Here is a 57,671-nt window from a genome sequence, read left to right on the forward strand (position 1 = left end):
CATTCCACCACCGCCGGGAATGCAACGCCCTCGATCCCAGCCCGCGCTCAGACATCGCCGCCCGAAAATCCAACGGTTGAGCGCGCCTCGGCCGGGTTTTTCAGCGTCCTGCTAGTGGGACCGTCGCAATCTGGCCACCGTCGAATCGAAACGAACAATTTAGCTGGTCGGTAGTGCCAGCCACACTTCGATCGCTCAGAGACAAGGGTGCAGTTCGAACTGGTAACATAAATTTGTCAAAGAACTCGGTTCCAATATACTATCTTTCTTTCAATCAACTATCGGCTATCGAGGACGGAACCCTACAAGTTACAGGAAGGGCCCAAGACGGTTCGCTCATCGTGAGATATGCAGATGGGGCACGTGCTGCGGCGCCTCGTACCGTATGGAACATGACCGCTCATGACGCCGGCAGCCACGGGACGACCCTTCTGAGCACGATTATGCCTGATCGCCGCTTTCCATTTCCAAAGTCACTTTATGCCGTCGAAGATGCGTTGCGGTTCTTTGTTAAGCATAAGCCGAATGCGAAAGTTCTAGATTTTTTCAGCGGGTCCGGAACCACCGCCCACGCTGTCATGCGCCTCAATCGGCAGGACGACGGCCGACGCCAATGCATTTCCATCACCAACAACGAGGTTGCTGCTGAAGAACAGGCCGCGCTCCGAAAGTCTGGTCTTCGGCCAGGCGATCCCGATTGGGAACAATGGGGCATCTGCGACTACATCACGAAGCCAAGGATCAAGGCCGCGATCACCGGCAAGACGCCCGAAGGCAAGGCTATCGACGGCGACTACAAATTCACCGACGAATTCCCGATGGCGGAGGGCTTCGAGGAGAATGCAGAGTTCTTCACGCTGACCTACGAGACGCCGGTCGCCGTGCATCACAACCTCGCCTTCCAACGCATCGCACCGCTCCTATGGATGCGCGCCGGCGCGGAGGGAAGCCGGATCGACGAACTGCCAGAACGCGGCTGGGCGGTCGCCGACACTTACGGCTTGCTTGTCGACCTGGACCGATCCGCGGAGTTCTGCGACGCAGTTCATGCTCACGCGGGTCTGCGCATCGCCTACATCGTCACCGACGACGACCGCCGGTTCCAATCCGTCGCACGCAGGCTACCCGACAGCGTCGAGCCGATCCGGCTCTACGAGTCCTACCTGTCCAATTTCCGCTTTTCGATGGGCCGCTAACCCATGAAGTTCACGCTCAAAGATTACCAGGAAGATGCCGTTAAGGACGTCCTCACCAACCTCAAGAAAGCCGCGAAGCGGTGGCACGAGGATGGCGACCGGCATGCCTTCTCGCTCACCGCGACGACGGGCGCAGGCAAGACGGTCATGGCTGCGGCCCTGTTCGAGGCGCTGTTCCATGGCGACGACAACTTCGACTTCGAGCCCGACCCCGGCGCCGTCGTGATCTGGTTCAGCGACGATCCCGCGCTGAACGCGCAATCGCATTTCCGCCTGCGCGAAGCGTCGGACCGGCTGACGCTGTCGGACCTTGTCATCGTCCAGAACACCTTCAATCGCGAGAAGCTCGAGGCGGGCAAGGTCTACTTCCTCAACACGCAGAAGCTGAGCAAGTCGAGCCTTCTGGTGCGCGGCCACGACCCGGACGACCCGGGCGTCGAATCCGACGGTCGCCAGACGATCATGCCCGACATGCGAGCATTCACGATCTGGGACACGATCCAGAACACCATCGAGGATCCGGATCTGACGCTCTACCTCGTACTCGACGAGGCGCACCGCGGCATGAAGGCTTCCGGCGGCAACGGCGGTGGCGAGAAGTCCACCATCGTCAAGCGGCTGATCAACGGCTCCGGCTTGGTGCCTGCCATCCCGATCGTGCTCGGCATCTCGGCGACGGTTGAGCGCTTCAACGCCGCGATGGCGGACATGCAGGATCGTGCCACCCTGCCGAACGTGGTGGTCGACTCCGGAAAGGTGCAGGCCTCCGGCCTGTTGAAGGATACGATCATCCTTGATGTGCCCAACGAGGTCGGCCAGTTCGACACGGTGCTCGTGCGTCGAGGGACCGACAAGCTGAAGGAAATCACGGCAGCCTGGAACGATTACGCGAAGCAACAGGACGATGCCGACACCGTCGCGCCATTGATGGTGCTGCAGGTGCCGAATTCGCCCGATCATGACGAAATCGGCCGAGCCCTCGACACGATTTACGAGCGCTGGCCGGACCTTCCTGACAACGCGGTGGCGCACGTTTTCGGAGACCACACGACGGAAACGTTCGGCAGCCACTCGATCCCGTACATCTCACCGGAGCGCGTCCAGGAATCGAAGTGGGTTCGCGTCCTGATCGCGAAGGATGCGATCAGCACGGGCTGGGACTGTCCGCGGGCGGAGGTGATGGTGTCGTTCCGTCCCGCGATGGACAGAACCCACATCACGCAGCTTCTCGGCCGCATGGTGCGCACGCCGCTCGCACGGCGGATTCCGGGCAACGAGCGGCTGAACGCCGTGGACTGCCTTTTGCCGTTCTTCGATGCCAAATCTGTCAAGGACGTCGCGAAGGCGCTGATGTCCGGAGGTGACGGGGGCGAGGACCTTCCCGGCCGGCGGGTGCTGATCAATCCGGAGGAAATGAAGCCGAACCCTGCGATACCAGACGCAGTCTGGGACAAGCTGCTTTCGCTCCCATCTCAGTCTCTTCCCAAGCGACAGGCCAAGCCCGTCAAGCGCCTTACATCGCTTGCGCATGAACTCGCTGCCGACGGTTTGCTCGCCGAAGCCGGCAAGACAGCCCACGCCGAGATGCACAAAGTGCTGAATGCGGCCAGGGAGCGCTACAAGGCAGAGATTGCGAAGGCGAGGAAAACAGTCCTCACAGTCGAAGGGAAAAGCCTGAAGACGGATCTCAAAACCCGGGAAATGTCGTTCGACGACTTTCTCGAAGCCGCCGACTTTGCCGTAATCGACGAGGCGTATCGGCGCGCCGGGCGAGCGGTCAGTCCCGATCTTGCGACGTCCTACAGCGAGTTTCTCGCGAAGTCGGAATACGAAAAGGACGATCTCGAGGCGGCGTTGATAGAGGCCCGCGTTACGGTTGCCGCTCTGGGTCTGGTTCCGGAGGTGAAGGACTACCTCGAAGCCGAAGCCGAGAAGCTCGCCACAGATTGGCTTACCAAGCACCGCATCGAAATCAAAAGCCTGTCGGATGAGCGCCAAGAGGTATACCGCCAGATCCGGGAGATGAGCGCTCATCCGATGGATGTCGACTTGGCTATGCCCACGTCTTGGATGCAGCCGACGACGGTGCGCGAAGCCGATGGAACCGAGAAGCCACTTCCGCGCTTTGAGCGCCACTTGCTCTGTGCGAAAGACGGCATGTTCCCAGAGGACTTCAACTCGTGGGAAGGCGATGTTCTGGCAGCGGAGTTGAAGCGGCCGGATACTATCGGATGGTACCGCAACCCGTCGCGCGCCAGTCAGGACTCTCTAGGCGTCACCTACCAGGACGGAACTGAACCGAAGATTGTTCGCCCTGACTTCATCTTTTTTGCGCAACTACCGGACGGAACCGTAGCCGCCGATATCGTCGACCCACACGGCACGCAATTCAGTGATTCGATCCCAAAGCTGAAAGGACTTGCACAATATGCGGCGATCAATGGTGAAGTGTTCCGGCGAATCGATGCCGTCGTAAAGATGGGTGATGTATTTCGAGTCCTCGATCTTAAGGAAGCCCCTGTGCGGTCAGCGATTGATGGAGCAACTTCCATCAAGGCCCTCTACGAGAGTGACGCCGCCGGCAACTACATGGTGTGACTTCATAAATTCCGATTTCGGTCGCAAGAGCTATGAGACGGGGCGCTCCAAACGGCTGGCTCGGCACCCCGCATCGGTTTGACCCCGTCCCGCATAACTCTCGAAAACAACGAATGAATCCGGCCGCAGTTGGATTGGGAAACACCTTTCGCGGGGCAGGTGGCGGTGCAGGTAGTCTGCTGCGAACTGGTCTCCGCCCATTTTCCCTCTTATGCCCCGATTTACAGGGAAATTCGCCCATTTTGCAGGGATCATATCCATAACCGCCGAGAACCAAGCAGCGAAATCAAGAAGTTAGTGGAGAATTCCCTGCGGCAAAGAACAGTGAATTTGTGAAAGGGAGAAGGGAACCAAAATCCGCAAACAGGGAAAATTCGACGGGGAACAGGGATCCATCGCGCATCTTTATCGCTTGGCCGCGGTGCAGCTATTTGGTTGACCACCCTGGAAGTCCCGACCCGGCTGAACCTGTGCCGCTCTACTGTTGCCGGGCAGGTCGTTGGCTGCCCTCCGGCGGCGAAGATCGACCCGAAGCGGTTCCACCACTGTCGGATTGTCTCGTGGGTTACGTCGATGCCTCGCTCGAAAAGCTGATCCTCGACATTGCGTAGCGACAGCGGATGCCGAACGTACATCAAGACAGCTGGCCGGATCACCTGGGGCGACGTCTTGAAGTAGCAGAACGAGCTGGCCATGCGCGAGGCTACTCAGATAGCACCTGCGCCGTAAGGCAGTTCCCTTGACACTGCCATCTTTGCTGACTGCCTTGGACCGCCGGCCCCTTCCGTCTTGCAGACTGGGGCGGCCACAGATTCAGTGGGAACTTGATGTGCACTCCAGAGATGCCCATCGGCCGCGCCAGCGGCTTGTCGCAGCCAGCCGTTCAGTATCACGCTATCGGACAGAACCTCTCGTTTTAATAATTAACTAAACAAACCTAGTCATCCCCGCCAATAGGCCGAGGATCAATCGGCAACGACAAGTAAACGCCAAACATTTCCTCGACGAATGCTGCAAACGACAAGAGTGCACGCTCGGCGCGTGGCCTAGCGATGATTTGAAGTCCAACGGGCACCCCTTCCTCGGTTAGACCGCACGGCACCGAGATGGCCGGACATGCAGTAAGTGAAATCGCGTAAGCGATCGCCATCCACTCCAAGTAGTTATCGAATTTCAGCCCGGCGCACCGGTCGACATATCGCTGTTCGAGCGGGAAAGGCGGTACGATCGCCGTCGGCAAAAGAAGGAATTCGTACTCGGCGAGGAATTCGACGACACGCGCGCAAATTGCGGCACGTGCGCGCTCCGCGGCCACGATATCTTCCGCCGTGAGCGCCAGCCCCTCCTCGATGTTCCAAACCACTTCGGGCTTCAACTCGTTGCGGTGATCGTCCAGAACATGCGCCCACGCCGTCGCAAACTGGAGCGCGCGAAGCGTGCGGAACGCCCAATGGGCTTCCCTCATGTCAGGGTGGGTCTCAATAACGTCGATCCCTTCCCCGCCAAGCGCGGCCACCGCGCTGCGGCAGATCGACACGACGCCGTCTTCGACCGCCGTAATACCGAGGTCGGCGCTGAATGCAATGCGGGCCGGGCACCGCGGTGTGGCGGCCGCCTCGGTGTAGCGCCGGCCGCTGCCATCGAACGACAACGGGTCCTGCGAACTATGGCCCGCCATCGCATCGAGGAAGAGGCCGCAGTCCGCCACGCTTCGCGCGATCGGGCCGGCGACCGACAATGTCTGGAACGGTACACCGTTCGAGCCTTGCGGAACGACGCCGGGCCCCGGACGGAGTCCCACGACGCCATTGAAGCTGGCTGGGTTCCGCAGTGAACACGCGAAGTCCGTGCCCTGCGCCAGCCACGCCATGCCCGTCGCGACGGCCACGGCGGCGCCCCCGGAGGATCCGCCGGCCGACAGACGGACATCCCACGGATTGCGCGTGGCACCGAAGACTTCGTTAAACGTATTGGCACCCGCCTCGAACTCGGGTGTGTTGGATTTCGCATATACGATCCCACCGCGCGCCTCGATCAACTCAACGAGGCCGGCTGATCGCTCGGGAACATGTTCCGCGAAGGCGCGCGAGCCATAGGTGGTGCGCACAGCTGCAACGGGTACAGAATCCTTGATGGCAACGGGGAGCCCCCAAAGCGGACCGCGCCGCTTGTCCATTCGCGAACACGAGCGAGCGGCACGGCGCGCTCGATCGAAGCACAGCGTGGGCAGCGCGTTGACGTGCCGGTCGACTTCACTTACACGGTCTTCGAGACTATCAAGAAGCTCGTTCGGCGTGATCTCGCCACTCTGGAGCAAGCTCACCACTTCAACCGCCGAACGCGCCCAATACGCATCGCGCGAGTCGGAGGTCACACCTCTCATCGCTTCACTTGCCCTTTCGTTGCGCAAGCCGCGTGACGGCCGACGATGCGACGACCATATGATTCTTCACATAATCCTCGTGGTTCCGTTCGATCGATTTCAGGTCATAGACGTAGTTGACAAGGAACCCGGCGGACTGACGCATTCGTTCGAGCGAGCAGTCGCCCAGCCAATTGATCCGGTCGAGGCGGGCCCCATTGCGCAGGTGGAACCGAGCCACAGGATCCAGAGGCTCGGACCCACGTTTCTCGTGCAGCAAGTAGTGGGCGATCAACCTCGTCAACAAAGGCTGCAAAGCCTCGGCCTTCGTAGCGTCGGCGGACCAATCCGAATCGCCGAGCAAGACAAGCGTCTCGATTTCTGCGTCGGTCAAAAGTTCCGGATCGGCACCCGGCTTCGAAGCCCCGGACAGCCAATGCCGGAATCCCGGCACCGGCGACAACGTCGCATAGGTTTTGAGTTGCGGGAATTCCCGCGCCAGTTCGAGCACCACCTGCTTGATGAGAAAATTGCCGAAGGTGATGCCCCGCAGCCCCTCATGGCAGTTGTTGATCGAATAAAAGATGGCGGTATCCGCACTCGCCGGGTCGGACTCGACGCGGTCGAGACTGATGATCGGCCCGATTTCGCCCGAGATTCCTTTGACAAGCGCGACTTCCACGAAAACAAGCGGATCGTTCGGGAGGGCACTGTGAAAGAACGCGAAGCACCTGCGGTCCGGAGCAAGCCGCCGACGCAAGTCGTCCCAGCCCCGCATCTCGTGAACCGTCTCGTATTCGATGAGCTTCTCCAGGACGGCGGCGGGCGTCTCCCAATCAATCCGACGCAGCGCAAGAAATCCACGATTGAACCAGGAAGCAAAGAGATGACGCAGATCCGCGTCTACCGCTTTCAGTTCGGGTTTGTCACGCAACGTCTCCAAGAGATCGCGGCGCATGCGCACAAGCGATTCGGTTCCATTCGGCGCCATGTTCAGGCGTCTGAACAGCTCCTGGCGCGGCGGTTCCACAGCCCGGATGAGTTTGGCAAGCGATGCGTCGTCGGATTGGGCGGCATACGCGTTGGCGGCGTCCAGCACGGTCTTGGCGTCGACGTTGAAATCGCGCCGCAGTTTCTCGAAGAATACACACCGGGCTTCCGCATCCATCGCCTCGTAAGCCACGATAACCTTGCGTGCAATCGCGGTGCCGGACGCTTCGCCCAAAGTCGAGAGAAGCTCGTTGCAGAGGGTGTAAATGTTCTCTCCATCCGAGCCTGGTGCCAGTTTCCGCCGAAACAGCAACTCCAAGCCCGCGTCCGCGACCGAGTTCAAGAAACTGTTCAAGGCAAAAGACTGTCGAGGCGCACTTGAGGTTCTGTTCGAAACAGGGTCGGACGTCGAACTGGCTTGGACACGATCAGTCGTACTTACCGTCTTATCCGATCGAATCGCCATCATTGCCCGCCGACCGTTGAGAACAGATCGTTATATGCTGACCTAAGCTTGGCCTTCTCAATCTTGCCCATCGCGTTTTTGGGGAGTTCTTCGACAAAAACCACGGCCTTGGGCGTCTTGAACGCGGCTAGACGCGATCTCGCTTCGGCAATGACCTCTCCAACCGTCAGTTCACCGGCACGCGTACGATCCGGCACGACGACCGCTACCACGCCCTCGCCGAAATCCGGATGACTCACGCCGATAACCGCTGATTCGCCGACTCCATCAATGCGATCGACCACCTCTTCGACCTCCTTCGGATACACATTGAAGCCGCCAGAGATGATGAGATCCTTGGAGCGCCCTACGATGTGCAGATAGCCATTCGAGTCGAATCGTCCGACATCGCCTGTCTTAAAAAATCCGTCCTCACAAAATTCGGCATTGGTCTTTTCCGGGTTGCGCCAGTACCCCTTGAATACACTCGGTCCGCGCACTTCGATATTTCCGATTTGGCCATCCGCGAGCGCCGTCCCATCCTCACCGCAGATTCGCACGGCGACACCCGGCAGCGGATATCCAACGGAGCCGGCGGTCCGATCGCCGTCGACCGGATTGGACGCAATCATATTCGTCTCGGTCATACCGTAGCGCTCCAGAATCGCATGGCCGGTCCTGCGCCTGAACTCCTCGAATGTCTCGGGCAGCAATGGGGCGGAACCGGAAATGAAGAGCCGAATCGACCGACATGCCCACTTGTCGAATCGTGCGTCGTTCAAAAGGCGCGTATAGTAGGTCGGTACACCCATCATCACGGTGACCCGCGGCAGAACAGACAAGACCTGCTCGACGTCGAACCTGGGCAAGAACAGCATTTGACCGCCCTGGAGCAGCGTGGTGTTGATCGCCACGAATAGGCCATGAGTGTGAAAGATGGGCAGCGCATGAAGCAGCACGTCGCTATCGCTTAACCCCCAGCAGTCGCATAAAGCGACGGCATTCGAGGCGAGATTGGCGTGAGTCAGCATCGCCCCCTTGGCCCGGCCGGTTGTGCCGCTTGTGTAAAGAATCGCGGCGACATCCTCCCCGCGACAAGGAACGGTCTCTAGATCTTTCGCTACCTCCCGCGCCCCCTTAGTCAACGAGCCGAGGCCGTCGCAATCGAGGGTGAAAGTCCCGCACGGCGCGGAGTATGGAAAATCGGCCGCGGCAAGGTGCGAAGCGGGATCGCACACGACCGCCGCCGGCGAAGCATCGGCAGTGAGATACTCCAGTTCCTCCCGGCCATAAGCGGTATTCAGGGGTATGAAAACAAAACCAGCGCGAAGGCAGGCCAGATAGACGGCCACCGCCTCCAACGACTTTTCCACCTGCACCATGACCCGATCGCCCGGATTCGCGCCTGCATCCGAAAGCCGCAACGCGAACATGGCACTGTCGCGGTCGAGATCGGCATAGCGGTACTGGCGGCAACCAGGGATCTCCATAACCACCGCCCGAGGATCCTGTGGGAAACGCATCCTGAAAGACTCAAAGAGGTTATCGTTCATGCCGCCTGCCTTGACCTCCCTCGACGACCGGTCCGATGCCGTTCCCGTGTCCTTTTGCGACGATTCTCATCGGGCAAGATTTTCGTATTGCCATATTTGGATAGCCAAATACCGACCAGGATATTTCTCTACGAATCCAAATTACCTGCCAATCCAACTCTGACGCTCTGGCGGGCGATGTCCTTGAAGCATGACGTCGTCTTTTCGGGACAGGTCCGCGCGACGCGCGCCAATCCCGATTCACCGTCTCTCTTCATACGACCCCTGGAGGTTTTCCATCTTGTCGACGAGCGCATCGACAGTCGCAGCAATCATGGCGTCGCCGGATTCCTTCGCCGCCACGTGCGGATTGCCGAAAATCGCCGCGTGTCCCTTCGCGGGCCGCGGCCGCCGGCCATAGGTTCGGACCGGCTCCATCGGCGCCACCAGGTCCCAGCCGACAAGCGGCGCATGAACGCCACCCAGCCGGTCCATGTGGACGAGCTCCGGGCGCACGGAAAGTTGGAAGGAGGTCTCGAATTCACCGGCGTGCCCCATTCCGCCCACTTCGGATTTGCGCAGCGCATGGATTTGCTTGGCGCCCGGCTCCCAGTAACTGAACGCCGTTACTTTGAAATTGAACTGTTCATCGAGATCGTCGACGAGACGCCGGGCCACGGCGTCATTTGCAGTGCCGTTCGGACGGTTCCCGTTCAAAATCAGCACGTGTTCGAAGCCGGAGCGAATAAGCGCGGCACAGACCTCGTAGACGAGTTCTTGATAGACAGGAATCGACAAAGAGATCGTACCGGGAAAGTTTTCGAAGGTCTTCGAGACTCCGTAACAGACGGCCGGCGCAACGACAGCGTCGATTCTTTTGGCAAGGAGCACCGCGATATGCTCCGCCTGGTGCGAATCGGTGTCTATAGGCATGTGCGGGCCGTGCGCCTCGGTGGCGCCAGTCGGCAAAATCACCAGCCGCTTGCTGTCGATTGCCCGCGCAACCTCGTCCTGCGTCATATGAGCCAACCGAACTTCTTTTACAGTCGTCATGGCGGATTCCCCTCACGATCCCTGGCATCCGATTCGACTTTCGATTCATACAGCTTGTGCCGGTTTCTGAAACAGCTCCAGCCAGTAATGCACGAACACAAGCATTTTCTATTCACAATTAATTAAGATAAACGAAGTTGAAGTATCTAAATAACATGTAGTTTTATTTTTCTATATACATGGCAATCCGAACGAAAACACAATTATAAAAGTCCACTCTCTAATTTTATTATGTCATTCGGCGAAACGATCCGCGCCTGCGTGGTGAAGCGCTTCCAGACCTCCGCACGATGACCGAAGGTCTCGTTGGAGGGGGGCCTACCCCTGTACACGAACCGGTAGATGCGTTCTGCTCATCCCATCGAACCGCCGCAGTCGATGTTTATGGCCCGGCCGGCGAGTGATGGCGCCGGCCGGTCCACTCATCTCAGGCGGCTCTACCGGGGCGCCGTCCCGCCTCGGGAGGGACCGCGAGCCAACCTTCGTCCGGATCGCTCCACCCCTCCGGCCACCGGATTCCACCGGCCGCCTTCTTCCGCTCGAACGATGCTCCGCGATCGTACATCGGCAGAGGATCCCGCGCACTGCGCATCGTTTCGCGGCGTTCCCGGGTCTGGACCTCGTCAACCTCGTAACGATAGCCCGCGCGGCGAAGCACGACGCCATAGTCGGCCAGGGCCGACTGCTCCGAAACGAGCCCGCAGGTGACGTCATAGGCGACCATCTCCGGCTCGCGCGTCAGGGGATCCCCCCATCCGCCGCCGCCCGTGGTGATGATTCGGACAGTCTCGCCTGCGCCGACCACCACGTCGTCCGACATCCCCGGAACATGCTGAACCTCGCCGTTCTCACGGAAAACCGAGACTTTGTACGTGTCGCCGGACTTCCCGCCGTTGACACCGACACAAGGCAGGTCCGAGCGGTCGGCATTCGACAGAAGCGTCGACTTCTGCAGCGACCGCACCTGCTTGTCGTAGCCGAAACCGCCGCGACGATAGCCAGCGCCGCCGGAATCCTGCGCCAGGGCGAGTTGTTCGATCCGGATCGGGAACCGGGTCTCGGAGAACTCGACCGGCAGATTACGCGAATTCGGCACGATATGGACGACATCGCTGCCATCGGCCCAAGGCCGCCCCGGCGCGCCACCGCCAAGCACCTCGCGGAACAGGTAGAAATTGTCGCTCGTGTTGCCGCCGTGCATCCCCCAGATACGGATCGTCTCATGGTCGGCAGGAACGCGCCCCTTGGTCGCCTTGGCCAGCACACCAGCAAACGTGCCGAGCACGCGCAGGAACAGGAAGAAGCGCATGCCGGTCGGTTTGCCGAAGGTTGGCGTGACCAGCGTGCCCTTCTCCGGGAACTTAACCTCGACGACGTCGAGCGCGCCCTCGTTGATATCGATCTCTGCCGCACGTTCCGGCGTATCGGCCAGTGACCGGAGCACCGGCGCCACGAACTTGCGGATGAATTTGCCATCCGCGTAATCGATCGGCCAGTTGATCGGCCCGGCCGCCTCCGGATCCGTTCCGGTGAAGTCGAGAACGATCTTGTCCGGGGTCTTCGTCATCGTCAGCCGCAGGGCGTGCGGCGGATGATCGCGGTTGACGCCGTCGTTCTCGATATAGTCTTCCCACGAATAGACGCCGTCCTCGATCTTCGGCAGCAACTCGCGCCGGAGTGTTTCGGCGCAGTTCCCGATCATCGCGTCGAAGGCGGCTTCGAGCACGTCGATTCCATAGCGCTCCGCCATCGCGACGATCCGGCGCGACCCCAGCAGAGCCGCGCCAATCTCGGCGTCCACATCGCCCCGTAGGTGCTCCCCCAGTCGCGAGTTCCGGAAGATGATGTTGTAGGCCGCCTGGTTCAGAACACCCTTGTCATAGAGCTTCATCGGAGGGATGACGAGACCCTCCGCCCACATGTCCTTTGCGCTGACCGGAAGGCTGCCCGGCACGGCGCCGCCGACATCGTCATGATGCCCGAAGACCTGGCTGAACCCGATAAGTTGCCCTTGATAAAAGATCGGTACCGTGGTGCAGAGATCGGGAACATGGCCGATCCCGCCGCAGGAGTTGTACGGATCGTTCCAGAGGAAGACGTCGCCCTCGTGGATGTCGCCTTCGTCGAAATACTCGAACACCGGCTCGACGAGCGCCGAGTAAGACCTGCCGGTCAGCTTCCGCCCGCCCGCATCGAACAGCGCGACGCGATAGTCGTGCTGATCTCTGATCATCGGAGATCGCGAAGTTCGCTCGACTGCTGCCTCAATTTCCAGTTCCGTAGACCGCACCGTGCCGGTGATCACCTCAAGCTCGATGGGCCCCAGTTTCGTCTTGGCGGAAGCATCAGGCATCGGTCTTCTCCAGGATCAGATTGCCATACTTGTCGGTGCGCGCGGCCCAGCTTGGCGATACCACGACGGTTGAGCCGTATTCCTCGATCACTGTCGGCCCCTGGACGGTTTGTTCGAGCGCCAGTTCGACGCGGTTGTAGATGTCGCACTCGACCCAACCGTGCCCGCGCCAATAGATACGGCGCATAGAGGCCGGTTCTCCCGCCCCGTCGCGATCCGGGCGTTCGGCCACCTTGGGCCGGTTCGCCTCGCCGATCGCCTGGACACGGAGATTGACGAGTTCGACATCCTGCTCGCCTCGATAGTCGAAGCCGAAAGTCTCATGGTGAACGCGATGGAAGTCCTCCCACATGAATGCGATCGCGTCCTCACCGCTCGCACCCTCAGGAATGGCGACGTTCACCTCGTGGCCCTCCCCGACGTAGCGCATATCGGCGAAACGGTGCAGCCGCACCTTGTTTTCCGGCACACCTTCCGAGACAATTTCCGCGCGGCCTGTCGCCTCAAGATCTTGCCAGTTCGCCTCGATTTCGATCGTGTCCGCCGTTGACTCTTGGCGCACAAGCGTCCGTATGTAGTCCTGCTTCACATCACAGACGTGCAAACCATAGGCAGACAAGTTGCCTGGGTTGGGCGGCGAGAGCACGGTGCGCACGCCGAGGAACTCGGCGACCTCGCACGCGAACAACGCCCCCGCGCCGCCGAAAGAGATCAACGCATAGCCGCTCGGATCCCTGCCGCGGGTCGTGGTGACCTGGCGGATACCGTGCACCATGTTAGCGGTGGCGATCTCGAACACACCAGCTGCGACCTCTTCGGGCGACATTCCGAACTGCTTGCCCAGATCCCGGTAGGCCGCCTGCGCCGATCCTATGTCGAGTTCGAGCTCGCCGCCGACCAGCGCCTCAGGAAGCCGCCCAAGCACGGCAGCCGCGTCGGTTACGGTGGGTTGCTGACCACCGCGGCGGTAGCAGATCGGCCCCGGAACAGCACCGGAACTGTGCGGCCCGACCTTCAGGTTCTCGTAATCGTCGACCCACGCCAGCGACCCGCCCCCGGTTCCGACGGTCACGATGTCGAGCATCGGCGTCTTGACGGGGTAATTTTCGATCATCGAGTAGCTGGTCATCTGCGGTTCCAACCCGGTGACCAGTGACATGTCCGTCGAGGTCCCGCCCACATCGAGTGTCAGGATATTCTCGTAGCCGGCAAGACGCGACATGTGTACCGCGCCGAGCACACCGCCCGCAGGTCCCGACAAAAGCATCGTGACCGGCCTTTGTCCGGCGGTCTTGTGCTTCACGACGCCACCATTCGACTGCATGATAAGGAATGGGATGTCGCCAGCCTCTTCGTTCACCGAGTCGCTCGCCCGCTGCAGGTACGTTTGGCAGTAGGGCTTGACCATGACGTCAATGAGCGTCGTCATCGCCCGTTCGTATTCGCGGTACTCTGGGAGTACGCGCGACGACAGCGAAACGAAGACGTCCGGGTACCGATCGGCGATAAGGCGGCCGACCCGCTCTTCGTGCGCGCCGTTTGCATAGGAATGCAGCAAGCAGACACCGATGCACTTGACGCCCTGCTCAACCAGCGCGTCAACCGCTTCCATGGTAGCCGCCTCGTCCAACGCCTCTAGTTCGGCCCCGGTCTGATCCAGCCGGCCGGGCGCCTCGCGAACCAAGTGCAGTGGCACCAATCTCGGGGGCTTCACCCAGAACAGCGAGTTGCCATAGCCGTCCGGAACGGACTGGCGCGCAATCTCGATCAGATGGCGGAATCCCTTGGTGACGATGAGTCCGAGCCCGTCGAACTTGTGCTCCAGTACCGCGTTCGTGGCGGTGGTGGAGCCGTGAAGCAGCTGCGTCACTTCTTTGCCAGTGCGCCCCGCGGCCTCGAGGACCTTGCTGATTCCATCGAGCAGCCCCTCGCTCGGGTTTGATGGGGTACTCGGGGTTTTGATGACGTACTGCTTGCCGCTGCCCTCATCAATAGCGACAACATCGGTGAACGTGCCGCCGGTATCGATTGCGATTCTTAAGCTCATGCCGGCTTATGTCCGTTATGTGGATACGCTGTTCGTTTATCAACCTATACGCCCGCGTTAGACCTGTCAACGCCGAAGTGTGGAAGTTGCGGCGGACAGTCCAGATTCATGCGTCGGGCCGAAACCTGTATGTTCGGAGAAATCTGCACTTATACGGAGGTTTCGCACGCGAATTGGACACAATTATCGCCGCGCGCACGTGGCGAAAAGAGCCAAACAGAATGGGCACACTATCCTCATAATTCGGCTATTATGCCCATATTACAGGCACGGTATGATGGTCTGTCGGAACCAAGAGAAATTGCAGGCGCGTTACGGCGTTGCGTGTATTCGACCTCGGCAGCCCGTGTCGACAACGCGCCGGTCGATGAGATCCGCAAGCAACCGCACCGGCCGCCGGACGCGGGCGGCCTCGTGGTATTCGCCGCCGCGCTGCCCGGCGAAGATCGCCGATACGAGTCTCGTCACGAACAATACACCCCGCCAAGTCGCAGCGGGTGGATCCGTGACGGGCATGCGCGCCTCAATTCGTTGGCACGATGCGGAATCAGGATGGCAGAGCTCCGTCTCTCCAGGATGCCGATTTTCCGGTAGGCTTACCGGGTCGAGGTGAGTTCATATTTTCTCGTCGAACAAAATAAAAAAAGGAGTGAACGCGCCACGAATAGCGGTCCACTCCTGATGCCTCGACATCCCAGTCCGGGTTACGGAAGGAAGGCATTCGACCTTCCGATCGCCGAGAGACCGATGCACTCGCACCGACCCGGTCCGAGCACCGAATCAGCCTCCAAGTCTTTCAGATAGAAGGTGATCCGACGATCGGCTCGCGCCCTAGAACCGGTATCCGACAAGCGCTTGCCAAACGTTGTCGGTCACACCATCCACACCGAACTTGTTGTGCCACCAACTGAACTCCGTCCCGAGCGTGAGTTGGCCCGGCGAATTAAAGATCAAATCACCAAGGTCCAGGCGAAGCTGCGGCTGCGCCACGATTTGAGGCTCCGTGCCGGAGCCTTGATCGCCGATGAAATCGACGAACCCCCGAAATTCGAACTTCAACCCCTGAACTTCGAACGGCATACTCCAACTTGGTGTAATCTGGTAAGTCGTATCCAGATTGCTATCGCTGACATCGTCATAAGCGTATGTGTCCAGCTGAAAGAACGTGAACCCGGGAATATTGAAATTCCAACTCGGTCCATAGGTCAATATTCTTACATCATTTCCAGCATTGACACCCACGCTTAAGGAAACGTCCTGGAACCCAAGACCCTCTGCCACATTTGCAGACAGGTCGTGACCGGTTACCTTTCCGATACTGATTCTGGGATAGTATTCTCCATATACCCTCGTGTTCTCATCGCCATTGCTTTCGAACACGGCGTCGAAGAAGAAGTAGTTGTCGCCGTAAGTCCACGTACTGAAGTGCTCGAACGTCAGGGTGACGGCATCGGTCCCGTCGTCACCGTTTGATCCGAGTTCATAGTCCGTGCCGTACAAAACATCGACGCCTGTGCTGCTAAAATCTGCAGCAATACCATTCCCCGGAATACAAAGCGCCGCGACACCCATGAATGCCAATGTGCGGTTTACGTTAGCTCGGTGTATATTAATAGCGTATTTTAGATCATTCAAAATTTCTCCAATACGCGAGGCACCACACTTGTCGTATCCTTGTATCTCGTACATTTCATACCTCCCTGATAGTCTCCGTGGATGTTTTCGTCGGATGGACCAAAGCCTTACGCTGAGCACAAATCCCCCCTTCACGTCGCAAAGGCTCGATGCAACGCGTGGAGTTGGACGGGACGACTTGTTAAATGACGAAAGGGCGGACAACCGCCAGTTTCAGGTTGCTTTTGGTATAAGTCCCCTTACCCAGGCTATCCAATCGACCTCACGGCGTTGCGTGGCCTGTTTATTTTTCTTTTCGTTTAAAAAACGCGCCCAGCCACGCAAGCAGTGAACGCATCAGAATCGAGAAACCCGGCAACGCTTGCGAGCTCGGTTGCGCGGAAGCCGAGGATTCTGGGGCGTGCGACTCCGCGGCGCCATTACTACCGGACGTATGCGACGACAGGTTCGCATCCGCATTGCGCACGAAATCCGCGATCAGGACGTCAGCGACCTCCTCGATGATCCCGGTCCGGCCGAATTGCGCGATTGCGCCGGAAAGTTGTACGTCCGTCGTCACGTGGACCTTCGTGGCCGCGTCAGCCTCCGTCACTTGAACGGCCATGGTCATCTTGCCGCGGCTTCCACCCTTCTTGTCGACCCCCTTGCCGGTCACATCGATCCTGTTATTCGCATCGTCGTAGACAACGTCGGCAGCACCTTCGAAGGCCGTCTGGAACGGACCCACCTTCATCAACATTTTTCCGACGTGCTTGCCGGTCTCATCCTTGTCTTCGTATTGGGCGCCGGGCAAACAGCGGGCGACTGTGGGAATATCCTTAAAAAACGCCCACACGTCGTCGCGGCTTCGGCCGATCTCAAATTCATGTTGCAGCTTCATCCTGGTCTACTCCTGAGTGAGGCTACGGACGAGCAAGCTTGGCAGCCTACCGCCGTTCCTCGCGCACATAGGGTTCTCCCAGAGCCGCGGGGACGCCGCTGTGGCGGGTGCGGTCGAGGCTGACCCAAACCATGGCGCAAAGCGTCGCAACATACGGCAGCATGAGAACGAAGTACTGAGGCACCTGCAGGCCGACCGCGGCAACTCGCGGAATCAGCGCTTCGATGCAGCCGAACAGAACCGCCCCAGCAAGCGCAGGCCAGAACTGCCAACGCGCGAAAATCATGAGCGCGATGGCGATCCACCCTCGCCCTCCGGCCATGTCGTCGACCCAGATCTTCGACACGCCGACAGACAGGTAGCCACCGGCCAGGCCAATGAGCATCGCGCCCGAAACGACGGCCAGATACCGATACAGGCTGACGGAAACCCCAGTTGAATCTGCGGCCGCGGGGTTTTCTCCCACCGCACGAATTTGCAGGCCGATCTCCGTCCGCTTGAAGACGAAGACAGCGCCGGCGAACAACGCGACGGTCAAATAGACTATGGCGTCCTGATTGAAGAGGATCGGGCCAAGCACTGGAATGTCAGTCAGTAGGCCGAAATCAAGCTGATCGAGCCCGGAAAACGAACGGCTCGTCCAGCCGTTCCGTGCGGCGATCAGCGATGTAAGACCCTGGGCAAAGAACACGATGGTCAGGCCCGAAATCACTTGGTTCATCCGAAGGTTGATCACGAGCAGCGCGAACAGAAGCGACAACGCCCCACCGGCCAGTGCGGCAAGAACGAACGCAAACATCGGGCTTCCCGTCGTCAGCATCGCACCGGCGCCGGCGTTGGCGCCAACGAGCAGATAGCCTTCTGCACCGAGATTCAGCACCCCGGATCGTTCGCAGACGATCAGGCCCAGCGCGGCCAGCGCGAATGGAACCGCTGATTGCGGCACGTTGGAAAGCCAGTTGATCAGGAACTCCATCGAGTGGCCTTTCTATCGCACGAAACGAATACGATGGCGGATCAGGAATTCCGAGGCAGCTACGCAGATCACAATCGTCGCCTGGATCAGCTGCACGATCGAAAATGGAATCTGGTAAAAAATCTGCAGGCTCTGTCCTGCTACCATCAGTGCCGAGATCAGAAATGCGAAGAACACGACAGCGATCGGATTATTCCGAGCCAGAAAGCCAATCAGAATTCCGGAAAATCCGTAGCCAACGAAGAACGACTGGGTCATACGGTTGTCGATGCCCGCGCTGATGGCGAAGCCCGCCAGCCCCGAGAGCGCCCCGGACGCGAGCACGGCCAGGATCGTCAATACCGCGACATTGACGCCGATCGCGCGAGCCATCGCAGGATTCGCGTAAACGAACTTCATCAGGAAGCCGAACCGACTTGCAGCAAAGATCCACGCCACGATCACCACGAAGACCATCGCGATCGCCACAGACGTGCTGATATTCAGCCAGCCCGTACTCCCAAGGCGCTCGACATGCTCGTAGATCTTGGAGTTCGGGAAGGCAGTTACCGGATCCTTCCATGGCCCATAGAGCAGGTGTAATAAGAAGTTGAGCGCAATATAGTTCATCAAAAGCGTACTAATGATCTCGTTTATCCGCAGCCGCAGCCGTAGATAAAGTGGCAGCGCTATCCAAATCATGCCAGCCAGCATGGCGGCAGCGCCCATCGTGAACAGACGCAGTTCAGGCGGGCCGATGTCCGCATTGGCGACGAGGGTGGCGCCGATCGCGCCGAAAATGACCTGACCCTCGATTCCAATATTCCAGAACCGGGTCTTGAAGGCGATCGCGGCGGAGAGGCCGACGATTACCAGCGGCGCCGCGCGGTCAAGCACATTGCCCATACTGCGGCTGCTCGTGACGATCGAGATGACGAATTCGTTCAGTAGCGCAGAAACGCTGACGCCGACCGATACAAGAATCAACGCGGAGACCAGAAGGCCCAAAAGCAGTCCCGCGGCCAGGAGAGCGACTTGCTGGGGTACCGGCGCATGCTCGCGTATTTCGAGATTGATCCGAGACAGCAGGCTGCGATGCGATCTTGCAACGGCGCTATCAGGCATGGCCGGTCATCGCCTTTCCTATGGCATTGCGGTCGGCGGGAGCATCGAACTCTGCGACGATCGCCCCCCGGCTCATCACGCCGATGCGGTCGGACATCAACAGGATCTCGTCCAGATCCTCGCTGATCAGAATGACCGTACCGCCACGGTCGCGGGCATCGTGCAGGTGCTCATGAACCGCGGCAGCCGCCCGCACGTCGAGACCGCGGCAAGGCGAATGCGCGATCACTATCGAAGGGGCACGGGAGAACTCGCGCGCGAGGACGAGCTTTTGCGCATTGCCGCCCGACAGTAATCCGGCTTTTTGATGCAGTGCGCGCACACCCCGTACGTCGAACGCCTTCACGGCCTCTTGGGTCGACGCGCGCATCCGCCGTTTGTCGATCTTGAAGGGGGAGCCGAAATCGCCCGCAAGCACCGCGCTTACGGAAAAATTCTCCATGATCGTCAAGTCATTCGCGAGTCCATAGTGCGCCCTGTCGGAATGGATGCATGCGAAACCCAATTCACGCAACGCGAGCGGGGTTTCGCCATCAAGAGCACCGTGTCCGGCTAGCAGGATCCTGCCCTGGTCATGGCGCATCAGGCCGGTGAGCAGTGCGGCGAGCCGGCTCTGGCCATTACCGCCAACGCCGGCGATGCCGTAGATCTCACCCTCACGGACGGTGAAATTGACATCCGAAATGGGCGCGTCATCGCCGCCGCCTGCTTGACTGACTCCTTTTAGGACAATTTTCGGATCGCCGATGTTGCTGGAGGGGTAGCGACGTTCGACGATTGTCTCCCCCACGATCATGGAGGTCAGTTGGGTGGTATCGATGTCGTTCGGGGCGACCGTGCGGACCATCTTGCCGGCGCGCATCACGGTGATCCGATCGGCGTAAGTAAGCGCTTCGCGCAGCTTATGGGTGACGAAGACGACGCTGTTGCCCTCCGCCGCGAGACCGGCCATCGCGGTGAACAGGCGGTCCGCTTCGGCGTCAGTCAGGACCGCTGTCGGCTCATCCAGAATGATGATGCGGGCGTCGGCCGTGAGGATTTTCAGGATTTCCACCCGCTGCTGCTCCGAGATCGACATCTCGCCCACTGGCCGATCCAGATCGATGCCGAACCCGATGCGCTCGGCTATTTCCGTGGTGCGGTCGCGCAACTTCGCCATGGACCGTCGGTAGTTGCCGTGACCGTTTTCGAGCTGGATGTTCTCCAATGCGGTGAACGTGTCCACCAGTCTGTAGTGCTGGTGGACCATACCGATCCCCAAGCGATGGGCGACGCTGGGATTGTCGATGATCACGGGCGAGCCATTGAGCGCGACGGTCCCGGAATCGGAGGTATAAAGGCCGGCGACCACATTCATCAGCGTAGATTTGCCGGCGCCGTTCTCCCCCAAAAGGGCGTGCACTTCCCCCCGGCGCAGATCGAAACTTACATCATCAAGCGCCACGTAATCGCCGAAGCTCTTGACGATGTTCGTCAATTGCAAGGCACGGGGGGCAAGTGCGGCCAAGCCAGTGGCCGCACATGACGCCTGTTCCGAGATCGGCGCGGCGGTGGTGGACAGGGACGTCATTGCTGGCTGACCACACCGGGGACGAACCAATCCATACTCCACAAATCGGCATCGCTCAGCACTTCGCCTTCCTCGACGCGGACCGTACCTTTACTGTCGGTGATCGGGCCGGCGAAAATTTGCTTACCGTCGATAAGGGCCTCCCGCTCCGCCATTACTCGCGCTTCCAGGCCTTCGGGCACCGCGTCGCCGCAGCACGCGATATCCGCGCCGCCGTCCGCGATCGAAAGGAACGCGCCATTGGGCTCGACCTCCCAGCCGCCAGCGGCGATCTCCTCGATCTCGGGCGCAAGAAAGCGCTCCCAGACCCAGACAGAAGAACACTGCGTGGCCGCACTGAATTCCGAGAAGTCGCGATGGTGGCCAGTACCGTAAATGCCTTTTTCCTGCGCCACGATCTGCGGCGTAGGCGTATCGACATGCTGGCCGATCACGTCAATGCCTTGTTCCACAAGCGCTTCGGCGGCAGCGCGTTCCTTGACAGGATCATTCCAGGCGCCGGTGAAAACAACGGTGACCGTCGCATCCGGATTGATTTGCCGCGCACCCATCAGGTACGCGTTAACGGTCCAGTTCACGAGGCCGTAGGGGTTGGCGCCCACAAAGCCAAGCTTGCCGCTTTCGCTCAACCCGCCGGCGACCATGCCGCACAAATACTGGCTTTGATAGGTCCGGCCGTAAAAGGATTGCAGGTTGTCAGAATTCGTGGTGCCGGCCGCATTCAGAAACGCAACATCGGGATACTCGGCCGCGAGTTCCTTGAACGTATCGGAATACCCGAAAGCCGAGCCGATGATCACATTAAAGCCGCGGTCTATAAACGTCTCCACGGTGGGACGGATAGCGGCAGCATTTTCCGGTACATTCTCCACAACCGGGATACGAAGGCCCAGTTCCTTTCCTACCTTGGCACGCGCCTCGTCCAGCGCCTGCGACCAGCCACCGTCATTCTTGTTGGAAAGGAGGACCAGCGCCGGTTTCGGATCATCCGCGAGCGAGAAGCTTTTCGCACTATCGGCCATGGCGGTCGACAAGCCCGGCAACGCCAGCAGAAATGAGCAAGTAAGCGCGAGTTTCATTTTCACGACTGCGTCTCCTATCGGTTAGCCTGCTTGTTCGCGTCGTTCTTTTTTAATCGGGAGGCTGGGCCGTACCCTGCGGCAGTGCCTCCAAGATCATGTCCGGCGTCACCGGCGTGTAGTGGAACTTCGACCCTGAGACGTGGCTGACCGCGTCGGCGAGGCCCGAGGCGACGGTGGCGCCCACAGCGATGCAACCGGCCTCGCCCACACCTTTGACCCCGAGCGGGTTCAGCGGCGAGGGCGTTTCGAGATGTTGAATCTCGATATCGGGAATCTCGGTGGCGTACGGAATCAGAAAATCCACGAAATTGGCGTTCGTCAGGTTCCCGTCGTCGTCGAACTCGATATGCTCGAAGAGTGCGCCGCCGATACCCTGGGCCAGGCCGCCCATGACCTGACCCTCGACGATCGTGGGGTTGATCATGTTGCCGCAGTCGTGGATGCAGACGTATTTGTGAAACACGACCCGGCACGTTACCGGGTCTATTTCCACGATCGCGGCATGAACTCCGTAAGCCCAAGTGGCGCAAGAAGGGCTGAAATAATCCGTCGCTTCAAGTCCCGGATGCTGGCCTTCGGCCAGGGGCGGGCCATCATGCTTACTGGCCGGTGCGAACTGCGTGGCGATCTGGGCCGCCTCGTTAAACGCGTAGCGCAGGGGGTTGGTCGCGGTCGCGATGGTAGAGTATGCGATTTTACGGTTCGTTCCCTTGACCGAGGCGTAGCCATCGGTGAGTTCGATCTCATCCGTGGGCGCTTCCAGCATATTCGCGGCAGCTTCCACGAGCTGCTGGCGAACCACTTTCGCGGCTTTATATATTGCGTTGCCGGAGACAACCGCGGCACGGCTCGCGAAGGTGGCTACGCCCCAGTCGTAGGCACCAGTGTCTCCCTCCCGGAAAATCACGTCGGAAACATTCACGCCTAGCTGATCGGCGACGATTTGGGCGAAACTCGTTTCATGCCCCTGCCCTTGTCCGGCGAGGCCGGTATTGACGTAGACTTTGCCCGTAATCGGGTGGATCTTGATATGGCCACCTTCGTAAGGGCCGAGGCCGGTGCCTTCGACATAAAAGGCCAGTCCGAGCCCCAGATATCGCCCTTCCGCCCGCGCCTCGGCTTGTTTTGCGGGAAAATCGTCCCAACCGATGGCTTCGCGCGCCATCTCCAGTGCGCGCAGGTATTGACCGCTGTCGTGCTTCACCTGCAGACCATCCGCGAATAGCAAGCCGTCGCGCGCATATGGAAATTCGTCATCGCGAATAAGGTTGCGTCGACGGATCTCGAAGCGGTCGATACCCAACTCGTCCGCCAACTGGTCCATGGCCCGTTCGATCGCGAAACAGGCTTGGGGCCGCCCGCATCCGCGATACGGTGTCACCGGCACCGTCGGCGTATAGACCGCGCGGAAGCGCACCCGAATATTCGGGATCCGATAGGGGCCGGCGATAGAGGTCGAGGCCACCTGCGCGACGGCGATCCCATACGGGATGAACGCGCCGGTGTCGTGCAGGAAATCGTCGCTCAACGCCAATACTTCGCCTGATTTTGTCGCGTAGAGTTCAATTGTGTGTATCTGGGTGCGTTCCTGATTCGACCCAATGAAATTCTCTCGACGATCCTCTATGTACTTTATGGGCTTGCCGAGATTAATGGCTGCATAGGGCACCAGAATCTCGTCGGCATAGGGGAACATGACCTTTTGCCCGAAGCCGCCGCCCACATGCGGGGCGATGACCCGTACCTTGTCTTCGTCGAGATCGAAAAGGGACGCCAGACCGCCGCGGACGCCGATCGGAGCCTGAGTACCGTCCCATACGGTCAACTCGCTCGAAACATGGTCGAACCAGGCAGCGACGGTGCGGCACTCCATCGGCGCCGCGGTGGATCGGTCGACCTGGACTCTTAGCTTTGTCACATGCTCGGCCGCGGCGATGGCGGTGTCCGGATTGCCCGAGACCTGCGTAAAGTCGGCGGCTATGTTGTTGGGGTGACTTGGATGGACGAGCGGCGCATCGTCGAGGATGGCCTTTTCCATATCCAATTCGACATCCAGCGCATCGTAGTCCACATCGACGAGCAATGCGGCGTCCTCGGCCACATAGCGGTTTACGGCCACGACCATCGCCACGGGCTGGCCGACATAGTAGACATCTTCGCGAGCCAACGGCCGTTGGGTGCGCGCATTATTCATGCTGGGATGCGGGATGAGCAGTGGAAGCTCTCGATCCAGATGCTCGATATTGTCGCACGTGTAGACGGCGACCACGCCGGGACAGGCCAGGGCGTCGGACGTGTCGATCGCCTCGATCCTGGCACGGGCAAACGGACTACGAACAAATGCGGCATGAAGTGCACCCGGCAGCGGGATATCGTCTGTAAATTTCCCTTCGCCTCGCAATAGCTCGGGGTCAATATTGCGGCTTATTTTGGCTCCGAATTGGCGTGTTGACATTATCGCCACCCCTTCACTTGCGATTAAAGTGCTGTGCACTCTTTCGCACAGCCGCGACAATGTTCTTGTAACCTGTACAACGACACAAATTGCCGGAGATCATGTCCCTGATACCTTCATCGGACAGGTCGAGCTTTTCGCCGCTTTCCAAATGCGCGCGGATGTTCATGATGAAGCCGGGGGTGCAGTAACCGCACTGCAGCCCGTGGCATTCCGCAAAGGCTTTCTGCAGTTCGCTGAGGGTGCCGTCCTCGGACGCCTCGGACTCGATGGTGCGTAGCTCGGCTCCATCGGCTTGAACGGCGAAAGTCAGGCACGCGCGGGCCGCGCGGCCATCGATCAAAACCGTGCATGCGCCGCAAACACCGTGCTCGCATCCCACATGAGTCCCGGTTAGCCCCAGCTCGTGGCGAATGAAATCGGTTAGCAGCATCCTGGGAGAGACATGCCGGGTAACGGTCTGCCCATTGACGGTCATCGTGACCTCGACAGTCGGGTCCGCCGATACGCTGGGAATGTTCGGGGCGATGGCGGGTTTATGTCTCATGCAATCGCCTCCTTGCGTGCTGAAACCGCCTGGGCCAGGACCTGACGGGTTAGTCCCGCCAGCAAGTGCCGGCGATAGGCCTGCGTCACCTGCGTATCATCCGGCGCGGTAACAGCATCCGCGGTCGCGAGGGCTGCCTCCGCCATAGCCGCTTTGTCGGCGCGCCGGCCATTCAGTGCGTTTTCCGCCGCTGTAAGGCGCACTGGCTTTGAGCCGATGCCGCAGGCGGCGAGCCGGGCGTCGGTGACGATGCCGCTGTCGTCGCAGGAAACGATTGCGCCGACAGCAGCGAGGGCGTAATCGCCGCGCCGGCGCGCGAATTCGGCGAAACCGTAACCAGCTCCCCTGGGCAGAGCGGGAAAGCGCGCGCTAACGATCAATTCGTCCGAAGCTTTGGCGGTGGTCATATGGAACTTGTAGAACTCCTCTGCGGGGATGGTTCTGGTCCCGGAAACGCTTTGGGCCATGACGCTACCGCCGGTCAGGAGGAGGATCATCGGCATCTCCGCCGCCGCATCGGCGTGGCATAAACTGCCCACCGTGGTGCCCCGATTCCGGATCGGCACATGGGCAACATGGGCCAGCGCCAAGCGTAACAGAGGGTTGGCGGCATGAACGGCGGCGTCGAGTTCAAGATCGCGGTGGCGAATGGTGGCCCCGACGACGATCCCGTCGGACGTTACCTCAACCTTTCGAAATTCCGGGATGCGGTTGATATCAATCAGCGTTGACGGCGAAACGAGGCGGAAATTCATCGCCGGGATAAGGCTCTGTCCCCCCGCCAAGATCAATGCGCCGGGCGTCTCGTGCAGCTTTTGAAGCGCATCCTGCACCGATTGCGCCGAGCAATAGTCGAAAAGCGGTGGTTTCAAAGTGCCCCCTCCCTTGTCGTTTGCGGCTCTACCCCACTTCCGTGCGCCGGCCGCTTCCTGACGTCGATCCAGTTTCTCATTTTTGGATAGAATGTCCAGAAAAAATTATCCCATATCCGTTTATCGGATATGGGATATGGTTAACAACTATAGACCTGCGGCGCCGAAGATGGAATAAGATCAGCAATATCAATTATTTCGAAGCGATACATGACAAGCCCGCGCCGCCGCACGAGTGAGACGGCTCACGCGGAATTCCTAGAAGGATCCTGGGTTACGCTTGGCAAGCTTCCCGCCAGGATGCGGCGGGCGCAATGGGAGCGGCTCTCCCGGCACGCCGACGCAGAACGCCTTCATCGAGAGCCAGAACCGCCGGTTCCCGAACGAATGCCTCAACGAGGCGGTATTCGCAAACCTGGCGAACGCGGGCGCCCCGATCGCGCGTCGACGGCCGGACGACAACAAGGTGCGGCCGCAATCATAAATCTCTTCGTCGAGCGGCCGCCTTATAACGGCGCGATACGGCGGCGTCAGCCGGCGCGCATCTTGGCGGCCAATTCCGGCCGCCAGCCGAGAGCAATTGACGTGGACTGCGCCGTTTCCAGCAACTTCTCCAGCAGTTGATCCCGCCGTTCGACGTTTTCCATCGCTGATTTCCTGGCCACGAAACATATGCAGGCAACGACGTTACTATTGCGGTCAAAAACCGGGGCAGCCATTGACGCCGTATGCAACTGAACGTCGGCGATAGTGATCGCGTATTGTCGCTCACGGATCTCTTCGAGCGTCTTGCGCAACTCATCCGGGTCGGTCTGCGTGCGTGGCGTGAGTGCTTCGAGCCCACTTCCAAGATACTCGTTGATGAAGTCTTCACCCGAGAACGCCAACAACACCAGTCCCTTGGAACCGGTGTGAAGGGGGAAGTGATAACCGTAAGCTGCCTTCGTGATCTCTTCGTCCGAATGGCTGGAGAGGAGGACGACCGATTGCCTGCCCGACTTTTCGACCAGTTGGACCGTGATGCCCTTCGTCTTGACCGCTGCTTCGACATAAGGGCGCGCGATTTCGAGCACCCGGTGATTGGCCACATAAGTGGCACCGATGAACCACATGCGCGGCCCGATACGATACTGGTTGGTTTCCGGATCGCGTTTGAGAAAACCGCCCTGTTCGAGTTGCTGAAGCGTCCGGTGGAGCGTCGCCCACGACAAATCCATCGCCTCGGCGATGTCAATCGCCCGCCCGGGCCGGATAGCGATATACTCCAGCACATGCAGCGCTCGGTTCACGCCTTTGAGGGGCGTCGCCGGGTAGTTTTTTTCGTCCGATGCTACCTTGTTTCGTCTCGGCGCCATAATTTTGCCATTCTCCGTTTAGCGATCAAGCGCGCCGTCTCGAGCCACGAACGTCACGCCGATAGTTCACAAAGCAGATATCATGTTCATATAATAGATATGGTGCAATTGCCACCCCGTTCCCGTTGCAAAGGCCCGCTGAAGGGCTGCAAAGTACGCCGAGGCGCAGTCCAAAATGCAGAGACCATGCCCGTCGCTGGGGCGCTGTCAGCGGAACCGGTTTGCAGAGTATACGGTGCGTGGGTAGCTTGGCGGATGGCCAGTTCGTTTCGCTACTTCAACACCTCGCCAAAGGTCATCCGCGTGGCGGTTCTAATGTATGTTCGGTATCCGCTGTCACTACGCAATGTCGAAGACCTGCTGTTCGAGCGCGGGATCGACGTGACCCAAGAAACATCCGGCAGTGGTGAAGCCGATTCGGGCCGTTGTTCGCAGCCGACATACGAAAGACGCGAGCACACAGCCACCAGGATTACATCCAGCGGGGCTGGCACCTGGGCGAGGTGTTCGTGGGATCAATGGTGAGAGCATTGACACGTTAAGTCGGTGGGCATGGCCTGACCCCGGTGATCGTGCCACCCGCGGTAAGAGCGACTCGTTTCCAGTCCATACTCTCCCGATGAACCGCGCAATAACGGCTACCAGGACGGGCGTTGTTGGCGCATTGGTAGCCATTCTTCGTATTAGCGCTACATCGAGGCATATATGTTGCTCTGCTCCCTATTCCATCTTTTCGGCTGTACATCAGTATCCGCACAACGCGGGTTCGACTCAATCTACGACGACTGAATGTCGACCAGCTTGAGCACATCGCTCATGTGCTCACGTTGTCGTACCACCAACATCGGCGTAAGAGACTTTCGTGACATTGCAGCACCGTTCGGCGCACCCCAACGGTCTCAGTTGACGCCTCCGTCACGCGCGACGGGGCTAACCCCCGGAAAAGAGTCGCGAATTCCGACTCTCCGAAGGAGAAAAATATCATTTAATATCAATAACTCATAAGGTGGCGGAGGGGGAGGGATTCGAACCCTCGGTACGGTTTATCACCGTACACACGCTTTCCAGGCGTGCGCCTTCGACCGCTCGGCCACCCCTCCGTATCGGGTCGTTTCCGGGACATGGCGGCGGGGAATCCTCCCGCCCGGCCCGTGAAGCGGGCGCAAGGTAGCGAAGGCGGCCCGGCGATGCAACGGACCTTGCGCATATCCTTCAAGATATCGCACAGAAGGTCACGAGCCGGGAAATGGAACGCCCGCCGGCCTACCCCTTTCGGGGCCGTGCGGCTGGCCGCGAGGGGGTGCGCCTGCTATGCTCCGCGCCGCAAACAAGCATAACAAGAAGCAACTCTGGAACTGGGGGGCCTGAAGAGTGCGTATTCTCGCTCGCATTCTGGGATGGCTGGCCATCCTTGTCGCGGCCGGCGCGGGCGGCATGATGCTCGCCGCCGTAACCAGCGGGCAAAGCCCCGCACAACCACTGGGGCAGCTCTGGTTCGCGGTCGACCCTGGAAGCCTGAACGCCTTCCAGGCCATCGTCGAGCGCTATCTCTGGCCGCCGTTGTGGGACTACATCATCTTCCCGGTGCTGCGCCAGGAGACGACCCTCGTCGCGCTCATTGCCTTGGTCGTGGGGCTTGTGCTGCTGATCGTGGCCCGGCGCCGGAACGGCAATAAGCGCCGCTTGTTCAAGAGCTGACGCGCGCCGACAACCGGTTGGACGCGGTCTCAGGCGACATCGATGACGACCTTGCCGACCGCCTGTCCGGATGCAAGCCGCGCGTGCGCGTCGCCGGCCTGTTCCAGCGTGAACGACGTCTTGTCCAGCAGCGGGCGCAGCTTGCCGGCCTCGACCGCCTTCGCGACCTCGGCCAGCACCTCGCCGTGATGCGCGCGGTTCAGGTCGTAGAGCATCGGCACCAGCATGAAGACAACGTGGATCGACAGGCCCTTCACGTGCGCGGTCGTCAGGTCGAAGGTCTGCATCGCCACCGTCGTGGCCACCTGTCCGTGCGGGCGCGCCGCCGTCATCGCGGGATAGAGGTTGTCGCCGCCCACGCTGTCGAACACGACGTCGAAGCCCAGCCCGCCGGCATGGCGCGCCACCATCTCCTCGGCGGATAACGCGCGCCGGTCGATGGCGACATGGGCGCCCAGGTCGCGCGCGATCCGCGCCTTGTCCTCCGAGGACACCGTGGCGAAGACCTCGGCGCCGCGAAGCTTGGCAAGCTGCACCGCGACGTGACCGACGCCGCCCGTGCCGCCCATCACCAGCACCCGGTCGCCGGGCTGGACCCTCGCCTTGTCCACCAGGCCTTCCCACGCCGTCAGCGTGACCAGCGGCAGGGCCGCGGCCTCGCGGAAGGAAAGGTTCGACGGCTTCCGCGCAAGCAGCCTGGCATCGGCCGCCATGTATTCGGCCAGCGCGCCGCCCGTGCCCTTCACCCCGCCGGCGCAGCCATAGACCTCGTCGCCGGGCACGAAGGCGGTGACGCCCTCGCCCACCCGCTCGACCACCCCGGCCACGTCGCCGTGGAGTACGGCCGGCAGCTCGGGCGCGATGCTTCGCCCGCCGGCACGGATCTTGGTGTCCACCGGGTTGACGCTGGTGGCGTGGACGCGGATCAGCACCTCGCCCGCCTTCGGCGACGGCGTTTCGATCTCGGCGGTGCGGAAAACCTCCGGTCCGCCGAATGTCTCGACGATCTGCGCTTTCATCGGCTTCCTCGCGCGGGTTCGCGGGGGCGGACGGCCCGGCGGTTACGTCTGCAGCAGCAGGCGGGCCGGGTCCTCCAGGCACTCCTTCACCCGGACCAGGAAGGTCACCGCCTCGCGGCCGTCGATGACGCGGTGGTCGTAGGACAGCGCTACATACATCATCGGCCGGATCTTCACCTCGCCGTCCACCGCCATCGGCCGGTCCTGGATCTTGTGCATGCCCAGGATGCCGGACTGCGGCGTGTTGAGGATCGGCGTGGACAGGAGCGAGCCGAAAACGCCGCCGTTGGTCATCGAGAAGGTGGCCCCCTGCAGGTCCTCCATCTTCAGCTTGCCGTCGCGGCCCTTCTTGGCAAGCTCCCGCAGGGAACCCTCGATCTCGGCCATCGACTTCCGGTCGACGTCGCGCACCACCGGAACCATCAGGCCCTGCGGCGTCGAAACCGCCATGCCGATGTCGTAGTAGTGGTTGTAGACGATCTCGTCGCCTTCGATACGGGCGTTGACCGCCGGCAACTCCTGCAACGCCTGCACCACCGCCTTGGCGAAGAAGCAGGTCATGCCCAGGCGCACGCCGTGCACCTTCTCGAACTGCTCGCGGTATTCGGCGCGAAGCTGGTTCACGGCGGTCATGTCGATTTCGTTGAACGTCGTCAACATGGCCGCCGTGTTCTGCGCCTCCTTCAGCCGCTTGGCGATGGTCTGGCGCAGGCGGGACATCTTCACCCGCTCCTCGCGCTTTTCGCCGGCCCCGGGCGCCTTGGCCTCCGCCGCCTTGGCAGCCGGTGCCTTGGCAGCCGGTGCCGCGGCGCCTTCCGCCTTCGGCGCCTCGGCGCCAGCCTTGGCGGCCGGCGCGGACACGCCCTCGGGCGGCGCCAGCGGCTGCACGCGACCTTCGGCGAAGGCGACGACGTCCTCCTTTGTCAGCCGCCCACCGGGGCCGCTGCCGGGAATGCGCGAGGGGTCGACGTTATACTCCTGAACCGCCACCCGCACAGAGGGAGAGAGATCCTCCGGCCGGACGCTGCCGGGACCTTCGCTGAGAAAGGCCATCAAATCCTCACGGGTGACGCTGCCGTTCGTACGCGGCGCGCGGTTCGGGTCCAGCCCGCCGCTGGGTCCACCGGCGGGCGCCGTTGCCGTCGGCGCGGCCTCGGCCGCCGCTGGCGCGGGCTCTTTGGCCGGCTCCGGCGCGGCTTCGCGCGCAGCGGGCGCTTCGGCCTTGGCGGGCGCCGCGCCCTTCGAGATCCGCCCCAGGATGGCGCCAACCTCGACCGTATCGCCCTCGCCGGCAAGCTGTTCGGCCAGCGTGCCGTCCGCCGGGGCGTTGACCTCCAGCGTCACCTTGTCCGTTTCGAGTTCCACAATCGGCTCGTCGACCGTCACCGTGTCGCCCGGCTGCTTCAGCCACTGCGCCACCGTCGCCTCGCTCACCGACTCGCCCAGCGTGGGAACCGGCACGTCGACCTGCTCGCCACCGCCGGCCGCCGGGGCGGCCTGCTCCTTCGCCGGGGCGGGTGCGGATTCCTTCGCCGCCGCAGCAGCAGGCGCCGCAGCCGCGCCTGCACCCTGCGCCACGCGGCCAATGACGGTGCCGACCTCGACCGTATCGCCCTCGCCGACGAGCTGCTCGGCCAGCGTACCCTTGGCCGGCGCGTTCACTTCGAGGGTGACCTTGTCGGTTTCGAGCTCCGCCACGGGCTCGTCCGCCTCGACAGCATCACCCGGCTGCTTCAGCCACTGCGCCACCGTCGCCTCGCTCACCGACTCGCCCAGCGTCGGCACCGCGATATCCACCTGTTCGCCGCCACCCGCGGCGCCATTGCCGCCCGCCGCAGCGGCCGGCTGCTCCGCCTTGGCAGGTGCTTCGGACTTGGCGGATGTTTCGGGCTTGGCGGGTGCTTCGGATTTCGCGGGCGCCTCGGCCTTTGCAGGGGCGGCCGCCGCACCTTCACCGATGCGGCCCAGCAGGGCGCCGACCTCGACGGTATCGCCTTCCTGCACCAGGACCTCGTCGATGGTACCCGCCGCCGGTGCGTTGACCTCCAGCGTGACCTTGTCGGTCTCCAGTTCGAGGATCGGCTCGTCCGCCTCGACCTGCTCGCCCTTGCCCTTGAGCCATTGGGCGACCGTCGCCTCGGTCACCGACTCGCCCAGCGTAGGCACCTTGATGTCCGTCGCCATCTATCCCCTCGCCTGTGCCACAGGAAAACGGCGGGGCACCGAAGGCCGCGCCGCACCCAACCGCAACGCTATTTCTTCGTTCGCGAACGGGCGCTGCCGCTCCGTCCCCCGGATTTCTTCGCGCCCAAGCCGGAACTGGCCGCCGCCGAGGAAGACGCCGCCGCCTTGCCGGCCGCGCCATTGCCCTTGGACGAACCGCCGGACGCCTTCTTCGCCTCGCCAGTCCGCGCGGCCTCGTCCGCCTTGCGCGTCTGGATGCGCGACATGCGCGGCAGGCCGACCGTCAGCGCCTCGTCCAGAAGCTGCGCCTGCTGACGCTTGTGCCAATCGGCGACGCCCGTGGCCGGGGAGGCCGCCGTGCGCCGCCCCGCGTAGCGCGGGCGTGGCTTGGCGAAGCCGACCTCAGTGGCGATCTCCTCGATGAAGGTTTCGATGAACGCCCAGGGGCCCATGTTGCGCGGCTCTTCCTGGCACCACACGATATCGCAGTGCTTGTACGGCTCCAGCTCCGCCGCCACGGCGTCGGCCGGGAAGGGATAGAGCTGCTCCATGCGCAGGATGTGGATGTCGGTGATGCCGCGCTTCTCGCGCTCCTCGATCAGGTCGTAGTACACCTTGCCCGAGCACATCACGACCTGCCGCGCCTCCGCCGGCTTGCTGGGCGGATTGTCCTCGTAAAGCACGCGGTGGAAGCTGCTGTCCTCGCCGAAGTCCTCCAGGCGGCTGACGCAGCGCTTGTGGCGCAGCAGCGACTTCGGTGTGAAGATCACCAACGGCTTGCGGAATTCGCGATGCAACTGCCGGCGCAGCGCGTGGAAGAAGTTGGCGGGCGTGGAGCAGTTGACGATCTGCAGGTTGTCCTCGGCGCAAAGCTGCAGGAAACGCTCGATGCGCGCCGAGGAGTGCTCTGGCCCCTGCCCCTCGTACCCGTGGGGCAGCAGCATCACCAGGCCGGACATGCGCAGCCACTTCACTTCGCCGGACGCGATGAACTGGTCGATGATAACCTGCGCGCCATTGACGAAATCGCCGAACTGCGCTTCCCAGAGGACAAGGGCCCGGGGCTCGGCAAGCGAGAAGCCATATTCGAAGCCGACCACGCCGGCTTCCGACAGCGGACTGTCGACGACCTCGAAGCTGGCCTGCTCGGGGTCGATGTTATTCAGCGGCACGTACCGGCGCTCTGTATTCTGGTCCACCAGCACGGCATGGCGCTGGGAGAAGGTGCCGCGCCCGGAATCCTGGCCGGAGAGCCGGACCGGATGACCCTCCACCGCCAGCGTGCCGAAGGCCAGCGCCTCGGCCGTGGCCCAGTCGATGCCCTCGCCGGACTCGATCATCTTCGCCTTGGTATCGAGCAGCCGCTTGATCTTGCGGTGCACGTTCACGTCGTCGGGCACATGCGCGAGGGCACGTCCCACCTTCTTCAACGTGTCCGTGTCGACGCCGGTATCGCCGCGCCGGGCGCCATAATCCTTGGGCCGGGCGAAGCCCGACCAGACACCCTCCAGCCAGTCCGCCTTGTTGGGGCGGTAGGTGGAGGCGGCGTCGAACTCCTCCTGCAGCGTCTCCTGCCAGCGCTTCAGGTCGCCGTCTGCCTCTTCAGCGGAGAGCACGCCCTCGTTGACCAGCCGGTCGGCGTAAAGCTTGCGCACGCGGGGGTGCTTCTTGATCGCATCGTACATGATCGGCTGGGTGAACGACGGCTCGTCGCCCTCGTTGTGGCCGTAGCGCCGGTAGCAGAACATGTCGATGACGACGTCCTTCTTGAACGTCTGCCGGAACTCCGTGGCAATGCGGGCGACGTGCACCACGGCCTCCGGGTCGTCGCCGTTCACGTGGAAGATCGGCGCCTGGATCATCTTTGCCACCTCGGTGCAATACGGGCCCGAGCGGGCATGCACCGGGTTGGTGGTGAAGCCGATCTGGTTGTTGACGACGAAATGCACCGTGCCGCCGATGCGGTAGCCGCGCAGTTCCGACAGGTCCAGCGTCTCCGGTACGAGGCCCTGCCCGGCGAAGGCGGCATCGCCGTGCAGCAGCAGGCAGGCCACCTCGGTCCGGTCGGTGTCGCCGCGCTGAAGCTGCTTGGCGCGGACCTTGCCGACGCACACGGGGTTCACCGCCTCAAGGTGGGAGGGATTGGCCGTCAGCGAGAGATGCACCCAGTTGCCGTCGAACTCGCGGTCCGAAGAGGTACCGAGGTGGTACTTCACGTCGCCGGAGCCGCCGATATCCTCGGGATGCGCCGCACCGCCCTGGAACTCATGGAAGATCGCGCGATAGGGCTTGCCCATGAAGCTGGCCAGCACATTCAGGCGGCCACGGTGCGGCATGCCGATGACAACCTCTTTCAGGCCCATCTGGCCGCCGCGCTTCAGGATCTGTTCCAACGCGGGAATCATCGATTCGCCGCCGTCGATGCCGAAACGCTTGGTGCCGGTGTACTTCTTGTCCAGGAACACCTCGAACGCCTCGGCCGCGCTCAGGCGCTCCAGGATGGCCTTGCGGCCGCGCTCGGTGAACTCGGTGCGGTTGTCGATGTTCTCGATGCGCTCCTGGATCCAGGCCTTCTGGTCCGGCTCCTGGATGTGCATGTACTCGACGCCGATCTTGCCACAGTAGGTGGACCGCAGCCGCTGCATGATGCGCCGCAGCGTCGCCGTCTCGAAACCGAGGACATGGTTCACGAAGATCGGCCGGTCCATGTCTTCGTCGGTGAATCCGTAGTTCTTCGGATCCAGCTCGGGATGCGGCTCGATCTCCCGCAGGCCAAGGGGATCGAGATCGGCCTCCAGATGGCCGCGCACGCGGTAAGCGCGGATCATCATCAGCGCGCGGATGGAGTCCAGCGTGGCGGCGCGGACGTGCTCCGCCGTCAGGTTGGCACCATGGGCCAGGCTCTCGGCCACGGCCCCGGCGCCCTCCCCGCCGCCGTTCGGCTTGAAGCTCTCGATCAACGAGCGGGCGTCCGAATCCAGCTCGCCGAAGAAGCGGCGCCAGGCCGGATCGACGGCGTTGGGGTCCTGCTGGAAACGGTGGAATAGGGCGGCGACAAGGGCTGCCTTGTCGCCGTTCAGTGCGCTGTGCGTGAATTCCGACATCGGCCTAACATGGCGACGCGGCCGACACCGGGAGCCGGCCGCATCTGCAGGATTTTGAGCCCACAGGACCCCCGGTCAGCCCTGCAACGCCTTCAGCATGGCAGACCCGATGGCCGCGGGCGAGTCGGCAACGGTCATGCCGGCCGAACGCATCGCGTCCATCTTGCCTTCCGCACCGCCGGAGCCGCCGGAGATGATCGCACCGGCATGGCCCATGCGACGACCCGGAGGCGCGGTGACGCCCGCGATGAAGCCGACAACCGGCTTCTTCACCTTCGACTGCTTCAGGAACTCCGCGGCTTCTTCCTCGGCGCTGCCGCCGATCTCGCCGATCATCACGATGCCCTCGGTCTCGTCGTCGCCAAGGAACAGGTCCAGGCAGTCGACGAAATTGGTGCCGTTGACCGGGTCGCCGCCGATGCCGATGCAGGTGGACTGCCCCAGGCCGGCGGCCGTGGTCTGCGCCACTGCCTCATACGTAAGCGTGCCCGAACGGCTGACAATACCGATCTTGCCGCGCTGATGGATGTGGCCTGGCATGATGCCGATCTTGCAGGCATCGGGCGTGATGACGCCGGGACAGTTCGGCCCGACCAGCCGCGTCTTGGAGCCGCTCAACGCGCGCTTCACCTTCACCATATCCAGCACCGGGATGCCCTCGGTGATGCACACGGCAAGATCCAGCTCGGCATCTACCGCCTCCAGGATCGCATCGGCGGCGAACGGCGGCGGCACGAAGATCACGCTGGCCGTGGCGCCGGTCTTCTCCTTCGCCTCGGCGACGGTGTTGAACACCGGCAGGTCCAGGTGCGTCTGGCCGCCCTTGCCGGGGCTGACGCCGCCGACCATCCGCGTGCCGTAGGCGATTGCCTGCTCGGAGTGGAAAGTGCCCTGGGCGCCTGTGAAGCCCTGGCAGATGACTTTGGTATTCCGATCGACCAGGACCGCCATTACGCTGCCTCCCGCGTCGCCTTGACGACTTTCTCGGCCCCGTCCGCCAGGTTGTCGGCGGCGATGATAGTGAGGCCCGACTCTTCCAGGATTTTCTTGCCCATCTCGACGTTCGTGCCCTCCAGGCGCACGACCAGCGGCACGTGCAGCTCGACTTCCTGCGCGGCCGCCACGATCGCCTCGGCGATGACGTCGCAGCGCACGATGCCGCCGAAGATGTTGACCAGGATGCCCTCGACGTTCTTGTCGGAGAGAATGATCTTGAAGGCCGCGACCACACGCTCCTTGTTGGCGCCGCCGCCGACGTCGAGGAAGTTCGCCGGCTCGCCGCCGTAGAGCTTGATGATGTCCATCGTCGCCATGGCGAGGCCGGCGCCGTTGACCATGCAGCCGATGTTGCCGTCCAGCTTGATGTAGTTCAGCTCGTGCTGCGAGGCCTCGATCTCGGCGGGGTCCTCCTCGTCGAGGTCGCGCATCTCCACCACCTCTTTCTGGCGGAACAGCGCGTTGTCGTCGAAGTTCATCTTGGCATCGAGCGGCAGGATACTGCCGTCGCCGGTGACGATCAGCGGATTGATTTCCACCAGCGAGGCGTCAAGCTCCAGGAACGCCTTGTAGAGCGAGGACAGGAACTTGACGAAAGTGCCGATCTGCTTGCCCTCGAAGCCCAGTCCGAAGGCGATCTTGCGCGCGTGATAGGGCATTACGCCGGTGGCCGGATCGATGATCTCGCGCAGGATCTTCTCCGGCGTGCGCGCGGCGACCTCCTCGATCTCCATGCCGCCCTCGGTCGAGGCCATGATGGTCACGCGGCTGGTGGCGCGGTCGATCAGCAGCGCCAGGTAAAGCTCGCGCTTGATGTCGGCGCCTTCCTCGACATAGAGGCGGTTGACCTCCTTGCCCTGCTCGCCGGTCTGCTTGGTGACCAGGACCTGGCCCAGCATCTCCTCGGCGTTGTCGCGGACTTCGTCGATCGACTTGCAGATCCGCACGCCGCCCTTGCCGTCGGGGTTGTTCTGGAAGCGTCCGGCGCCCCGGCCGCCGGCGTGGATCTGCGACTTGACGACGTAGACCGGACCGCCCAGATCCTTCGCGGCGTCCACGGCCTCGTGCGGTGTATAGGCGACGTTGCCCCGCGGTACGGGCACACCGTACTTCGCGAGCAGGCGCTTGGCCTGATATTCGTGAATGTTCATGCCAGCCTTGTCGGTATTGTGGTTACCAAGGTCGGTTCCAGGTTCGCGGCGAGTGGATGTGGTGCGCTATCGATCAAGCTGCCCCCTGTGCGCCGAATCCCGAATTCCCGGATAGGCCGGGCGCAGAATAGCACCATGTGAAGCGCGATCAACCGCGCCCCGGCCCATCCGGCCAAGTCCTACAGCGCCCCCAGCTTCTTGCAGGCGTCGACGAGCTCGCGCACCGCGTCCACCGAATGGTTGAACATCTGCTGTTCGTCGTCCGTGAACTTCAGTTCGACGATCCGCTCGATGCCGTTCTCGCCGATCACCACCGGCACGCCGACATACATGTCGTTGACGCCGTACTGGCCGGTAAGGTGCGCCGCGGCCGGCAGCACCCGCTTCCTGTCCAGAAGATAGCTCTCGGCCATCGAGATGGCCGAGCTTGCCGGCGCGTAGAAGGCCGAGCCGGTCTTCAGCAGGCCGACGATCTCGCCGCCGCCCTTGCGGGTGCGCTCGACGATGGCGTCCACGCGCTCCTGCGTGATCCAGCCCATCTCCACCAGGTCCGGCAGCGGGATACCGGCGACGGTGGAATAGCGCGTGACCGGCACCATGGTGTCGCCGTGGCCGCCCAGCACGAAGGCGTTCACGTCCTTGACCGAGACGTTCATCTCCTCGGCCAGGAAGTGGCGGAAACGGGCGCTGTCCAGCACGCCGGCCATGCCGCAGACCTTGTGAGGGGGCAGGCCAGAGGCTTGTTGCAGGACCAGCACCATCGCGTCCAGCGGGTTGGTGATGCAGATCACGAAGGCGTCCGGGCAGTACTGCTTGATGCCCTCGCCGACCTGATGCATGACCTTGGCGTTGGTCTCCACCAGATCGTCGCGGCTCATGCCCGGCTTGCGCGGGACGCCGGCGGTGACGATGACGACGTCGGCACCGGCGATGTCCTTGTAGTCGTTGGTCCCGGCCAGCTTCGCATCAAAGCCCTCGACCGGCGCGGCCTCGGCGATGTCGAGCGCCTTGCCCTGCGGAATGCCCTCGGCGATGTCGAACAGGACCACGTCGCCCAGATGCTTGAGGCCGGAGAGCAGCGCCAACGTGCCGCCGATCTGCCCGGCGCCGATCAGCGCGATCTTCTTGCGTGCCATGAAAAGCCCCCTTGGAGGATATGCGACGCGGGGTCGCTTGCGGTTGCCCTGGCGCGGCGGCCGGAACGCGGGAAACGAGCCCGATCCGCCGCACTGCACAATTACCGCGTTTTCGTAACTTGAAATCCGCAAGGGGGCAAGGGCGCGAGGGAGGGATACGCGTACGGACGCGCACCCACTCCCCCTTTTGCGCTATTCCGCCGCCACGATCTCCACATCGGGCGGGCCGTCCAGGATGCCCTCGGTGAGCGCCCGCGCGACCCACAGGTGGAAGGCGTGGTTGCCGGTGTCCATCACCGGCGAGAACAGCCCGCCGTCGAACGCGGGCGACGCGCGACCCTGCTGCATGCGCTGCACCACATCAACGTCCTCCACGAACACCTCCTTCCAGCGCTCCAGCGTCTTGCGCCGGCTGTCGGCATAGGCCTCCGACACCGCCTCCTCGCCGACGTAGTAGATATTCAGGTGCTCCACCGTGCGCTCGACGCCCAGCGGCTCCAGCCAGATCGAGAAGAAGTGGTCGGACTGGATGCCCAGCAGAACGTTCGGGAACAGCGCCACGTACTCCGCCCCCTTCTCCTGCGCCGCGTCGAGTCCGGGGAACTTCGGCAGCGGCGCGTCGTCGGCGGGCGCGTAGTTGGATACGCCCTGCCCGGCATAGAGATCGCCGCCGATAATGGTGTAGTGGTCGCCCAGCTTCGAATAGCTGTTCAGCCCCGGGTGCACCCAGGGCAGATGATAGCTTTCGCAGTAGTTCTCGACCGCCAGCTTCCAGTTGGTGCGCACGTCGAAGTCCATCGACGCGCCGATGTCGCCGCCATGGCGGATCAAGCCAAGGTCATAGGCGCTCCAGCGCCTGGCCAGGGGTGCCACGTGATCCTCGAACGCCGGCGCGTTGCCGGCGAGGTTGACGAAGACGAGGTCGGCCCACACGGCCGTGCGGACCGGGCGCAGCCCGTGGCGCGCCGGATCGAAGCCGTCCACGCGGTCGATGTTGTGGCCGCCGAAATGCGGGGTGGCGCAGAGCGCGCCGCTGTTCAACTCATAGCAGAAGGAATGGTACGGGCAGCGCAGGCGGCCCTTCACCCGCTGCGGCTCCGTCACCAGCTTCACGCCGCGATGGCTGCACACGTTGTGATAGACGCGCACCGCGCCGCCGTGGTCGCGCACCATCAACAGCGGCACGCCCAGGAAATCCACGGGCCGGGCATAGCCGTTGCGCGGCAGCGAAGCGGCGGTGCCGATGCACGCCCAGGTCCGTGCGAAGAGACTCTCCATCTCCTCCGCCTGGAACGCCGGGTCGGTATAGCAGCGGTTCGGCAAGCCCTGCGCCGCGCCGGTGGGCTGCTTGACGTTCGCAAAAGCGTCCAGCGGACGCGATGTCGTGAAGTGAGTGGTGCCCTGCATGACAAAATCTCCCGTGCGCCGAACCCCCATCGTTCTTTCGCGCACGGTCAAATCTGCTTTATGCCTGGAACTCTGTGAACGGCAAGAATACTCAACACTCGATTGATATAGAGTAATGCGAGGAAGCGACATGGCAGTGTCGCGACTGCACAAATCCCTGCCTTCGGTCGGCGCCCTCGTGGCGTTCGAGGCGGCGGCCCGCCACCTGTCGATCACCCAGGCGGCGCGGGAGCTTGGCCTGACCCAGGCGGCGGTCAGCCGCAAGGTGCGCGGGCTTGAGGACGATCTGGGCGTGACGCTGTTCCGCCGGCTGCACCGGGCGATGCGCCTGACGTCCGAGGGCGAGCGCCTGCAGGCCGCGGTCAGCGGCGGCCTGCACCGCATCGCCGAGACGGCCGGCTACCTGCGCCAGCAAGGCAGCGCGGCACAAATCAGCGTTTCCACCTCGATCGCCTTCGCCACCTTCTGGCTGATGCCGCGTATCCCGAAGTTCCGCGCGGCATACCCGGATATCGAGCTGCGCATCACCGCGTTCGACCCCTACGTCGATCCGGGCCACGACGGCGTGGACGCGGCTATCCGCTATGGCAGCGGCAACTGGCCGGGCCTGCGCACCCAGCGGCTGTTCGACGAGGAGATATTCCCGGTCTGCAGCCCCGGCTACCTGTCGGAGCACCCCGAGCTGTCGGACGTGGATGCACTGAAGCAACAGACGCTCCTGCATCTCGACGTCGCCTATCACTCCTGGATCGACTGGGGCACCTGGTTCCGGGAGATGGGGGAGCAGCCGCCGCCGGGGCGGCGCGGCCTGCAGTTCAACACCTACACGCTGCTGATCCAGGCGGCGACGGCGGGACAGGGGGTGGCGCTGGGCTGGCGCCATCTGGTGGACGATTTCCTCGACGCCGGGGCGCTCATCCGGCCGCTCGACGCCTCGCTGCACTCGCAGGGCGCTTATTACGTCGTGCGGCCCGACAACAGCGAAACCCCGCCCGAGGTCGAGACTTTCACTGACTGGGTGCTGCGGGAAGCCGAGGCAAGCGGTGACGGCGAACCAGGCTGAGCGGCGGATCACACCTTGCGTAATCTTTCCGGGCGCAGGCGGTGACGCTCGTCCGTCGCCCGCAGGACTCCGCCAAGGACCGCCGAGACCGAGCCGAGTCCGGTGCCGCCGACGATCAGGAACATGATAAGAAGCTGATACTTCGTCGCCTCGATCGGGTCGACGCCGGAGAGGATCTGTCCCGTCATCATGCCGGGCAAGGCCACGAGGCCCGTCGCCGCCATGGCGTTGATCATCGGCATCAGGGCGCTGCGCATCGCACTCCGGGCCAGCGGACGCATCGCCTCGAAGCGGGTGGCGCCGAGAGCCAGTTGTGCCTCCACGGCGGCGCGCTCGCGGGGAATGGCGGTTGTCAGGGTATCCATGCCAAGCGCGATGCCGGTCATCGTATTGCCAAGCACCATGCCCAGCAGCGGCAGGGCAAAACGCGGATGGTACCAAGGGTCCGCCTGCACCTGCGCGGTGAGCGCGAACAGCGTGACCGCCACCGCCGCCGTCGCCATGCAGCCGACACCCAGTCCGTAGGCCCACCAGCCCGCGAACGGCCGCTCTTGCCGCGCGACGATCTCGCGCCCGGCGAACAGGATCATCAGCAGTGCCACGCCGCCCGTCAGCCACGGCGAGACGGTCGCGAACAGTGCCTTGAGCACCAGCCCGACGGCGGCAAGCTGCACCACCATCCGCGCGCCCGCGATAAGCAGCCGCTTCTCCAGCCCCAGACTGAACGCCAGCGACAAGCCGCCGTTAAGGAACAGCAGCAGCGCCGCAAGCACAAGGTCGAGCGTTTCCAGGCGGATGTAGCCATTCATCCCGCTTGCAACTCCCCATCACGCAAGGTGAAGCGACGTAGCGCGACCCGCCTGGCCTGGGCGGCGTCGTGAGTCACCCAGACGACGGGGCAACCCGCCTCACGCTGCCGCTCGATACGCGCCTCCACCGCGTGCGTGGTCGCCTCATCAAGCGCCGAGGTCGGCTCGTCCAGCAGCAACACTTTCGGTCCACCGCCAAGCATCCGCAGTAGCGCCAGACGCTGCCGCTCGCCGGTCGACAGCCGGGCGACCTCCCAATCACGGCAGTCCGGGGGCAGACCGAACGCCTCCACATCCGCCTCGACCGCAGACCAGTCCGCGAAATGATCGCCCACGCGCGGCCGCCACCACCCGGCGTCGGTCGCCAGATACCCGACCCGGCGCCGCCATTGCGGACCCGTGAACGCCTCCCGCGCCACACCGTCCAGGCGAACATCGCCGGCGTTCGGATCGAGGTCGGCGATGGCACGCAGCAGAAGGCTCTTTCCCGTGCCCGAAGCGCCCTGGATCGCGACGCACTCTCCGTCGGCCACCTCGAAGGCAAAGGGGCCCAGCCCCTGGAATGTCAGGTTATGGATGCTCAGCATGCTGCCCGCTGCCCCGCCCATCTTTCGAGTGTGGCTTAATACAGCCCGGCGCGGCCAGCGGGAATCTCGAATTTACTCGCGGACTGGCAGGCGAAAAGGGCGGGTCGGCTCAGAACTGCACGGACAGCGTGATGGCGCCGAAGAGGTCGTTCTCGGTCTGATTCTCGAACTCGCGCGTCCTAACGACTTGCGTGAAGGCCAGGCGATAGCGGTCGTAGGCAAGCTCGGCACCGAACTGTAAATCACCCACTACGGGCTCCTTGTCGACGCTGTGGCTGTCGGCGAAGGTATTGCCGTCCAGAAAGATGTTGCGGGCCACCGCCCGCACCTGCCCGCCCATGAAGAGCTGCCAGTGCAAGCGCTCGCCGGCCTCGAAGAAGTCGCTGCCGCGCAGGCCGGGGAAGATCCGCGCCGGTCCCCAGCTCGCCTCCAGCTCCTGCCCGATAGCCAGCGAGGCGCCGCCGGCGGCGAAGGTATAGATATTGCCCAGCGCCGCCGTCGCGTGCGGGATCAGTGCGATCTCGATATCCGTCAACGGCAGCGTGTCGATGCGCCGCCACTTGCGTTCGTAGATCAGCACCGCGCCAGGCTCGTTGTCGAGCTGATTGTCCCAGCCGTTCGGCCGCTGCACACCCAGGATCTCGTGCACGATGGCTTGCGTGTCGTCCGCCCGCGAGGCCGGCCCCACCACGCCGACGTCAAGCTCCAGGCGCTGCAGGTTCTCCCGTTCCTCGGCGATCAGCTTCATGCCGGTGTAAAGCCAGCCCGCGTAGGGCCGATCGCCCTCGATCAGGTCGAAGCGGCCGATATCGTCCGGCGTGAACATGTCCTGTCCCAGGACAAAGCCGATACGATCCACCCCCTTGTCCATGAGCCGCCCCGGCACCGCCTCGCCAAGCGCCACAGCCCAGTCGGGCGCGCCGCCGCGTTTCGTCACATAGGAAGCATAGCTGCCGTGGGTGAAATGGCGGTCCGTGTTGGCCGCGCGGTCGTTCTCGAAGACGACGTTCAGCGTGCCGCGGCCGTCGTCCGCCGACAGCGTCGTCGGCACCGCCAGAAGCAGGACGTACACTGCCAGAGATGCGAAAGAAAAACGCGCCATCGTCATGTCAGGTGCGGCCGCTCGATGTAGTCGCGCGACTGCATTTCCATCAGGCGCGAGACGGTGCGCTGGAACTCGAAACCGCCATGCTCGCCGAAATAGAGCGATTCCGGCGGCGCCTCCGCGGCGACGACGAGATTGCAGCGGTGCTCGTACAGTGCGTCGATCAGGTTCATGAAACGGCGGGCCTCGTTGCGCATCGATTCGTCCATGCGCGGGACGTCTACCAGCACGACGGTATGAAAGTGCGTGGCGACGGCAAGATAATCCTGTGACCCCAGCGCCGCCCGGCAAAGGTCGTCGAACGCGAAGCGCGCCACGCCACGCGCGGCGCGTGGCACGTTCACCTGCCGTCCTTTCACGGTGAGCGAGTCCGGCCGCGCCTCGGCCCCGTCCGTCAGCCCGGCGAAGGCCTCGTCGACCGCCTTCCGCGCGGCCGGCCCCAGCGGCGTATGATACGTCGGCCGGTCGCTCAGGCGAGCCAGGCGGTAGTCCACGCCGCCGTCAAGCTCCAGTACGTCCATGCGCTCTTTCAGAAGCCCGATGAACGGCAGGAAGCGGTCCCGTTGCAGTCCGCCCTCGTACAGCCTGTCCGGCGGGAAGTTGGAGGTCGCCACCACGACGACGCCGTTGTCGAACAAAGCCTCGAACAGCCGGCCCAGGATCATCGCGTCGGCCACGTTGACCACGTGGAACTCGTCGAAGCACAGAAGCCAGGCGTCGGCCGCCAGTTCCTGCGCCAGCTCGGGCAGCGGATCGGCCTTCTTCCCCTTCGTGCGCTCGCGCCAGGCATGCAGGCGGTCGTGCACTTCGGCCATGAAGGCGTGGAAGTGAACGCGGCGCTTGCGCTCGACCGGCGCGGTGGCGAAGAAGATGTCCATCAACATCGACTTGCCGCGTCCGACATCGCCGAAAATGTACAACCCCTGCGGCGGCTCCTCCCGCCGGCGTGCCAGACCCAGCCGCGCCTTCCAGCCGCCGCGCCCGCTATCGGGTTGGTATCCGCGCACGGCATGGTGCAGCGACTGCAGCTTCTCCGCCGCCAGCTCCTGCGCGGAATCCGGCTTCAGTTCGCCGGCCTGGCGCAGCGCGCGATAGGCCGCGATCGGACTGTCATAGTCGCCAGGGTCGATTGTCCGCGCCGTGTCCTCGGCGTACGTGGTTTCGGCGTTCGTCATACCCGTGCAGTGCTTCCCCCGCCTCTATTGCACCGCAACGAAAGCGCGACGGGCGTGAAACGTCAACGCCCGCCGCTCACCCGGATGGTGGTGCCGGTGACATAGCTGGCCGCGTCCGACATCAGCCAGAGCACGGCGTTCGCCACTTCTTCCGGCGTTCCGGCGCGGCCCAGGGGCACGCTCGGCGCAAGCTTTTCCACACGGCCGGCGTCGCCCGAGCTTTCGGCGTGGATATCGGTGACGGTCAGGCCAGGCGCCACGCCGTTCACGCGAATGCCCTCGCCCGCGACCTCCTTGGCAAGGCCGACGGTCAAGCTGTCCACCGCACCCTTGCTGGCGGCGTACCAGACGTAGTCGTTCGGGCTGCCCAGCGTGGCGGCGCCGCTGGAGATATTGACGATCACCCCGCCCCCGCCGCCATAGCGCGGCGACATGCGGCGGACCGCTTCGCGTGCGCAATAGAGCGCGCCGTTGACGTTGACGTCGATGACGCGGCGGATCGTTTCAGCCTCGGCCTGATCCAGGCGGCTGACCGGGCCGGTAATGCCGGCATTGTTGACCAGTGCGCTGACCGGGCCAAGCTTCTCGCGCGCCGCATCGAACAGCCGTGTAACCGCCGCCGGGTCGGCCGTATCGGCCTGGACGGCGCAGGCGGTGCCGCCGGCCGATTCGATCTCCCGTACGACCGCTTCCGCAGCCCTGGCGTTGCCGACATAGTTGACGCAGACGGCCCAGCCGTTCCTGGCCGCATCGCGCGCCACCGCGGCACCGATCCCGCGTGAGCCGCCGGTGACGATACAGGTTCCGCGTTCGCTCATCCCGCTCTTTCGCTCCCCAATGTCCGGCGCGCCTTATAACATCGAATCGGCGATGCCGGCATCGCCGAGTCGTTCCGGCTTTCAAATTGGCGGCGATTCAGGCAAGCCGTGCTCGTTGCACCACCGCTATGACTTGGAGCCAGGCCGAACGACCGGAGGGGGACGTAACACCGCCATGCCGTTGAACATGCTGGCAAGCCTCGCCGCGCTCGCGACCGGCGTTTTCTGGGGCGTGTACTGGATTCCGGCACGCCGGCTGGAAGCCGTGGCGCTTCAGGGTGCGTGGTCCGCCGTGGCGGCAGCTGCCGTGGCGATGATTTTGCTGGCGCCGCTCGCACTCCCTTCGCTTGTCCGACGGGCACGCGCCGGCGATGCGCCCATCGGTGCCGGCGCGCTCTTCGGCGCGGGCCTGGCCGGGGCGTCGTTCATGGTCTACGCCATCGGATTGCTGTACGGAAAAGTGGCGGTCGTGATCCTGCTGTTCTACCTCACGCCGGTGTGGAGCACGATCCTGGGGCGCCTGCGCTATGGCTGGCCGATCTCACCGCCGCGAGCCATGGCCATCGTTATCGGCCTCGCCGGTATGTTGGTGGTGCTAAGCGGACCGACGGGACTGCCATTCCCCGCCAATGTCGGCGAATGGCTGGGCCTTATTGGCGGCGTGATGTGGACCTTCGGCTCGACCAGCGTTCACACAGATGACGGCATGAAGCCGCTAGAGGCCACATTCCTGTTCTGCGCCGGCGCGGTTGTCACGGCGACTGTCCTCGCCATCATATTGTCCGGCGCACCGCAGCCGGCCCTCGACGCCCAGGCCACGACCGCCGGTCTTTGGGTGGTCGCCACCGGAGTCGTATGGTGGTGCGGCTCCATCCTGATGCTGATGTGGGCGACGCAACAGCTGGAGCCTGCCCGCGTGGGCATTCTCTTAATGTCGGAGGTCCTGGTCGGCGTCGTCTCGGCCGCACTCCTCGCACGCGAGCCGTTCGGCTGGCCCGAGGCCATCGGCGGGCTGATGGTCATAGCGGCCGGACTTATCGAAGTCTGGCCGGTTCGGCAGCCATCCGCCGACGGCGCCCCATCCAATGGCAGTTGACACTGTCACTTCGCCAAATCTGGCAAGACCCCTCGAACAAACAGCATCGCCTTCAAAGTGATCCGTAAATATAGGATTAGATCTCCCGCTTTCTAGTAAGACGATAAAAGCCATCGAGTTTTTTATTAACCGGATGTTTCCAGAATATCGTTTTTCCTTTAGTCCGACCACACGAATGGAAGTCTGAAAAACATCAGGGCAGATAATAAGTGGAAACATTTGAACGTGAATGTTGGAACCAGGCAGGAAGCGAAGCCATTCAGGCTGCCGCCAAGGCGATAGCCGATGAGACCGGCAAGCAGCCTTGCGTTCGCGTCGGCGCGGCGATGGGCGAACTGTCCACCCCATTATTGCGCCGCCTCTACCGTCATTGGAGCGATCTTTGCGCGGACGGGCTGCCGTCCTACCGCGCGATCGACCCGCTCGACTTCAAGTTCGCCCTGGGACACGTGATGCTGGTCGAGCCTGTCGATGATGGCGCGGACTTCCGCTACCGCATCGGCGGGACCGTGGTCGCCCAACACTACGGCATCGAGATGACCGGCAAGAGGGTCTCCGAATGCTACCTTCCGGTAAGCAGCGCGTTCTATCTCGCCACCTACCGGGAGGTCATGGAGCGCCCCCGCCCGCTTTATACCTTCCACATCCCGCCGCGCCGCGTTCCCGTCATCCATTGGGAGCGGTTGCTCCTCCCCTTCGCGGACGAGGCGGGCCGTGTCGTTCGCATTCTCACCGGCGTCGTATCCGGCGGCCCGCGCGCGCCCGAATCCGAAACCGGGTAACCGACACCGCTTAACAGCCGGCGTGGCGCTATTCCCCCGCGCACTTCCGGCAGTAGAGGATTTCCCCGAGATGCCGCCGCCGGCCCTCTTCGCTCTGCGTCCAGGGCCGGTTCTGCCAGGGCGGATTGTGGCGCACGTGCTGCCCGTGACCGCACGCGAGGTCGGCGACCCAGTGGCCTTCCTCATCGACATGGTAGCCGACGATGGCTTGCGGCACGCCAGCCGCTTCGCTCATGCTTTCCCTTTCACCCGGCTTCCCGGCGCGCCCTTAACGCGGTGCCCCACCGCGGCGCCGGTCGCGCGCCGTCATGGTCAAACGTAGCAGCCACAACGCGGCCGCGATAATCAGCACGATCTCAATTGGCGGAACAATGACCGCGACGGCGGCGGCCGGCAGTTCCGCGGAATGGACCAGCGGCGTCGCGAGCAGCACGGCGGCGAAGACGACGCCCAGTGCAACGACCCAAAGCCGGAACAGTCCGCGCCGCTCCCGATGCAGAATGCGGCGCGCGGCTGTCCTGGATTCCACGGAGGCCATAGCGCACCTCCCTTCGACTCCATACCCGCAACGTGGCCAGGATTCCGCCCGGCATCAAGACCGCCGCCGCAATCCCGTGCTGGCCAGCGCCTGCCCGGCACGCTATATGGGGAAGCTATGCAGACACTGGTTGGCATATTGATTGCCGTCGCCATGCTGATCACGCTTGGCGTGCTGTTCTCGGGCCTGATCGTCATGGCCAGGGGCGGCGAGACGAACCGAAAATACGGCAACGCCCTGATGCGCTGGCGCGTCATCTGCCAGGGTATCGCGTTGGCGCTGCTGGCAGTCGCCTTCATGATCGGCAACGGCAACTGACGCCGGCGGCCGGGCGGCACCGCAAAAGCGGTTCTCCACCGCGACAACGGGCACAATCGGGACGGGACATCATGGTGCAATTGACGCGCATCTACACGCGCGGCGGCGACAAGGGCAAGACATCGCTGGGCACCGGCAAGCGGGTGGCGAAGCACGACCTGCGCGTCACCGCCTATGGCACGGTGGACGAGACCAACGCCACCATCGGCCTGGCGAGGCTGCACGTGGGGGCGGAGGTCGACGCCATCTTGACCCGCATACAGAACGACCTGTTCGACGTGGGCGCCGACCTCTGCACGCCGGAGGTCGAGAACCCGGAGTTCCCGCCACTGCGCGTGGTCGCCAGCCAAGTCGAGTGGCTGGAGGGCGAGATCGACCGGGTCAACGCGGACCTGAAGCCGCTCAAGACCTTCGTGCTTCCCGGCGGCAGCCCGGCGGCCGCCTACTTGCACCTGGCGCGCACCGTCGCCCGCAGGGCCGAGCGGGACATCACGCTGCTGGCCGAGAACGAGCCGATCAACCCGGAGGCGCTGCGCTACGTGAACCGGCTGTCCGACCTGCTTTTCGTGCTTGCGCGCCATGCCAACGACAAGGGCGACGCCGACGTTCTGTGGAAGCCCGGCGAGCATCGCTGAGCCGCCCGGTTTGCGGGGGTTTGGCGCGGCTGAGTCGGCGTTGACAGGCCGCGGGCCGCTGCCTATTGTGCGCGCGCACAAAATCGGGTGGGGCCAGACGAGCGTGACACGCCCTTGGGGACGCGACGCCGTCCTGGCTGGGACCGGATCCGACGGATAGTATCAAGGCGGCAATCGAAGGTGGGTCATGAGCGTCCTGGTCATCGCCGAACACGACAATTCCCGGCTTTTCACCGGTGCGCTCAGCACCATCGCCGCGGCGAAGAAGCTGGGTGACGAAGATCTTCATATCCTGGTCACCGGCAGCGGATGCCGCGCTGCGGCAGAGCACGCGGCGAAGGTGGCCGGCTGCACCAAGGTGCTCCTCGCCGACGGCGACAGCCTCGGCCACGGCTTGGCGGAGAATGTGGCGCCGCTTGTCGCGGAGCTGGCGAAGAACTACAGCCACGTGCTGGCGCCGGCTTCCACCTTCGGCAAGAACATGATGCCGCGCGCGGCCGCACTTCTCGACGTGCAGCAGATCTCGGACATCTCCGGCGTCGAGTCGCCCGACACCTTCAAGCGGCCGATCTACGCCGGCAACGCCTTCGCGACGGTGACCACCAGCGACAACCCGAAGCTGATCACGGTGCGCGCGACGGCCTTCGACGACGATCCGGCCGAGGGCGGCTCGGCGGCAATCGAGGAGATCGAGGCGCCGGCCGACCAGGGCCTCGCCAGCTTTGTCGGCCAGGAGCTGACGCAGTCCGACCGGCCTGAGCTGACCAGCGCCAAGGTCATCATTTCCGGCGGCCGGGGCCTCGGCAGCGGCGAGAACTTCCAGATGCTGGAGCGCGTCGCCGACAAGCTGGGCGCCGCGGTCGGCGCCAGCCGTGCGGCGGTGGACGCGGGCTTCGTGCCGAACGACTACCAAGTCGGCCAGACCGGCAAGGTCGTCGCTCCCGACCTCTATATCGCCGTCGGCATCTCCGGCGCGATCCAGCACCTGGCGGGCATGAAGGACTCCAAGGTCATCGCCGCCATCAACAAGGACGAGGAAGCGCCGATCTTCCAGGTCGCGGACTACGGCCTGGTCGCCGACTTGTTCCAGGCGGTGCCGGAGCTTGAGAAGGAAATCGACGCGATCAAGGGATAGGCCTGGACCCAACCGCAAGTGGCCGGCACTTGCCGGCCGCTCGTCAACATTGACACTTATCGGGATCGAAAGCGGCTCATGGCGGATGTTCTGACGCAAGATGACCGACCCATTGTGGCCAGCGAGGATGTGAAGCGCGTCGGCGTGATCGGCGCCGGGCAGATGGGCTGCGGAATCGCGCAGGTTCTGGCGCAGGCCGGCTACGAAGTGCGGCTGAGCGATGTGGATCAGGAGCATCTCGACAGCGGGCTTGCCAAGATCCGGAAGAACCTTGAGCGCGCCGTGGAGCGCGGAAAGCTCTCGTCGGGCGACAAGGACGCCGCGCTTAAGCGGATCTCCACCGGCCTTGACTACACGATCTTCGAGGATTGCGAGATCGTCATCGAGGCTGCGACGGAGAACGAGGAGATCAAACGTCAGATCTTCAAGACCTTGGTGCCGCACCTGAAGCCCGAGGCCATCGTCGCCACCAACACCTCGTCGATTTCGATTACGCGTCTGGCCTCTGTCACCGATCGGCCGGGCCGGTTCATGGGCATGCACTTCATGAACCCGGTGCCGGTGATGAAGCTGGTCGAGCTGATCCGCGGCATCGCCACTGAGGAGCCGACGTTCCAGGTGGTGCGCGACATGACGATGCGGCTGAACAAGACACCGGCCGTCGCCGAGGATTTCCCGGCCTTCATCGTCAACCGCATCCTGCTGCCGATGATCAACGAGGCCGTCTACACGCTTTACGAGGGCGTGGGCAGCGTTTCCTCCATCGACACCGCCATGCGTCTTGGCGCGAACCACCCCATGGGTCCGCTGGAGCTGGCGGACTTCATCGGCCTGGATACCTGCCTTGCCGTCATGCACGTGCTCTACGACGGCCTTGCCGACAGCAAGTACAGGCCCTGTCCGCTTCTGGTGAAGTACGTCGAGGCCGGCTGGGTCGGCCGCAAGGCGGGCCGTGGCTTCTACGACTATTCCGGCGACGAGCCCGTCCCGACGCGCTGAACCGGCGTAAGCCGAGCCTTGTCAGGCGTCAGGCTTTCGGCATCACCACTACGGCCGCGTCGCGCAGCAGGCGGATATTGGCCGGCAATGCGGTAAGCCTGTCTCCATCGCCCTGCACAGGGTCGCCGGCGGGCCCCTCGATTCGGACATCCGTCGCCGGGACGATGTCCACGTCGGACCGACGATGCAAATCTCCCAGCATTAGCGCAACGCCATAGCGAAGCGAGGCCAGAGGCCCGCCGCGGCGAAAGAGCACGACCTGGAAGTCCGGGCGCCACAGGCTTGCTTCCGGCGCCACGACGAAGCCGCCACCATAGCGGTGCCCCTTCGCGACCACGACGGACGCCACCTCCCAGACATCGCCGTCGAGCGTCACGCGGTATGTCGGGCGTCCGAAACGCAGGGTCGTGGTCAAACCCGCCATCACATAGGCCAACTGGCCCAGCCACTTTTTCGCACGGGCGTCCACACTGGCGACGACATGCGCATCGAAGCCGGCGCCAACCATCAAGGCGAAGCGGCGGCCATTCACCTCTCCCAGATGCACACCGGCACGCACCTGCCCTCTACGATCGCCCGGGCAAGCGCCACGGGACGGCGCGGCAGGCCAAGTTCGTGTGCCAGGACATTCGCGGTACCCAACGGAATCACTGACAACGGCACGTGGCGGCCGGCCAGACCGTTCAGCGCTTCGTTCACGGTGCCGTCCCCGCCGGCCACCGCCAGAACGTCGCAGCCCTCTGCCTCCGCGGCGAAGGCGTGTGCATCGCCCGGTGCGGTGGTCCGACGCAGCCGAACCTCGCACCCCCGCTCGCGAAGCGCATCGATCACCCGGCGCAGATAACGCCGCCGCCGCCAGCCGGCCACCGGATTGTGGATCACCGCGACCCGGCAAACCGGCAATGAGGCTTCTTCAGGCGAATTCTTCGGATCGAAGGGACTGGGTGCGCGCATCTCGAATTCCTAGCGCGTTAAATATGACATGGGCATTAGGCTCCGGTGACACACGCTTTACGCGTAACAAGACTTTGATTGAAGCGACAAACAACCGACAAATCCATAATGTACCGTTTCGGCGACTTGCAGCCACCGCATAGCGGAGATCGGTCGCCCATGCATGGAACCATCGGCCCGCTTCGCCGGCGTTACCGCGCTATCTGGATATCGGATGTGCACCTGGGCACACGCGGGTGCAAGGCGGAATTCCTGCTGGATTTCCTCAATTCGACCGAGGCGCCGCTCTTGTACCTGGTCGGCGACATCTTCGACGGCTGGCGCCTCAAACGCTCCTGGTACTGGCCTGAAAGCCATAATGCCGTCGTGCAGGCGGTTCTGCGCAAGGCGCGCAAGGGAACCCGCGTCGTCTATGTCCCCGGCAACCACGACGAGTTCCTACGCGATTACATCGGCCTGCACTTCTGCGATATCGAGGTGATGGAGAAGGCCGTCCACGCGGGCCTCGACGGCAAGCGCTACCTCGTCCTTCACGGCGACCAGTTCGACGGCGTCGTCAAGTACGCCAAGTGGCTGGCCCTGCTGGGAGATTGGGCCTACAACCTGATGATCGCGGCCAACAACGTCTTCAACCTGATCCGCCGGCGCCTGGGATTCGGCTACTGGTCACTCTCCGCCTACCTCAAGAACACCGTGAAGAACGCGGTCCAGTTCATCGACAACTACGAGAAGGCCGTCGCGGAGGAAGCGCGCCGCCATGATGTCGACGGCGTCATCTGCGGCCACATCCACAAGGCGGAACTGCGTCCCATCGGCGCCATCAACTACTGCAACGACGGCGACTGGGTGGAAAGCTGCACGGCCCTGGTCGAGCATCTCGACGGCCGGATGGAAATCCTGAAATGGGCGGAAGAACGCGCGGTCTCCATGTTCGAGGCAGCCTGATGCGCATCGCGCTTGTGACCGACGCCTGGGTGCCGCAGATCAACGGCGTCGTCCGCACCCTGTCGCGCATCGTCGAGGAACTGCGGGCGGACGGGCACGAAGTGCTCGTGGTCTCGCCCGAAAAGTTCAGGACGGTGCCCTGCCCGACCTACCCGGAGATCCGGCTGGCGGTCTGGCCGTTCGCCGGGGTGCGGCGCCTGCTGGACGACTTCGGGCCCGAGGCGATCCATATCGCGACCGAGGCGCCGCTGGGTTGGGCCGCAAGGCGTTACTGCCGCAAGCGCGGCCTGCCATTCACGACCTCGTTCCACACCCGCTTTCCCGAGTACGTGCAGGCACGCACCCGCCTGCCGCCGGCGCTTGGTTATGCCGTCATTCGGCGCTTCCACAAGCCGGCCGCGCGCATCATGGTGGCCACCAAAACCATCCACGACGAACTGGAGAAGCGCGGCATCCCGCGTCTGGTCATGTGGTCGCGCGGCGTCGACACGCAGCTTTTCCGCCCGCAGGCCAAGGACGCGCTGGACCTGCCACGCCCTATCCACCTCTATGTCGGACGCGTCGCGGTGGAGAAGAACATCCACGCCTTCCTCGACCTCGACCTGCCCGGCAGCAAGGCAGTCGTGGGCGGTGGGCCGATGCTGGACGAACTGCGCCGGCAGTACCCGGGCGTCGCCTTCGTCGGCCCGAAGCAGGGCGAGGACCTGGCCCGCCACTATGCCGCCGGCGACGTCTTCGTCTTCCCCAGCAAGACGGACACCTTCGGCCTGGTGATGCTGGAAGCGCTGGCCTGCGGCCTGCCTGTCGCGGCCTACCCGGTACCGGGCCCGCTGGACGTCATCGACGGTCACGGCATCGGTGTGCTGGACGAGGACCTGGGCAAGGCCGTCGCGGCCGCCCGCGAGATCCCCTCCGAGCACTGCCGGAATTTCGCCCTGTCCTTCTCCTGGCGCAACTGCGCGCGGCAGTTCCTGGCGTACCTGGAGCCGATTGGCTGAATCTACGGCGGCCCGCGCGGCCTACTCCTCCTTCGCGGACATCGTCATGTCGTCCAGCCGCGTGTCGGCCTCAACCCGCATGGCCTCGCCGACGTGGTAGTCGTGGCATTGCGTGCAGGCGTTTCCGGCCTTCGACTCGACGTGGCAACTGGTGCAGGTGTCCTCGCCGATGGGCTGGAAATTGGAGGCGAAGGTGGCCGCTGATCGATCATCGAAGGATGCCTGGTAATCCGCCTCCGGCGCGAAGGCGTGGCAGGTGGCGCAGCCATCCTCTGTCGCCACCGAGGTGATGTGCGGATCGTGGGCGAAGCGGGTGAAGTTGTGCTCGCCGGACGATGAACGCGGTTGCGTCCAGTTGACGGCCAGGGTGCCGCCCTTCGTCTCGTCCACGCTGTGGCACTTCACGCACTTGCCGGGCCCGCCGTCGACCGCTAGTCCCTCGAATACGGCGTCGGCCGCCGGCCCCTGCGCGGCGCCGGTCACGTCCAGCCAGGTCGCCAGGAACGGGTCCGCGTGACCGCGCGGGCGATAGCGCAGCGCGAAGTAGTCGCGGTACCAGCCGCCCAGCCGGCTCCACCGCTCTGGATCCGGCGCCGGCAAGGCAACTTCGACCTTGGCTTCGTCCTCGGATCCACCGGCGTCACCGCCCAGAAGATCCCCGCCGGTATCCCCTTCCTCTTCGCCGGAAAGGATTCCACCGCCGCTGTCCCCACCAAGCAGGTCACCGCCAGCGTCCTCTTCGCCACCGCCCAGGATGTCGCCGCCGGAGTCGGCGTCACCGCCGAGGATGTCGTCGCCCGAGCCACCATCCCCGCCAAGGATGTCGTCGCCCGAGTCGCCGCTCCCGCCGAGCAGGTCGCCGCCGGCCTCTTCCTCCGCGCCGGAGAGAATGTCGCCGCCACCGCTTTCCTCGCCGCCGCCCGACAGATCGCCGCCGCTGTCGTCGTCGCCGGAGAGGATATCGGCCTGCCCGGCGTCCTCGGCGGCTTCACCCTCCGTGTCCGACCCGCCGTCGTCTTCCGAAACGGCAGCGAACTCGCCAGCCGGGATCGCTACCTCCTTGCCGGCACGATGCATGGCGACTTCGCGCGCCAGGTCGGGGAACCATTCAGCCTGCGCCCCGCGCACGGTTTCCAGCGGCAGGCCCGCCAGCATGCGGGCAGCCGTGTCCGACGCGACCTCTCGGCCGAGCGCGGCCGATATGGACGGCTGCAGCGCGGCGGGCCCGTCGCTTATCAGGTCGTAGACCAGTTCCTTGACGCCCCAGGCGACGGCCTCGACCGCCTCGATGTCGGCAGGCTCGGCGTCACGCAGGTCCAGCGGGTCCAGTTGGCGGAAGCGCGCCATATGCTCTTGCTCGACGCGGCCGTTCGCCAGCAGCACCTGCATGAACGGCGTCAAAGGCTGGTCGGACAACTCGGGCCATGCGCCAATGGCGGCATCGGCTTCCCGCAGGCTCATGACGTCCAGGCCCGGCACCGTGATCGCCGGAATGCCGGGCGAACCGGCCGCGTTGGTGCCGCGCACATCTGCGGTATGGCAGGCGGCGCAGGTTTCCTCGAAGGACGCCGTCTGCATCAGCGCGCCCGCGCTGTCGGTGGCGTGGCAGTCCACGCACTGCTCGGGGGCTTCGGCTCCGTCGGTTTCCGGGAAATGTTTCCGGATATGGCGCACGTGGTCGAAGTTGATGCCCGTGCGCCGGTCATAGGGATACGACTGGAACGGCGGGTGGCCGCTGGACAGGGACGCGAACTTCAGCGTGTGGCACGACTGGCACTGACCGTCGGACATCTCCGTCAGGCTGGCATCGGCGCCCTGATGCTCGCTGTGGCAGCTTGCGCAGGCCGTGCCTTCGCCAAGCTCGTCAGGTTCCCGCAAGGCCCGCCCCGCCAGGTTCAGGCCGATGGGGCGGACGTTTGCGGCCAGGCTGGCCTGCTGCGCCTCCGTGCTCTGCGCCAGCCGTTGCTCGTCGGCGCCGTGCGGGTCGAAGGCGTTGTCGCCCATCTCGTGGCAGGTCAGGCACTGCCGGCTGTCGCCCTGATGCGCGTCGGGCACGCCGTTGAAGGCGGCGCGCACCCAGTCGGCCGGGCTGCCGTCGAAGTCCTCGTGGCAGGTGGCGCAGTCGCCGATTTCCGCATGGTGCGCCGTCAGGCCGCCGGGCGATAGCCAGTCCGCCGCGTCCGAGCCGTACAGCGCCAGCGCCATCACGCCGACCGCCACGGCCGCCGCCCAGCGTGCTGCCAATCCACGCTTGGCACGCACGCTGCGCACCGGCTGGCAACGCGGGATCTGGCGGCAGCAGGTGCCGTCCGGGCGCGGCCCCTCAACACAGGGACCGCCGGCGCTTTGCGGCCGGGTGCAGCACCAGGCGTCGCCATCGCGGCGCGGCATGCATTCGCCGGCCGCGCGGCAGCGGCCCCGGCTGTCGGGTCCAAGGCGGCAGGGCGCGCCCTCCGCCTCGCGCCCGCAGACCCATGTCTGGTTGGGCCGCGCATAGCGGCTTTTGCGGAAATCGAAGGATTGCAAAAAACGGATCATGACGTGGCCGAGGCGAACGCGTATGCCAGAACGACATGGACGACCGCGACGACGATCGCGGCGTAGGTCAGCGGAATGTGCAGGAACAGCCAGCCCTTCAGCAGGCTTTGCCAGGCGTGCTGGTAGTCGAGGTTGTCCTTCGCCAGGACGCGCGCCTCGATCTCGTCCAGCGTTTGCTGGTCCTCCTTCGCCACATAGCGCTCAAGCGAGCGGATCTCCCGGCACATCGCCTGACGCGGGCGCGATGAGCCCAGCAGGTGGAGCCAGAAGTTGCGCGGGCGGGCGAAGAATGGCTGAAGGCGCTGCGTGTAGTAGCTGGCGACCGTCCCCGATGCCGTCTGCTCAACCGACTTCGTGGCCAGGTCCGCGACCTCGCTGGCGAGTTGCGCCCGGAACGCCGGAATGCGCTCGTAGATGATACGCTCGCCATGCTGGGTCAGCGCGCCGGGGATGAGACGGGAAATGGCGATGCCGAACAGCCCGGTGACGAGCAGCGCCACGACCAGCACCCACAGCACGCTTTCCAGCACGCCGTTCGGCATCTTCACCCCCGTGTGCATCAGGAACAGCGCGATGGTGAGGTAGCCCAGGTAGACGTGGACCTGCAGCCAGGATGCCGAGTCCGCAAGCGGCAGGAACGGCAGCTTCTTGCGCATGTTGTAGCCGGCCAGCACGATGAAGGCCGCCACCAACAGCCAGCCTGTCAGAAAGCTGGTGTCGCGCAGCGCCAGATGGTGCAGCCAGACCGCCAGCCCCATGAGCGCCAGGGCGGCAAGCGCGATCGAGGTGTTGCGAAGGCGGCGCGCGGCGAAGGTCACTTCCGGTTCACCCACTTGGCCAGGGTTTCACGATCCCGCATGTCGATGCGGATCAGCGCGTCATGCGGACACGCGCGCTGACAGGCCGGACCGCCAAGCTGCTCGTAGCAAAGGTCGCACTTGGTGGCCTTCACGATCGGCTGGTTGGTGGCGCTGTCGACGATGAAATCGCCAGCGGCGTCGCGGATCTCCACCATCGAGATGTTGTCGTAGGGGCACGAGTTCGCGCAGGTGCCGCAGCCTATACAGGTCGCGTCGTCGATCACCACGGGGCCGGAGGGGTGACGGTGGATCGCACCCGTCGGGCAGCCGATCAGGCAAACCGGATCGGCGCAGTGCATGCAGGCGTTGGTCACCTGAAGGTTCTCGTGGATCGGCCCATGCCGGCGGAAGCGCGGGTTATTGTTGTGGGCCGCCGCGCAGGCCCGGACGCAGTCGTCGCAGGACGTGCAGCGGTCGGTGTCGATCAGCATGGTGGCCGTGCCGTTGATCGTGCGGTTGTCCACCAGGAAATCGACCAGCGACTGTTCCATATCGAGATCCGAGCACTGCTCCGCCCACGCCGGCATGGTATCCTTGCCGCCATCCGCCTCGGTGCGCGGCAGCAGCGA

Annotated in this window: 48 protein-coding genes, 1 tRNA gene and 1 pseudogene (1 of these 50 running past the window's edge); 13 read left to right on the plus strand and 37 right to left on the minus strand. The window is 63.4% G+C overall.

What is annotated here, in order from left to right; genetic code table 11:
- The first annotated feature begins 341 nt into the window (after positions 1 to 341).
- Together DRB17_RS08070 and DRB17_RS08075 are read left to right on the plus strand one after the other, a co-directional pair.
- Complete coding sequence (locus DRB17_RS08070) at positions 342 to 1,196, plus strand: DNA methyltransferase (protein ID WP_277738570.1); 855 nt, start codon at positions 342 to 344, stop codon at positions 1,194 to 1,196.
- 3 nt (positions 1,197 to 1,199) lie between these two features.
- Positions 1,200 to 3,794, plus strand: a complete 2,595-nt coding sequence (locus tag DRB17_RS08075) for a DEAD/DEAH box helicase (RefSeq protein ID WP_114581702.1) — start codon at positions 1,200 to 1,202, stop codon at positions 3,792 to 3,794.
- Between the two features lie 937 nt (positions 3,795 to 4,731).
- Here the strand turns inward: DRB17_RS08075 and DRB17_RS08085 are convergent.
- The 15 genes from DRB17_RS08085 to DRB17_RS08155 all read right to left on the minus strand — a co-directional run bounded on the left by DRB17_RS08085 (position 4,732) and on the right by DRB17_RS08155 (position 25,697).
- Positions 4,732 to 6,177, minus strand: coding sequence for an amidase (locus tag DRB17_RS08085; RefSeq protein WP_114581703.1), 1,446 nt, complete (start codon positions 6,175 to 6,177; stop codon positions 4,732 to 4,734).
- A 4-nt stretch (positions 6,178 to 6,181) separates the two neighbouring features.
- On the minus strand, positions 6,182 to 7,465 hold the full coding sequence (locus tag DRB17_RS08090) for a malonyl-CoA decarboxylase (RefSeq protein WP_241503777.1): 1,284 nt from the start codon (positions 7,463 to 7,465) through the stop codon (positions 6,182 to 6,184).
- 146 nt (positions 7,466 to 7,611) lie between these two features.
- Positions 7,612 to 9,144, minus strand: a complete 1,533-nt coding sequence (locus DRB17_RS08095; RefSeq protein ID WP_114581704.1) for a malonate--CoA ligase — start codon at positions 9,142 to 9,144, stop codon at positions 7,612 to 7,614.
- 240 nt (positions 9,145 to 9,384) lie between these two features.
- Positions 9,385 to 10,176: a creatininase family protein gene (locus DRB17_RS08100; RefSeq protein WP_114581705.1), complete on the minus strand. Its 792-nt coding sequence runs from the start codon at positions 10,174 to 10,176 to the stop codon at positions 9,385 to 9,387.
- 427 nt (positions 10,177 to 10,603) lie between these two features.
- The gene (locus DRB17_RS08105; protein ID WP_114581706.1) at positions 10,604 to 12,529 is read right to left on the minus strand and encodes a hydantoinase B/oxoprolinase family protein; all 1,926 of its coding nucleotides are present in this window, start codon (positions 12,527 to 12,529) and stop codon (positions 10,604 to 10,606) included.
- Positions 12,522 to 14,576 carry a hydantoinase/oxoprolinase family protein gene (locus DRB17_RS08110; protein ID WP_114581707.1) on the minus strand — a complete coding sequence of 685 codons (2,055 nt, stop codon included), beginning with the start codon at positions 14,574 to 14,576 and terminating at the stop codon, positions 12,522 to 12,524. Before DRB17_RS08110 ends, DRB17_RS08105 begins: the two co-directional genes overlap by 8 nt.
- A gap of 831 nt (positions 14,577 to 15,407) precedes the next feature.
- Positions 15,408 to 16,265, minus strand: a complete 858-nt coding sequence (locus DRB17_RS08115) for a DUF5020 family protein (RefSeq protein ID WP_114581708.1) — start codon at positions 16,263 to 16,265, stop codon at positions 15,408 to 15,410.
- 229 nt (positions 16,266 to 16,494) lie between these two features.
- Positions 16,495 to 17,091: an SRPBCC family protein gene (locus DRB17_RS08120; RefSeq protein ID WP_114581709.1), complete on the minus strand. Its 597-nt coding sequence runs from the start codon at positions 17,089 to 17,091 to the stop codon at positions 16,495 to 16,497.
- Positions 17,092 to 17,137: 46 nt separating this feature from the next.
- Positions 17,138 to 18,067, minus strand: a complete 930-nt coding sequence (locus tag DRB17_RS08125; protein WP_114581710.1) for an ABC transporter permease — start codon at positions 18,065 to 18,067, stop codon at positions 17,138 to 17,140.
- Positions 18,068 to 18,079: 12 nt separating this feature from the next.
- A complete protein-coding gene (locus tag DRB17_RS08130; RefSeq protein ID WP_114581711.1) occupies positions 18,080 to 19,171 on the minus strand; it encodes an ABC transporter permease in 1,092 nt (363 codons plus the stop codon).
- Positions 19,164 to 20,741 carry an ABC transporter ATP-binding protein gene (locus tag DRB17_RS08135; RefSeq protein WP_114581712.1) on the minus strand — a complete coding sequence of 526 codons (1,578 nt, stop codon included), beginning with the start codon at positions 20,739 to 20,741 and terminating at the stop codon, positions 19,164 to 19,166. Before DRB17_RS08135 ends, DRB17_RS08130 begins: the two co-directional genes overlap by 8 nt.
- Positions 20,738 to 21,820, minus strand: a complete 1,083-nt coding sequence (locus tag DRB17_RS08140) for a BMP family ABC transporter substrate-binding protein (protein WP_114581713.1) — start codon at positions 21,818 to 21,820, stop codon at positions 20,738 to 20,740. The genes DRB17_RS08135 and DRB17_RS08140 overlap by 4 nt, the downstream gene beginning before the upstream one ends.
- A gap of 52 nt (positions 21,821 to 21,872) precedes the next feature.
- The gene (gene cutA, locus DRB17_RS08145) at positions 21,873 to 24,278 is read right to left on the minus strand and encodes an aerobic carbon-monoxide dehydrogenase large subunit (RefSeq protein WP_114581714.1); all 2,406 of its coding nucleotides are present in this window, start codon (positions 24,276 to 24,278) and stop codon (positions 21,873 to 21,875) included.
- Positions 24,279 to 24,291: 13 nt separating this feature from the next.
- Positions 24,292 to 24,825, minus strand: a complete 534-nt coding sequence (locus tag DRB17_RS08150) for a (2Fe-2S)-binding protein (protein ID WP_114581715.1) — start codon at positions 24,823 to 24,825, stop codon at positions 24,292 to 24,294.
- Entirely contained in the window at positions 24,822 to 25,697 is an 876-nt protein-coding gene (locus tag DRB17_RS08155; protein WP_114581716.1) for an FAD binding domain-containing protein, read from the minus strand. Before DRB17_RS08155 ends, DRB17_RS08150 begins: the two co-directional genes overlap by 4 nt.
- 280 nt (positions 25,698 to 25,977) lie before the next feature.
- On the opposite strand from DRB17_RS08155, the gene DRB17_RS20840 reads away from it, so the two are divergent.
- The gene (locus DRB17_RS20840; RefSeq protein ID WP_114581717.1) at positions 25,978 to 26,181 is read left to right on the plus strand and encodes an integrase core domain-containing protein; all 204 of its coding nucleotides are present in this window, start codon (positions 25,978 to 25,980) and stop codon (positions 26,179 to 26,181) included.
- Positions 26,182 to 26,227: 46 nt separating this feature from the next.
- On the opposite strand, the gene DRB17_RS08165 is transcribed toward DRB17_RS20840, so the two are convergent.
- Both DRB17_RS08165 and DRB17_RS08175 read right to left on the minus strand, forming a co-directional pair.
- Positions 26,228 to 27,052 carry an IclR family transcriptional regulator gene (locus tag DRB17_RS08165; RefSeq protein ID WP_114581718.1) on the minus strand — a complete coding sequence of 275 codons (825 nt, stop codon included), beginning with the start codon at positions 27,050 to 27,052 and terminating at the stop codon, positions 26,228 to 26,230.
- Positions 27,053 to 28,059: 1,007 nt separating this feature from the next.
- Positions 28,060 to 28,152: transfer RNA gene (locus tag DRB17_RS08175), tRNA-Ser, on the minus strand.
- A 271-nt stretch (positions 28,153 to 28,423) separates the two neighbouring features.
- Between DRB17_RS08175 and DRB17_RS08180 the strand changes: the two genes are divergently transcribed.
- Entirely contained in the window at positions 28,424 to 28,750 is a 327-nt protein-coding gene (locus DRB17_RS08180; RefSeq protein WP_114581719.1) for a hypothetical protein, read from the plus strand.
- Positions 28,751 to 28,779: 29 nt separating this feature from the next.
- Here DRB17_RS08180 and DRB17_RS08185 read toward each other — a convergent pair whose 3' ends face one another.
- The 8 genes and pseudogenes from DRB17_RS08185 to DRB17_RS08215 all read right to left on the minus strand — a co-directional run bounded on the left by DRB17_RS08185 (position 28,780) and on the right by DRB17_RS08215 (position 39,747).
- Positions 28,780 to 29,769, minus strand: coding sequence for a zinc-dependent alcohol dehydrogenase family protein (locus DRB17_RS08185; RefSeq protein ID WP_114581720.1), 990 nt, complete (start codon positions 29,767 to 29,769; stop codon positions 28,780 to 28,782).
- A gap of 42 nt (positions 29,770 to 29,811) precedes the next feature.
- A complete protein-coding gene (gene odhB / locus DRB17_RS08190; protein ID WP_479680570.1) occupies positions 29,812 to 31,215 on the minus strand; it encodes a 2-oxoglutarate dehydrogenase complex dihydrolipoyllysine-residue succinyltransferase in 1,404 nt (467 codons plus the stop codon).
- 147 nt (positions 31,216 to 31,362) lie between these two features.
- Positions 31,363 to 31,953 (minus strand): annotated as a pseudogene (locus tag DRB17_RS20950) (biotin/lipoyl-containing protein); the annotation flags it as partial.
- A gap of 68 nt (positions 31,954 to 32,021) precedes the next feature.
- A complete protein-coding gene (locus DRB17_RS08195) occupies positions 32,022 to 35,057 on the minus strand; it encodes a 2-oxoglutarate dehydrogenase E1 component (RefSeq protein WP_114581722.1) in 3,036 nt (1,011 codons plus the stop codon).
- 75 nt (positions 35,058 to 35,132) lie between these two features.
- On the minus strand, positions 35,133 to 36,008 hold the full coding sequence (gene sucD, locus DRB17_RS08200; RefSeq protein ID WP_114581723.1) for a succinate--CoA ligase subunit alpha: 876 nt from the start codon (positions 36,006 to 36,008) through the stop codon (positions 35,133 to 35,135).
- Positions 36,008 to 37,204, minus strand: a complete 1,197-nt coding sequence (gene sucC / locus DRB17_RS08205; protein WP_114581724.1) for an ADP-forming succinate--CoA ligase subunit beta — start codon at positions 37,202 to 37,204, stop codon at positions 36,008 to 36,010. Before sucC ends, sucD begins: the two co-directional genes overlap by 1 nt.
- 179 nt (positions 37,205 to 37,383) lie before the next feature.
- Entirely contained in the window at positions 37,384 to 38,340 is a 957-nt protein-coding gene (gene mdh, locus DRB17_RS08210) for a malate dehydrogenase (protein WP_114581725.1), read from the minus strand.
- A 192-nt stretch (positions 38,341 to 38,532) separates the two neighbouring features.
- A complete protein-coding gene (locus DRB17_RS08215; protein WP_114581726.1) occupies positions 38,533 to 39,747 on the minus strand; it encodes an aromatic ring-hydroxylating oxygenase subunit alpha in 1,215 nt (404 codons plus the stop codon).
- Positions 39,748 to 39,877: 130 nt separating this feature from the next.
- Here DRB17_RS08215 and gcvA point away from each other — a divergent pair, with 130 nt between their 5' ends.
- A complete protein-coding gene (gene gcvA, locus DRB17_RS08220) occupies positions 39,878 to 40,810 on the plus strand; it encodes a transcriptional regulator GcvA (RefSeq protein WP_161958743.1) in 933 nt (310 codons plus the stop codon).
- Positions 40,811 to 40,818: 8 nt separating this feature from the next.
- Here gcvA and DRB17_RS08225 read toward each other — a convergent pair whose 3' ends face one another.
- From DRB17_RS08225 to DRB17_RS08245, 5 genes are all read right to left on the minus strand, one after another.
- Positions 40,819 to 41,619: an ABC transporter permease gene (locus tag DRB17_RS08225; RefSeq protein ID WP_114581728.1), complete on the minus strand. Its 801-nt coding sequence runs from the start codon at positions 41,617 to 41,619 to the stop codon at positions 40,819 to 40,821.
- On the minus strand, positions 41,616 to 42,206 hold the full coding sequence (locus DRB17_RS08230) for an ABC transporter ATP-binding protein (protein ID WP_114581885.1): 591 nt from the start codon (positions 42,204 to 42,206) through the stop codon (positions 41,616 to 41,618). Before DRB17_RS08230 ends, DRB17_RS08225 begins: the two co-directional genes overlap by 4 nt.
- Positions 42,207 to 42,315: 109 nt before the next feature.
- On the minus strand, positions 42,316 to 43,308 hold the full coding sequence (locus tag DRB17_RS08235) for a lipid A deacylase LpxR family protein (protein ID WP_114581886.1): 993 nt from the start codon (positions 43,306 to 43,308) through the stop codon (positions 42,316 to 42,318).
- 2 nt (positions 43,309 to 43,310) lie between these two features.
- Positions 43,311 to 44,486, minus strand: coding sequence for a cell division protein ZapE (zapE, locus tag DRB17_RS08240; protein ID WP_114581729.1), 1,176 nt, complete (start codon positions 44,484 to 44,486; stop codon positions 43,311 to 43,313).
- Positions 44,487 to 44,548: 62 nt separating this feature from the next.
- Positions 44,549 to 45,304 carry a glucose 1-dehydrogenase gene (locus DRB17_RS08245; protein ID WP_114581730.1) on the minus strand — a complete coding sequence of 252 codons (756 nt, stop codon included), beginning with the start codon at positions 45,302 to 45,304 and terminating at the stop codon, positions 44,549 to 44,551.
- On the opposite strand from DRB17_RS08245, the gene DRB17_RS08250 reads away from it, so the two are divergent.
- Together DRB17_RS08250 and DRB17_RS08255 are read left to right on the plus strand one after the other, a co-directional pair.
- Complete coding sequence (locus DRB17_RS08250; RefSeq protein ID WP_147274849.1) at positions 45,276 to 46,400, plus strand: DMT family transporter; 1,125 nt, start codon at positions 45,276 to 45,278, stop codon at positions 46,398 to 46,400. The genes DRB17_RS08245 and DRB17_RS08250 overlap by 29 nt on opposite strands.
- Positions 46,401 to 46,609: 209 nt before the next feature.
- Positions 46,610 to 47,182: a PAS domain-containing protein gene (locus DRB17_RS08255; protein WP_114581732.1), complete on the plus strand. Its 573-nt coding sequence runs from the start codon at positions 46,610 to 46,612 to the stop codon at positions 47,180 to 47,182.
- Positions 47,183 to 47,210: 28 nt separating this feature from the next.
- Here DRB17_RS08255 and DRB17_RS08260 read toward each other — a convergent pair whose 3' ends face one another.
- A complete protein-coding gene (locus DRB17_RS08260) occupies positions 47,211 to 47,417 on the minus strand; it encodes a DUF3565 domain-containing protein (RefSeq protein WP_206607823.1) in 207 nt (68 codons plus the stop codon).
- A gap of 33 nt (positions 47,418 to 47,450) precedes the next feature.
- The gene (locus tag DRB17_RS08265) at positions 47,451 to 47,720 is read right to left on the minus strand and encodes a hypothetical protein (protein ID WP_114581733.1); all 270 of its coding nucleotides are present in this window, start codon (positions 47,718 to 47,720) and stop codon (positions 47,451 to 47,453) included.
- A 117-nt stretch (positions 47,721 to 47,837) separates the two neighbouring features.
- Between DRB17_RS08265 and DRB17_RS08270 the strand changes: the two genes are divergently transcribed.
- The 4 genes from DRB17_RS08270 (at position 47,838) to DRB17_RS08285 (ending at position 50,807) form a co-directional block, all read left to right on the plus strand.
- The gene (locus DRB17_RS08270) at positions 47,838 to 48,038 is read left to right on the plus strand and encodes a twin transmembrane helix small protein (RefSeq protein ID WP_114581734.1); all 201 of its coding nucleotides are present in this window, start codon (positions 47,838 to 47,840) and stop codon (positions 48,036 to 48,038) included.
- Between the two features lie 71 nt (positions 48,039 to 48,109).
- Positions 48,110 to 48,673, plus strand: coding sequence for a cob(I)yrinic acid a,c-diamide adenosyltransferase (locus tag DRB17_RS08275; protein ID WP_114581735.1), 564 nt, complete (start codon positions 48,110 to 48,112; stop codon positions 48,671 to 48,673).
- Between the two features lie 187 nt (positions 48,674 to 48,860).
- Complete coding sequence (locus DRB17_RS08280; RefSeq protein WP_114581736.1) at positions 48,861 to 49,808, plus strand: electron transfer flavoprotein subunit alpha/FixB family protein; 948 nt, start codon at positions 48,861 to 48,863, stop codon at positions 49,806 to 49,808.
- A gap of 78 nt (positions 49,809 to 49,886) precedes the next feature.
- Entirely contained in the window at positions 49,887 to 50,807 is a 921-nt protein-coding gene (locus DRB17_RS08285) for a 3-hydroxybutyryl-CoA dehydrogenase (RefSeq protein WP_114581737.1), read from the plus strand.
- Between the two features lie 28 nt (positions 50,808 to 50,835).
- Here the strand turns inward: DRB17_RS08285 and DRB17_RS08290 are convergent, their stop codons facing one another.
- Both DRB17_RS08290 and DRB17_RS08295 read right to left on the minus strand, forming a co-directional pair.
- Positions 50,836 to 51,366, minus strand: a complete 531-nt coding sequence (locus DRB17_RS08290; protein ID WP_147274850.1) for a diacylglycerol/lipid kinase family protein — start codon at positions 51,364 to 51,366, stop codon at positions 50,836 to 50,838.
- Complete coding sequence (locus DRB17_RS08295) at positions 51,336 to 51,761, minus strand: diacylglycerol/lipid kinase family protein (RefSeq protein WP_114581739.1); 426 nt, start codon at positions 51,759 to 51,761, stop codon at positions 51,336 to 51,338. The genes DRB17_RS08290 and DRB17_RS08295 overlap by 31 nt, the downstream gene beginning before the upstream one ends.
- 159 nt (positions 51,762 to 51,920) lie before the next feature.
- Between DRB17_RS08295 and DRB17_RS08300 the strand changes: the two genes are divergently transcribed.
- Complete coding sequence (locus DRB17_RS08300) at positions 51,921 to 52,706, plus strand: UDP-2,3-diacylglucosamine diphosphatase (protein WP_114581740.1); 786 nt, start codon at positions 51,921 to 51,923, stop codon at positions 52,704 to 52,706.
- Positions 52,706 to 53,704 carry a glycosyltransferase family 4 protein gene (locus DRB17_RS08305; RefSeq protein WP_114581741.1) on the plus strand — a complete coding sequence of 333 codons (999 nt, stop codon included), beginning with the start codon at positions 52,706 to 52,708 and terminating at the stop codon, positions 53,702 to 53,704. The genes DRB17_RS08300 and DRB17_RS08305 overlap by 1 nt, the downstream gene beginning before the upstream one ends.
- A gap of 21 nt (positions 53,705 to 53,725) precedes the next feature.
- On the opposite strand, the gene DRB17_RS08310 is transcribed toward DRB17_RS08305, so the two are convergent.
- The 3 genes in view from DRB17_RS08310 to DRB17_RS08320 are tightly spaced (each overlapping or abutting the next) and all read right to left on the minus strand, a layout consistent with a single transcriptional unit that may run on beyond the window.
- Positions 53,726 to 56,242 carry a cytochrome c3 family protein gene (locus DRB17_RS08310; RefSeq protein ID WP_114581742.1) on the minus strand — a complete coding sequence of 839 codons (2,517 nt, stop codon included), beginning with the start codon at positions 56,240 to 56,242 and terminating at the stop codon, positions 53,726 to 53,728.
- On the minus strand, positions 56,239 to 57,075 hold the full coding sequence (locus DRB17_RS08315; RefSeq protein ID WP_147274851.1) for a hypothetical protein: 837 nt from the start codon (positions 57,073 to 57,075) through the stop codon (positions 56,239 to 56,241). The genes DRB17_RS08310 and DRB17_RS08315 overlap by 4 nt, the downstream gene beginning before the upstream one ends.
- Positions 57,057 to 57,671, minus strand: partial view of a cyclic nucleotide-binding domain-containing protein gene (locus tag DRB17_RS08320; RefSeq protein WP_114581744.1) — the 3' end only. It continues 1,119 nt past the right edge of the window; the window shows 615 of its 1,734 coding nt (coding positions 1,120-1,734); the start codon falls outside the window, past its right edge; its stop codon occupies positions 57,057 to 57,059. The genes DRB17_RS08315 and DRB17_RS08320 overlap by 19 nt, the downstream gene beginning before the upstream one ends.

This window comes from Ferruginivarius sediminum, from assembly GCF_003344765.1.
Taxonomy (GTDB): domain Bacteria; phylum Pseudomonadota; class Alphaproteobacteria; order Kiloniellales; family Rhodovibrionaceae; genus Ferruginivarius; species Ferruginivarius sediminum.

What these genes read in the sequence shown, in the direction of transcription:
- DRB17_RS08075 (WP_114581702.1), top strand. Translation starts at nt 1,200, where the DNA reads ATGAAGTTCACGCTCAAAGATTACCAGGAAGATGCCGTTAAGGACGTC.
- DRB17_RS08085 (WP_114581703.1), bottom strand. Translation starts at nt 6,177, where the DNA reads ATGAGAGGTGTGACCTCCGACTCGCGCGATGCGTATTGGGCGCGTTCG.
- DRB17_RS08095 (WP_114581704.1), bottom strand. Translation starts at nt 9,144, where the DNA reads ATGAACGATAACCTCTTTGAGTCTTTCAGGATGCGTTTCCCACAGGAT.
- DRB17_RS08100 (WP_114581705.1), bottom strand. Translation starts at nt 10,176, where the DNA reads ATGACGACTGTAAAAGAAGTTCGGTTGGCTCATATGACGCAGGACGAG.
- DRB17_RS08105 (WP_114581706.1), bottom strand. Translation starts at nt 12,529, where the DNA reads ATGCCTGATGCTTCCGCCAAGACGAAACTGGGGCCCATCGAGCTTGAG.
- DRB17_RS08110 (WP_114581707.1), bottom strand. Translation starts at nt 14,576, where the DNA reads ATGAGCTTAAGAATCGCAATCGATACCGGCGGCACGTTCACCGATGTT.
- DRB17_RS08115 (WP_114581708.1), bottom strand. Translation starts at nt 16,265, where the DNA reads ATGTACGAGATACAAGGATACGACAAGTGTGGTGCCTCGCGTATTGGA.
- DRB17_RS08120 (WP_114581709.1), bottom strand. Translation starts at nt 17,091, where the DNA reads ATGAAGCTGCAACATGAATTTGAGATCGGCCGAAGCCGCGACGACGTG.
- DRB17_RS08125 (WP_114581710.1), bottom strand. Translation starts at nt 18,067, where the DNA reads ATGGAGTTCCTGATCAACTGGCTTTCCAACGTGCCGCAATCAGCGGTT.
- DRB17_RS08130 (WP_114581711.1), bottom strand. Translation starts at nt 19,171, where the DNA reads ATGCCTGATAGCGCCGTTGCAAGATCGCATCGCAGCCTGCTGTCTCGG.
- DRB17_RS08135 (WP_114581712.1), bottom strand. Translation starts at nt 20,741, where the DNA reads ATGACGTCCCTGTCCACCACCGCCGCGCCGATCTCGGAACAGGCGTCA.
- DRB17_RS08140 (WP_114581713.1), bottom strand. Translation starts at nt 21,820, where the DNA reads ATGAAACTCGCGCTTACTTGCTCATTTCTGCTGGCGTTGCCGGGCTTG.
- cutA (WP_114581714.1), bottom strand. Translation starts at nt 24,278, where the DNA reads ATGTCAACACGCCAATTCGGAGCCAAAATAAGCCGCAATATTGACCCC.
- DRB17_RS08150 (WP_114581715.1), bottom strand. Translation starts at nt 24,825, where the DNA reads ATGAGACATAAACCCGCCATCGCCCCGAACATTCCCAGCGTATCGGCG.
- DRB17_RS08165 (WP_114581718.1), bottom strand. Translation starts at nt 27,052, where the DNA reads ATGGCGCCGAGACGAAACAAGGTAGCATCGGACGAAAAAAACTACCCG.
- DRB17_RS08185 (WP_114581720.1), bottom strand. Translation starts at nt 29,769, where the DNA reads ATGAAAGCGCAGATCGTCGAGACATTCGGCGGACCGGAGGTTTTCCGC.
- DRB17_RS08195 (WP_114581722.1), bottom strand. Translation starts at nt 35,057, where the DNA reads ATGTCGGAATTCACGCACAGCGCACTGAACGGCGACAAGGCAGCCCTT.
- sucD (WP_114581723.1), bottom strand. Translation starts at nt 36,008, where the DNA reads ATGGCGGTCCTGGTCGATCGGAATACCAAAGTCATCTGCCAGGGCTTC.
- sucC (WP_114581724.1), bottom strand. Translation starts at nt 37,204, where the DNA reads ATGAACATTCACGAATATCAGGCCAAGCGCCTGCTCGCGAAGTACGGT.
- mdh (WP_114581725.1), bottom strand. Translation starts at nt 38,340, where the DNA reads ATGGCACGCAAGAAGATCGCGCTGATCGGCGCCGGGCAGATCGGCGGC.
- DRB17_RS08215 (WP_114581726.1), bottom strand. Translation starts at nt 39,747, where the DNA reads ATGCAGGGCACCACTCACTTCACGACATCGCGTCCGCTGGACGCTTTT.
- gcvA (WP_161958743.1), top strand. Translation starts at nt 39,878, where the DNA reads ATGGCAGTGTCGCGACTGCACAAATCCCTGCCTTCGGTCGGCGCCCTC.
- DRB17_RS08225 (WP_114581728.1), bottom strand. Translation starts at nt 41,619, where the DNA reads ATGAATGGCTACATCCGCCTGGAAACGCTCGACCTTGTGCTTGCGGCG.
- DRB17_RS08230 (WP_114581885.1), bottom strand. Translation starts at nt 42,206, where the DNA reads ATGCTGAGCATCCATAACCTGACATTCCAGGGGCTGGGCCCCTTTGCC.
- DRB17_RS08235 (WP_114581886.1), bottom strand. Translation starts at nt 43,308, where the DNA reads ATGGCGCGTTTTTCTTTCGCATCTCTGGCAGTGTACGTCCTGCTTCTG.
- zapE (WP_114581729.1), bottom strand. Translation starts at nt 44,486, where the DNA reads ATGACGAACGCCGAAACCACGTACGCCGAGGACACGGCGCGGACAATC.
- DRB17_RS08245 (WP_114581730.1), bottom strand. Translation starts at nt 45,304, where the DNA reads ATGAGCGAACGCGGAACCTGTATCGTCACCGGCGGCTCACGCGGGATC.
- DRB17_RS08260 (WP_206607823.1), bottom strand. Translation starts at nt 47,417, where the DNA reads ATGAGCGAAGCGGCTGGCGTGCCGCAAGCCATCGTCGGCTACCATGTC.
- DRB17_RS08265 (WP_114581733.1), bottom strand. Translation starts at nt 47,720, where the DNA reads ATGGCCTCCGTGGAATCCAGGACAGCCGCGCGCCGCATTCTGCATCGG.
- DRB17_RS08270 (WP_114581734.1), top strand. Translation starts at nt 47,838, where the DNA reads ATGCAGACACTGGTTGGCATATTGATTGCCGTCGCCATGCTGATCACG.
- DRB17_RS08275 (WP_114581735.1), top strand. Translation starts at nt 48,110, where the DNA reads ATGGTGCAATTGACGCGCATCTACACGCGCGGCGGCGACAAGGGCAAG.
- DRB17_RS08280 (WP_114581736.1), top strand. Translation starts at nt 48,861, where the DNA reads ATGAGCGTCCTGGTCATCGCCGAACACGACAATTCCCGGCTTTTCACC.
- DRB17_RS08285 (WP_114581737.1), top strand. Translation starts at nt 49,887, where the DNA reads ATGGCGGATGTTCTGACGCAAGATGACCGACCCATTGTGGCCAGCGAG.
- DRB17_RS08295 (WP_114581739.1), bottom strand. Translation starts at nt 51,761, where the DNA reads ATGCGCGCACCCAGTCCCTTCGATCCGAAGAATTCGCCTGAAGAAGCC.
- DRB17_RS08300 (WP_114581740.1), top strand. Translation starts at nt 51,921, where the DNA reads ATGCATGGAACCATCGGCCCGCTTCGCCGGCGTTACCGCGCTATCTGG.
- DRB17_RS08305 (WP_114581741.1), top strand. Translation starts at nt 52,706, where the DNA reads ATGCGCATCGCGCTTGTGACCGACGCCTGGGTGCCGCAGATCAACGGC.
- DRB17_RS08310 (WP_114581742.1), bottom strand. Translation starts at nt 56,242, where the DNA reads ATGATCCGTTTTTTGCAATCCTTCGATTTCCGCAAAAGCCGCTATGCG.